Source organism: Sneathiella sp. P13V-1 (assembly GCF_015143595.1).
Lineage (GTDB): Bacteria > Pseudomonadota > Alphaproteobacteria > Sneathiellales > Sneathiellaceae > Sneathiella.
In genome coordinates, this window is the sequence record NZ_WYEU01000001.1 from 1 (window position 1) to 57,671 (window position 57,671).

General features: G+C 46.6%; 53 protein-coding genes and 2 tRNA genes (1 of these 55 running past the window's edge). 39 read left to right on the top strand and 16 right to left on the bottom strand.

The features are described from left to right. Positions 1 to 597: 597 nt before the first annotated feature. The 5 genes from GUA87_RS00005 to GUA87_RS00025 all read left to right on the top strand — a co-directional run bounded on the left by GUA87_RS00005 (position 598) and on the right by GUA87_RS00025 (position 6,089). Positions 598 to 969: a flagellar biosynthesis repressor FlbT gene (locus GUA87_RS00005; protein ID WP_193714483.1), complete on the top strand. Its 372-nt coding sequence runs from the start codon at positions 598 to 600 to the stop codon at positions 967 to 969. A gap of 349 nt (positions 970 to 1,318) precedes the next feature. Continuing rightward, positions 1,319 to 2,497 (top strand): flagellin, encoded by a 1,179-nt coding sequence (locus tag GUA87_RS18145; RefSeq protein WP_193714484.1) that lies wholly within the window; start codon positions 1,319 to 1,321, stop codon positions 2,495 to 2,497. 78 nt (positions 2,498 to 2,575) lie between these two features. Beyond that, on the top strand, positions 2,576 to 2,986 hold the full coding sequence (locus GUA87_RS00015; RefSeq protein WP_193714485.1) for a flagellar biosynthesis regulator FlaF: 411 nt from the start codon (positions 2,576 to 2,578) through the stop codon (positions 2,984 to 2,986). 11 nt (positions 2,987 to 2,997) lie between these two features. Further along, positions 2,998 to 3,780, top strand: a complete 783-nt coding sequence (locus GUA87_RS00020; RefSeq protein ID WP_193714486.1) for a DUF1217 domain-containing protein — start codon at positions 2,998 to 3,000, stop codon at positions 3,778 to 3,780. A 65-nt stretch (positions 3,781 to 3,845) separates the two neighbouring features. Then, a complete protein-coding gene (locus tag GUA87_RS00025; protein ID WP_193714487.1) occupies positions 3,846 to 6,089 on the top strand; it encodes a class I SAM-dependent methyltransferase in 2,244 nt (747 codons plus the stop codon). On the opposite strand, the gene GUA87_RS00030 is transcribed toward GUA87_RS00025, so the two are convergent. Then, a complete protein-coding gene (locus tag GUA87_RS00030; RefSeq protein WP_193714488.1) occupies positions 6,084 to 7,661 on the bottom strand; it encodes a tetratricopeptide repeat-containing sulfotransferase family protein in 1,578 nt (525 codons plus the stop codon). The two genes, GUA87_RS00025 and GUA87_RS00030, sit on opposite strands and share 6 nt — an antisense overlap. Before the next feature lie 320 nt (positions 7,662 to 7,981). Between GUA87_RS00030 and GUA87_RS00035 the strand changes: the two genes are divergently transcribed. The 4 genes from GUA87_RS00035 (at position 7,982) to GUA87_RS00050 (ending at position 11,911) form a co-directional block, all read left to right on the top strand. After that, positions 7,982 to 9,157 carry a flagellin gene (locus GUA87_RS00035; protein WP_193714489.1) on the top strand — a complete coding sequence of 392 codons (1,176 nt, stop codon included), beginning with the start codon at positions 7,982 to 7,984 and terminating at the stop codon, positions 9,155 to 9,157. 65 nt (positions 9,158 to 9,222) lie between these two features. Then, positions 9,223 to 9,603: a flagellar biosynthesis regulator FlaF gene (gene flaF, locus GUA87_RS00040; RefSeq protein WP_193714490.1), complete on the top strand. Its 381-nt coding sequence runs from the start codon at positions 9,223 to 9,225 to the stop codon at positions 9,601 to 9,603. 94 nt (positions 9,604 to 9,697) lie between these two features. Then, positions 9,698 to 11,251 carry an acyl-CoA carboxylase subunit beta gene (locus tag GUA87_RS00045; protein ID WP_193714491.1) on the top strand — a complete coding sequence of 518 codons (1,554 nt, stop codon included), beginning with the start codon at positions 9,698 to 9,700 and terminating at the stop codon, positions 11,249 to 11,251. 21 nt (positions 11,252 to 11,272) lie between these two features. Beyond that, positions 11,273 to 11,911 (top strand): YbhB/YbcL family Raf kinase inhibitor-like protein, encoded by a 639-nt coding sequence (locus tag GUA87_RS00050; RefSeq protein ID WP_193714492.1) that lies wholly within the window; start codon positions 11,273 to 11,275, stop codon positions 11,909 to 11,911. On the opposite strand, the gene GUA87_RS00055 is transcribed toward GUA87_RS00050, so the two are convergent. The 4 genes from GUA87_RS00055 to GUA87_RS00070 all read right to left on the bottom strand — a co-directional run bounded on the left by GUA87_RS00055 (position 11,908) and on the right by GUA87_RS00070 (position 16,513). Beyond that, positions 11,908 to 13,647 carry a thiamine pyrophosphate-binding protein gene (locus tag GUA87_RS00055; protein WP_193714493.1) on the bottom strand — a complete coding sequence of 580 codons (1,740 nt, stop codon included), beginning with the start codon at positions 13,645 to 13,647 and terminating at the stop codon, positions 11,908 to 11,910. The two genes, GUA87_RS00050 and GUA87_RS00055, sit on opposite strands and share 4 nt — an antisense overlap. Beyond that, complete coding sequence (locus GUA87_RS00060; RefSeq protein ID WP_193714494.1) at positions 13,644 to 15,260, bottom strand: FAD-binding dehydrogenase; 1,617 nt, start codon at positions 15,258 to 15,260, stop codon at positions 13,644 to 13,646. Before GUA87_RS00060 ends, GUA87_RS00055 begins: the two co-directional genes overlap by 4 nt. A 71-nt stretch (positions 15,261 to 15,331) precedes the next feature. After that, positions 15,332 to 15,961: a LysE family translocator gene (locus GUA87_RS00065; RefSeq protein ID WP_193714495.1), complete on the bottom strand. Its 630-nt coding sequence runs from the start codon at positions 15,959 to 15,961 to the stop codon at positions 15,332 to 15,334. A 15-nt stretch (positions 15,962 to 15,976) separates the two neighbouring features. Beyond that, on the bottom strand, positions 15,977 to 16,513 hold the full coding sequence (locus GUA87_RS00070; RefSeq protein WP_193714496.1) for a hypothetical protein: 537 nt from the start codon (positions 16,511 to 16,513) through the stop codon (positions 15,977 to 15,979). Positions 16,514 to 16,612: 99 nt separating this feature from the next. Between GUA87_RS00070 and GUA87_RS00075 the strand changes: the two genes are divergently transcribed. Together GUA87_RS00075 and GUA87_RS00080 are read left to right on the top strand one after the other, a co-directional pair. Further along, positions 16,613 to 17,827, top strand: coding sequence for an APC family permease (locus tag GUA87_RS00075; RefSeq protein ID WP_193714497.1), 1,215 nt, complete (start codon positions 16,613 to 16,615; stop codon positions 17,825 to 17,827). 80 nt (positions 17,828 to 17,907) lie between these two features. Continuing rightward, positions 17,908 to 18,660 (top strand): substrate-binding periplasmic protein, encoded by a 753-nt coding sequence (locus tag GUA87_RS00080; RefSeq protein WP_193714498.1) that lies wholly within the window; start codon positions 17,908 to 17,910, stop codon positions 18,658 to 18,660. Between the two features lie 5 nt (positions 18,661 to 18,665). On the opposite strand, the gene GUA87_RS00085 is transcribed toward GUA87_RS00080, so the two are convergent. After that, complete coding sequence (locus tag GUA87_RS00085; protein ID WP_193714499.1) at positions 18,666 to 19,106, bottom strand: Lrp/AsnC family transcriptional regulator; 441 nt, start codon at positions 19,104 to 19,106, stop codon at positions 18,666 to 18,668. A 122-nt stretch (positions 19,107 to 19,228) separates the two neighbouring features. Between GUA87_RS00085 and rocF the strand changes: the two genes are divergently transcribed. Both rocF and GUA87_RS00095 read left to right on the top strand, forming a co-directional pair. Further along, on the top strand, positions 19,229 to 20,146 hold the full coding sequence (rocF, locus tag GUA87_RS00090) for an arginase (protein ID WP_193714500.1): 918 nt from the start codon (positions 19,229 to 19,231) through the stop codon (positions 20,144 to 20,146). 17 nt (positions 20,147 to 20,163) lie between these two features. Then, positions 20,164 to 21,225, top strand: a complete 1,062-nt coding sequence (locus tag GUA87_RS00095; RefSeq protein ID WP_193714501.1) for an ornithine cyclodeaminase — start codon at positions 20,164 to 20,166, stop codon at positions 21,223 to 21,225. 1 nt (position 21,226) lies between these two features. On the opposite strand, the gene GUA87_RS00100 is transcribed toward GUA87_RS00095, so the two are convergent. Genes GUA87_RS00100 through GUA87_RS00120 form a run of 5 tightly spaced genes read right to left on the bottom strand, consistent with a single transcriptional unit; the run spans position 21,227 to position 27,090 of the window. Next, entirely contained in the window at positions 21,227 to 22,501 is a 1,275-nt protein-coding gene (locus GUA87_RS00100) for an amidohydrolase family protein (protein WP_193714502.1), read from the bottom strand. Between the two features lie 12 nt (positions 22,502 to 22,513). Then, on the bottom strand, positions 22,514 to 23,455 hold the full coding sequence (locus GUA87_RS00105) for an ABC transporter permease (RefSeq protein ID WP_193714503.1): 942 nt from the start codon (positions 23,453 to 23,455) through the stop codon (positions 22,514 to 22,516). Positions 23,456 to 23,464: 9 nt separating this feature from the next. Next, positions 23,465 to 24,517 carry an ABC transporter permease gene (locus GUA87_RS00110; RefSeq protein WP_193714504.1) on the bottom strand — a complete coding sequence of 351 codons (1,053 nt, stop codon included), beginning with the start codon at positions 24,515 to 24,517 and terminating at the stop codon, positions 23,465 to 23,467. Then, the gene (locus GUA87_RS00115; RefSeq protein WP_193714505.1) at positions 24,507 to 26,051 is read right to left on the bottom strand and encodes an ABC transporter ATP-binding protein; all 1,545 of its coding nucleotides are present in this window, start codon (positions 26,049 to 26,051) and stop codon (positions 24,507 to 24,509) included. Before GUA87_RS00115 ends, GUA87_RS00110 begins: the two co-directional genes overlap by 11 nt. Positions 26,052 to 26,103: 52 nt before the next feature. Continuing rightward, the gene (locus GUA87_RS00120) at positions 26,104 to 27,090 is read right to left on the bottom strand and encodes a BMP family protein (protein WP_193715763.1); all 987 of its coding nucleotides are present in this window, start codon (positions 27,088 to 27,090) and stop codon (positions 26,104 to 26,106) included. Between the two features lie 407 nt (positions 27,091 to 27,497). Here GUA87_RS00120 and GUA87_RS00125 point away from each other — a divergent pair, with 407 nt between their 5' ends. Further along, a complete protein-coding gene (locus GUA87_RS00125; RefSeq protein ID WP_193714506.1) occupies positions 27,498 to 29,258 on the top strand; it encodes an amidohydrolase in 1,761 nt (586 codons plus the stop codon). Between the two features lie 36 nt (positions 29,259 to 29,294). On the opposite strand, the gene GUA87_RS00130 is transcribed toward GUA87_RS00125, so the two are convergent. Further along, a complete protein-coding gene (locus tag GUA87_RS00130; RefSeq protein ID WP_193714507.1) occupies positions 29,295 to 30,068 on the bottom strand; it encodes a hypothetical protein in 774 nt (257 codons plus the stop codon). A 230-nt stretch (positions 30,069 to 30,298) separates the two neighbouring features. Here GUA87_RS00130 and GUA87_RS00135 point away from each other — a divergent pair, with 230 nt between their 5' ends. From GUA87_RS00135 to GUA87_RS00145, 3 genes are all read left to right on the top strand, one after another. After that, complete coding sequence (locus tag GUA87_RS00135; RefSeq protein WP_193714508.1) at positions 30,299 to 31,018, top strand: crotonase/enoyl-CoA hydratase family protein; 720 nt, start codon at positions 30,299 to 30,301, stop codon at positions 31,016 to 31,018. A gap of 20 nt (positions 31,019 to 31,038) precedes the next feature. Then, positions 31,039 to 31,632 (top strand): TetR/AcrR family transcriptional regulator, encoded by a 594-nt coding sequence (locus tag GUA87_RS00140; protein WP_193714509.1) that lies wholly within the window; start codon positions 31,039 to 31,041, stop codon positions 31,630 to 31,632. A gap of 241 nt (positions 31,633 to 31,873) precedes the next feature. After that, positions 31,874 to 32,575, top strand: coding sequence for a thermonuclease family protein (locus GUA87_RS00145; protein ID WP_193714510.1), 702 nt, complete (start codon positions 31,874 to 31,876; stop codon positions 32,573 to 32,575). Between the two features lie 164 nt (positions 32,576 to 32,739). On the opposite strand, the gene GUA87_RS00150 is transcribed toward GUA87_RS00145, so the two are convergent. Beyond that, on the bottom strand, positions 32,740 to 33,594 hold the full coding sequence (locus tag GUA87_RS00150; RefSeq protein ID WP_193714511.1) for an HNH endonuclease: 855 nt from the start codon (positions 33,592 to 33,594) through the stop codon (positions 32,740 to 32,742). Positions 33,595 to 33,706: 112 nt separating this feature from the next. Between GUA87_RS00150 and hsdR the strand changes: the two genes are divergently transcribed. The 9 genes from hsdR (at position 33,707) to rnhA (ending at position 45,477) form a co-directional block, all read left to right on the top strand. Continuing rightward, positions 33,707 to 37,114: a type I restriction-modification system endonuclease gene (gene hsdR, locus GUA87_RS00155; RefSeq protein WP_193714512.1), complete on the top strand. Its 3,408-nt coding sequence runs from the start codon at positions 33,707 to 33,709 to the stop codon at positions 37,112 to 37,114. Then, a complete protein-coding gene (locus tag GUA87_RS00160; RefSeq protein ID WP_193714513.1) occupies positions 37,111 to 37,320 on the top strand; it encodes a hypothetical protein in 210 nt (69 codons plus the stop codon). Before hsdR ends, GUA87_RS00160 begins: the two co-directional genes overlap by 4 nt. Continuing rightward, positions 37,320 to 38,321, top strand: a complete 1,002-nt coding sequence (locus GUA87_RS00165; RefSeq protein ID WP_193714514.1) for a hypothetical protein — start codon at positions 37,320 to 37,322, stop codon at positions 38,319 to 38,321. Before GUA87_RS00160 ends, GUA87_RS00165 begins: the two co-directional genes overlap by 1 nt. A 5-nt stretch (positions 38,322 to 38,326) precedes the next feature. Next, a complete protein-coding gene (locus tag GUA87_RS00170) occupies positions 38,327 to 39,775 on the top strand; it encodes an N-6 DNA methylase (RefSeq protein ID WP_193714515.1) in 1,449 nt (482 codons plus the stop codon). Between the two features lie 3 nt (positions 39,776 to 39,778). Then, positions 39,779 to 40,678 carry a GIY-YIG nuclease family protein gene (locus GUA87_RS00175; RefSeq protein WP_193714516.1) on the top strand — a complete coding sequence of 300 codons (900 nt, stop codon included), beginning with the start codon at positions 39,779 to 39,781 and terminating at the stop codon, positions 40,676 to 40,678. Further along, entirely contained in the window at positions 40,675 to 42,186 is a 1,512-nt protein-coding gene (locus GUA87_RS00180; RefSeq protein ID WP_193714517.1) for a restriction endonuclease subunit S, read from the top strand. The genes GUA87_RS00175 and GUA87_RS00180 overlap by 4 nt, the downstream gene beginning before the upstream one ends. Positions 42,187 to 42,461: 275 nt before the next feature. Then, the gene (locus GUA87_RS00185) at positions 42,462 to 43,025 is read left to right on the top strand and encodes a recombinase family protein (RefSeq protein ID WP_193714518.1); all 564 of its coding nucleotides are present in this window, start codon (positions 42,462 to 42,464) and stop codon (positions 43,023 to 43,025) included. Between the two features lie 441 nt (positions 43,026 to 43,466). Next, positions 43,467 to 44,753, top strand: coding sequence for a hypothetical protein (locus GUA87_RS00190; protein WP_193714519.1), 1,287 nt, complete (start codon positions 43,467 to 43,469; stop codon positions 44,751 to 44,753). 226 nt (positions 44,754 to 44,979) lie between these two features. Next, positions 44,980 to 45,477: a ribonuclease HI gene (rnhA, locus tag GUA87_RS00195; protein WP_193714520.1), complete on the top strand. Its 498-nt coding sequence runs from the start codon at positions 44,980 to 44,982 to the stop codon at positions 45,475 to 45,477. A gap of 287 nt (positions 45,478 to 45,764) precedes the next feature. Here the strand turns inward: rnhA and GUA87_RS00200 are convergent, their stop codons facing one another. Together GUA87_RS00200 and GUA87_RS00205 are read right to left on the bottom strand one after the other, a co-directional pair. Then, on the bottom strand, positions 45,765 to 46,796 hold the full coding sequence (locus tag GUA87_RS00200) for a tyrosine-type recombinase/integrase (protein WP_193714521.1): 1,032 nt from the start codon (positions 46,794 to 46,796) through the stop codon (positions 45,765 to 45,767). 96 nt (positions 46,797 to 46,892) lie between these two features. Then, a tRNA-Thr gene (locus GUA87_RS00205) sits at positions 46,893 to 46,967 on the bottom strand. A 198-nt stretch (positions 46,968 to 47,165) separates the two neighbouring features. Here GUA87_RS00205 and GUA87_RS00210 point away from each other — a divergent pair. The 13 genes from GUA87_RS00210 to GUA87_RS00270 all read left to right on the top strand — a co-directional run bounded on the left by GUA87_RS00210 (position 47,166) and on the right by GUA87_RS00270 (position 55,698). Then, positions 47,166 to 47,333 carry a hypothetical protein gene (locus tag GUA87_RS00210; RefSeq protein WP_193714522.1) on the top strand — a complete coding sequence of 56 codons (168 nt, stop codon included), beginning with the start codon at positions 47,166 to 47,168 and terminating at the stop codon, positions 47,331 to 47,333. A 90-nt stretch (positions 47,334 to 47,423) separates the two neighbouring features. Continuing rightward, entirely contained in the window at positions 47,424 to 47,978 is a 555-nt protein-coding gene (dcd, locus tag GUA87_RS00215) for a dCTP deaminase (protein WP_193714523.1), read from the top strand. Between the two features lie 117 nt (positions 47,979 to 48,095). Further along, positions 48,096 to 49,394 (top strand): UDP-N-acetylglucosamine 1-carboxyvinyltransferase, encoded by a 1,299-nt coding sequence (gene murA / locus GUA87_RS00220; RefSeq protein WP_193714524.1) that lies wholly within the window; start codon positions 48,096 to 48,098, stop codon positions 49,392 to 49,394. Positions 49,395 to 49,415: 21 nt separating this feature from the next. Beyond that, on the top strand, positions 49,416 to 49,853 hold the full coding sequence (locus tag GUA87_RS00225) for a DUF2948 family protein (protein ID WP_193714525.1): 438 nt from the start codon (positions 49,416 to 49,418) through the stop codon (positions 49,851 to 49,853). Positions 49,854 to 49,928: 75 nt separating this feature from the next. After that, positions 49,929 to 50,597 (top strand): ATP phosphoribosyltransferase, encoded by a 669-nt coding sequence (hisG, locus tag GUA87_RS00230; protein ID WP_193714526.1) that lies wholly within the window; start codon positions 49,929 to 49,931, stop codon positions 50,595 to 50,597. After that, entirely contained in the window at positions 50,581 to 51,882 is a 1,302-nt protein-coding gene (hisD, locus tag GUA87_RS00235; RefSeq protein ID WP_193714527.1) for a histidinol dehydrogenase, read from the top strand. The genes hisG and hisD overlap by 17 nt, the downstream gene beginning before the upstream one ends. 12 nt (positions 51,883 to 51,894) lie before the next feature. Next, positions 51,895 to 52,377 (top strand): UPF0262 family protein, encoded by a 483-nt coding sequence (locus GUA87_RS00240; RefSeq protein WP_193714528.1) that lies wholly within the window; start codon positions 51,895 to 51,897, stop codon positions 52,375 to 52,377. A gap of 59 nt (positions 52,378 to 52,436) precedes the next feature. After that, positions 52,437 to 52,883: an arsenate reductase ArsC gene (locus GUA87_RS00245; protein WP_193714529.1), complete on the top strand. Its 447-nt coding sequence runs from the start codon at positions 52,437 to 52,439 to the stop codon at positions 52,881 to 52,883. Between the two features lie 141 nt (positions 52,884 to 53,024). Continuing rightward, positions 53,025 to 53,243, top strand: coding sequence for a translation initiation factor IF-1 (infA, locus tag GUA87_RS00250; protein ID WP_193714530.1), 219 nt, complete (start codon positions 53,025 to 53,027; stop codon positions 53,241 to 53,243). A 60-nt stretch (positions 53,244 to 53,303) separates the two neighbouring features. After that, positions 53,304 to 53,927 carry a Maf family protein gene (locus GUA87_RS00255; protein WP_193714531.1) on the top strand — a complete coding sequence of 208 codons (624 nt, stop codon included), beginning with the start codon at positions 53,304 to 53,306 and terminating at the stop codon, positions 53,925 to 53,927. After that, positions 53,924 to 55,249, top strand: coding sequence for a ribonuclease E/G (locus GUA87_RS00260; protein WP_193714532.1), 1,326 nt, complete (start codon positions 53,924 to 53,926; stop codon positions 55,247 to 55,249). Before GUA87_RS00255 ends, GUA87_RS00260 begins: the two co-directional genes overlap by 4 nt. Before the next feature lie 44 nt (positions 55,250 to 55,293). Beyond that, positions 55,294 to 55,479, top strand: coding sequence for a DNA gyrase inhibitor YacG (locus tag GUA87_RS00265; protein WP_193714533.1), 186 nt, complete (start codon positions 55,294 to 55,296; stop codon positions 55,477 to 55,479). Positions 55,480 to 55,622: 143 nt separating this feature from the next. After that, positions 55,623 to 55,698: transfer RNA gene (locus GUA87_RS00270), tRNA-Phe, on the top strand. A 581-nt stretch (positions 55,699 to 56,279) separates the two neighbouring features. On the opposite strand, the gene GUA87_RS00275 is transcribed toward GUA87_RS00270, so the two are convergent. Continuing rightward, positions 56,280 to 57,671, bottom strand: partial view of a dipeptide ABC transporter ATP-binding protein gene (locus GUA87_RS00275; protein WP_193714534.1) — the 3' portion only. It continues 267 nt past the right edge of the window; 1,392 of the gene's 1,659 nt are visible here — the last part of the coding sequence; its start codon lies beyond the right edge, outside the window; the stop codon is at positions 56,280 to 56,282.

Consider the following 57,671-nt stretch of genomic DNA (forward strand, 5'->3'; position numbering starts at 1 on the left):
GAAAAAACGACAAGATCAGGGCTCGAAACATCCAACAAGATGTTCTGTCCACCCTCAACCGCAACAACTGTACCGCTTGCACTGCCACTTACTGTACCGTTTTCCGTCTTCGCCATTATTCTATCCAATCTTGATTCAGGCTGATATTCCCAACTAAACAGCCAAATTCCCTCAAAAAGGCACACTCATGCCTATACAATTGTCGGTTAAACTACATACCCACTCCAGTTTCGTCATACCTCATTTGAGTGACTCTTAAGTTTTTTTACAATTTTGTATAAAAAAATTTCTATTCAGCATCCTCTCTTTTAGGGATGCCGCCCAAGATGACCCTACGTTAATTAATTATTAAGCATAAATGAATGCAATCGCATCGATAGCGCGGAACCTTCCGGATAATACTTTATAATATGGGGGCTGTAAAAATGATGTCAGGACGACCCTTTTCCCTTAGAAGAGGCGAAGAAATAAGTTGCAGTTCTGCAAGCCTCTTTTCTTCATCAAACAACAACTGCTATATTATTGTCGCATTTCTATCAGCCCCGTATTATGGTCTTTGACTAATTCAAGGGGCTCAGATGTCAGGGGGCAATCCATATGTCTTTGAAATTCCGCATTCCTGCTGGTGAGAAAATCATTGTAAATGGTGCAGTGATTACAAATACAAGTTCCAAAGCGATGCATTTCTCACTCGAGAATGATGCCTCCATAATGCGGGAGCGTGATATTCTGCTGCCAGATCAGGTCACAACACCACTACATAATGTCTATATGCAGGTTCAAATGATGTATATCGAACCTCAGAACCACGCAGAACATTATAAAGCCTTCCAGGAAGCCGCGCAGATGGCGTTCATATCTGTTGAAGATGACCCCACGCGCAATGTTATTTTTGAAGTTGTGGGCTTGGTCGGTGAAAAAAACTTCTACAATGCATTAAAGCTTCTGCAAAGGATTATGAAAGACTAGTTTATTAATCAAAGAATCTACGACTCTTAGATTCTGATTTTAGATATATCGCTCCTTTTATGGGCCGTGCAAATTGGAAGCGCGGCCTTTATTTTTGCAATAAATTATTTTCTCTTCATTTTTTCGCGCCCTTGTCTTCTATTAAAGAAATCCAAGTTTTCTAACCATCCTAATAGTTAACAAAAAGAAAACACCTAATTTCCTCCGCGAGTTAGCACCGCAAATAAAACTCATTAAGGCTTTGTTAGGAATTTCATTTCATAGTGCAATCACGGTTTCGAAGTGAACCGGGGCTCAAAAGAGCCGCTTTCGTCGCACAGCGACAAACTCTAAAATGAGGATTTACATTATGGCTTTTTCAGTTAATACCAACTCTAACGCCATGGCCGCATTGCGGTCTCTTTCTGCAACACAGAACAACATCACAAGCATTCAGGCACAGATTCAGTCTGGTTTGAAAATCGGTGGTGCTACTGATGACCCATCAACATTTGTGATTTCACAAGGTATGCGTGGTGACATTGGTTCTCTGAAAGCTGTTCAGGAAGGTCTAAACTTCGGTCAAGCGACTGTTGGCATGGCTCTAGCCGCAGCTACTCAGATTTCAGATCAGCTCACAGATCTTCAAGCCAAAGTTACACAGGCTGAAAACGAAGGTTTGGACACAGCGGTTCTGCAATCAGAAGCTGATGAAATGGTCTCCCAGATTGCTGGTATCGTTTCTAGTGCAGAATTCAATGGCATTAATCTGTTGGACAATGGCGGTACAACTTCAGGCTTGAACGTTCTTTCCGGCTTGAGTGGCTCTACACTCTCAATTGCAGAGCAAAATGCTACAACCACTGGACTGGGTATTGCAGGTTTGGATCTGACAGGCTCATACGCACGTATCGAGACTTCTGATGCCTTTAACCCAGCCGAATCCAACACATTCACCATTACCATTCAGGACGGTGCAAACGCTGACGTGGAAACACATATTTTCGAATTGACAGGTGATGGTAACGCACTGACATCTGCTCCAGACGAAAGCAATGCTGTTCCAGTTTATGTGCATGCTGTTGACGTGGACTTTACAGCGAACACTGGTGACTCTGGCCAGGCTATCATCGGTAAACTTGCTGATGTAATGCGTGAAGAAGGTTTCACTGTTACAATCAACGAAGATGGCTCATTTGATATTTCAAATGGTGGTCAAGAGTTGAACGTTGCAACAACAGTTGCAGCTGGTACAACAATCAACATTGACCAAGCCGGTACCGCGCTAGCAGACATTGACGCTGCTAAAACCAGCATCGGTACAATCATGACAACGCTTGGTACTTATGCCAACCGCTTGGAAAGTCAGGCTGAATTTACACAGATCCTGACAGATAAACTTGAAGAAGGTCTTGGCATTCTGGTAGACGCCAACCTGGCTGAAGTCTCTGCTAAGCTGCAGTCTGAACAGACTAAAGAACAGCTCGGTATTCAGTCTCTGTCTATCGCGAACGCTGCTTCTCAGTCTATCCTTGGATTGTTCCGTTAATCATGGAAAAGGTAAAGGCGGCTTTTGGGCCGCCTTTACCCCTCTTCTATCAGTATTTTTCTTTGAGGAGCTTATTCCATGTATGTTGATGTTTACAAAAAATCTTCCCTTGCTAACGAATCTAAGCGGGCTATTGAATACCGTATTTTTGCTGAAATCACTGGCGAACTCACCAAAGCAAATGACGAAGGCGCAGCCCCTCAGTCAAGAATTAACGCTTTGTTTAGAAATTCACAGCTATGGTTGACGCTAGAGGCAGATCTTGTCTCATCTGAAAACAAGCTGGATCACGAGTTAAAAGCTGGATTGATTTCACTTGCCATATGGGTCAGACGGTTTACCACCCATGCAATGAGAAACCGTGAAGATCTTGAGCCGCTCATTTCTGTAAATCGTCAAATCATGGAAGGTTTGATGATGTCAGAAAAGAATGCTAGAAAGCCAAAGGCGCAAGAACCCTATCAAAATTTCGCGCAAATGAGTGCGTAAGGTGATGAAAAATGCAGTTGTCAGCGAACAGTTCACTTCTTTGGTATAAATTGGCCAATGATCAGCGCGACTCACACATGAAATTGTTTGAAGCGCAGCCGACAACTGCACGAGATATCGAAAAATTCAAAGAGGAAATCGTCAACATAAAATCCGTTGATGATCTCATGAAAAACAGAACACTCCTTGGCGTTACACTTTCTGCATTTCAACTTGAATCCGAAATAGACAAGACAGCATTCGTCAAAAAGATGCTGACCGAGGACCCATCGGCTGACGATAGCTTGGTCAACAGGCTAGTTGAACCCAGATGGACAAAACTTGCCAATTCACTCTATGAACTAAACAGTAACCCTGATTTCTTTCTCAATGAGAAGAATGTTGAAGCACTTCTCGAAGGATACAAAACAAACGAATTTGAAAAGTTTGAAGGCCAAAACGCGGAAGGCGTTCGCGAGTCTATGTATTTCAAGCGTATCGCAGGCCAAGTAGAAGAAATTCCACAAATTCTTGCCGACAAAACCTTAATGCAGGTAGTTCGTGTTGGGTTGGGATTACCCGAAAGCTTCCTGTCTTTGGATTATGAGCAACAAAAAGCACGTTTGACAAAAGAAGTCGATCTTGAGGACTTCAAAGATCCCGCGAAAATTGACAAAATGATCGAACGATATCTGATTATGACCGAAGTCAACAACTCAGATGCAACTGCGAATCCTATGCTGTCACTTTTCCAACCCCTCAGCGGCGGCGGCACTGTGGGCCCTATGCCTGTGTCCTTGAATTTAAATGTGTAAATTTAGTTAGATTTTGTTAACCATAGCTCGATAGACTTCCGAAAGGGTTTCACGAAGGGCTGACTATGCAAAATCTCCAACGGATAGAAAAACTATCTCAAAGCGCCATAAAATCTTACAAGAAGAACAAAATAAAAGAAGCGCGTAAATCAGTATCAAAACTGTTAAGCTCTAAGCCTCCGAGCGCCTACCATTTGTTTCAAACTGGAATTGCGGCCTACAATGCCACTGATCTGGAAGCGGCGCTGAAGCTGCACAATAAGGCACTCGATTTCTCCAAAGGTACTTCATCAACTGAAGCTGATATAATCATGTCACGTGGTCTTATTCACATGGCCAACAATGATCTTGAAACAGCTTGTGATGATTTCACCAAAGCCCATGAAATTGATCCCAAAAATGCAAGAGTTCTGAACAACAGATCTTTGGCGCTCAGTAAATTACGGAAAGACGCAGAAGCGCTTGCCGATCTTGAAAAAGCGAACGCTTTAGACCCAACGAATTTAAATGCAGTGCTTAACTTGCTCAGGTTGCTTGTAAAACTTAAAAACACAGAAAAAGCCCTCCAATATGTTCAATCTTGTATGCCTATTCATGGAGAAAACGCAGATTTTCTGGTACTTGCTGGCAACATAAAGAGCGAACAAAATCCACTAGAAGCTTTAACTCTCATTAGAAAAGCCGCCCACAAAGAACCTAACTCCAGCTTTATCCTCAATAGTTATAGTGACGTTTTTGTGAGACTGGGTAATCTTCGAAATTTTGAGGGACTGGATAAAGATCTTCTACTCCTTCTGTCCAACGAAACTGTTGAATGGAAAAAACTGAACTGGATTGTTCCTCAACATCTTAAATCTTTACCTGACTTTCAACAAATTCTACCTTTGCTCGAACAGGCAGTTTCTCAAAACAAGGATGTCAATCTGGATTTTGGACAAGTCGTAAAATGTATGACGAACCCTGTTCTCTTAGCCTCGTTGAAAAGGATAAGGCTCTCCGACCCGTTACTAGAAAAACTGCTAGAAACCTTCAGAAGACAAACTCTTGCAGCCCTTGCCAGTGACATTCAATTGGAAGACGCATTAAAACAAGTTCTTCTATCCATACTTTTACCATTTGCCAAATACTCGTTTATGGCTGAGTACGTCTTTAGTGAAAGTGATTTCGAAAAACAGACAATTCCAAAAGTCGTTGAAAAAATTAAAAATTCACCTGCGTTTTCGATAGGCAACGCCCTTAATTTCGTGATCATTTGTTCTTATAAAACACCTTACAAAGATGTTGACCTGACAGATTGTGCGAAAAATTGGGGTAATACTAAGATTGACGCTTTAAATGAGTTCATCGACATAACAATCAATGAACCTCTGGCGGAACGCGCACTTATTCCAACAATTTCACAACTAACAAAAATCGAAGACTCAATTTCCTTGAGTGTTCGCGAACAATATGAAGAGAACCCTTATCCACGTTGGGAGCATTTTCCAAACAGGGGCGGGACAAAATTCCCGCTTCATATTGCGACCCTCCTCCCTTCTTTGAAGGGGAACGTCCCCTCCATGCCAGAGCATCCTGAAATCCTCATAGCGGGGTGTGGGACTGGTCAGCAGCCAATATCAACATCTTTTGCATTTCCTGACGCAAACGTAACAGCAGTGGATTTGAGCCTTGCGAGTATCGCCTACGCGAAAAGGAAAACCAACGAATTAGGCATCAAAAACCTGTCCTTTGGTCAGGCTGATATTATGGAACTGAGGTCCCTTGATAGGAAATTTAACGTAGTCGAGTGCGCCGGTGTGCTCCATCACATGCATGACCCTATTGCAGGATGGAAAGTGCTCGTTGACCTTCTTGAAGATGATGGCTTTATGCTTATCGCACTTTACAGTGAAATAGGACGTCGCGACATCGTCGCTGCTAGAGAATTTATTGAAAAACAAGGCTACGGGAACGATGCAAACAACATTAGAGCCTGCAGAAAACACCTTTTATCGTTACCCGATAGCGAAATAGCAAAGGCTGTATGCCGACACTCTGATTTTTACACTATGTCAGCTTGCCGAGACCTTATCTTCCATGTTCAGGAGCACCGCTTCACAATTCCACAAATAGAGAAGGCCCTGGACACACTAGGTTTGGAGTTTCTGGGCTTCCAGAATACTCACAAGCACCAAGATGAAGCATATACTCGGAACTATCCTGATGATGTTTTCAAAACTAATCTGGATCACTGGAACCAGTTTGAACAAGATAACCCTGATATCTTTTCAGCTATGTATAAATTCTGGGTTCGAAAAAGAAAGTCATAAAACTGGAGACAGTGCTTCTAGCAATGGATTAATCAGATCTCCGTAACGTTCTTTTTGCCCCACCGAGCTGTTATAAATTGGCTGACGCACCTGGTTACTACTTGCCGTAGATACGGCGCGTTTATTTTTATGAAACTCCAAGCAAACCGGGTCCCAATCCAGACCGCAATAATCAAGAATACGCCTTGCTTGACCTTCCAAATCTGCCACGACGTCCTCATATTGAACATCCAATATTCTGCCTGGCAACGCTTCATGCCAATGCGCCATCATGTTTTCATAATTCACATAATATGCCCCCAGTTCTTGCATATCATTTGAAAATCTAAGTTTATCAAAGAATGAGGTCTTAAAATTTGACAGGCATGTATCTACCGGATTTCTGCGACAATGAATAATCTTGGCATTAGGGAACAACATGTGAATGACACCGATATTTGTGAAATTACTCGGCATCTTGTCAATTACATGATCTGCGTTTGGAGCCAACTTAACCATGTTTTCCAGAACGTGGTTTGCCTCAACCGTTAACGCATATCTGATTTTCTCATAATCAGAATCTTTTTCGTCAATAAACGGTATTTTGTTAGGAAAAGCAGCGGAAAGCCGTGTTCCTGCCTCTTTAATATTTTGAAGCTCACCAGCTCCATGCACACCGCTTAAACTGGATAAAACCTGTTCAATCAACGTAGTACCGGAGCGAGGCATACCAACGATAAAAATAGGTACATCTGTTTCCGTAGTTGCAACTTTTCCACGGCACCAATCCCCACCAATCGGAAAGAACTGCATAATCCCCTTAAACACCCTAGCTTCGTCATCTCCTTCACGGGCTTCATCTTTTAGCAAATCATTTGCTTTTATGAAGTATTTAAAACTACCTATGTGATCATTCAAATTCTCATAATATCTCCCAAGTGCATATTGGGCGTTGGCGAGATCCGAAGTTTCAGAAATTGATGGCAGCACTTCCTCTAGCTTAGTAAAGACTTTTTCATACTTATCGCCTTTTTGAAATTTCACGTATTGAGACAATGTATAATAAGCGGCTCCTCTTGTCGGAAAGGAGCCAATGAGTTGCTCGCACTGCTTAACAGCTTTACGTGTTTCGCCCAACATCCCAAGCACAGTCGCTATTGATTGTGATACTTCGTAATCTCCAGGCTTAAGACGTAGTGCTTTCTGATAAACCTTCTTTGCATCAACAAGTCTCTGATTTATTACCAAAGCATCCCCAAAACAAATCAATCGACTAGCAACGTCTGGCAGGATCTTTAAAGATTTCTCATAATTGCTGATAGCGAGCTCAGCTCTCCCAAGACGTAGAGCAATATCTCCCAAGATCGCATATGGTGTCGCATATTCTGGATAGAGATCTATGCACTGCCGACAAGCTTCCTCTGCTCTTGCATCATCACCTTGGAGAAAACACTGCCTTGCAATAGCGATCAGCTGTTGTAGTTGTTGAAGTTGCATCAGCGACAACCCCGTAGTCTCAGGTGTCAAAAGCTGCTTATTCCGCAATTTCTGCCCTTGCTTTGCTGCGCTTTGTCGTCTTGCTTTTCTGTTCACAGATATGTTCCACCAAATGACCGATTTGAATTACCAAACTTCTACCAAATAGCCAGCCTCGCATCAACAACGCGGATTTCTGATTCAAATCAAGCACTTCTGTAAAGGTTAACGGGGAAATTGATTCCGAGGTGAGAACATTTTTCCTAGTAAGCAGTCACATTGCTGCCGATAACCATCGCTTTACCATACCAATAAAATCGTCATTTTTCCGCAGTTTTTAAGGCATTTCAAAAAACTGGCACACCTGTTGCAGATAGAGCCTCGAGTGAGTTTGCGATCAGAAGATTGCTTGTTGAAATTGCTACAGGAGAAAAAAAATGGCATTTTCAGTCAACACAAATGTAAGCGCAATGGCGGCTCTCCGCACATTGACGATGACACAAAGTTCGCTGAATTCTGTTCAGCGTCAAATTGAAACTGGCCTTAAAGTTGCCGAAGCCAAGGACGATCCGTCTACATTTACTATTGCGCAAGGCATGCGTGGTGATGTTGGATCATTGAAAGCCATTCAAGAAGGCTTATCCTTCGGCCAGGCTACAGTTAACATGGCCAATGCTGGTGCCCTTCAGATTTCTGAAGTGATCATCGACCTGAATAAGAAAGTGACACAGGCTTTCAATGAAGGTTTGGACATTACGATCCTTCAAGAAGAGGCTGATGCCCTTGTTGAGCAGATCAACAGCATCGTGAACACCACAATCTTTAATGGTGTGAACCTGATTGACGGATCTGGAACTGATCTGGAAGTTTTGTCAGCTCTTGGTGGTGTTACCCAAACTGTCCCAGCGCAAGACGCGACCACAGCAACACTGGGCTTAACAGGGTTTGATCTTTCTGCTAATGCATCCATCATCACAATTGATGATTCATATGCAATCGCTGAGGACGATGTTTACACCCTAACTTTGTCAGATGCGAACGGCACAACAGCCATTCACCGTTTCGAAATGACAGCGGATGGTAACGCCCTAACATCCGCACCTGATGAAAGTGCGACACCTCCTATTTATGTTCACGCAGTAACAGTTGACCCTGCCAACCAATCAGTTCAGGAAATGACTGGTATCATGGCTCAAACCATGCGCCAGGAAGGCTTTGCAGTCACTCTTGGTGAGTCTGGCACAATCACAATCGCGCATGGTCAAAATGTCGCTACTACTGCGAATAATGGCGCGACTGACCTTACCACAACAGTGATTGCTGGTATCAATAATACAGGTAACGATCCACTTGCAGTTCTTGAAAATGCTGAAATGTTGGTAGGTCAGATCATGACAACCTTGGGTACCGCGGCAAACCGCCTGGATAGCCAAAGTGAGTTCACTCAGTTGCTCGTCGATAAGCTTCAAGAGGGTCTAGGTATCCTCGTGGATGCGAACCTCGCCGAAGCCAGCGCTGAACTGCAGGCACTGCAAACCAAAGAACAACTTGGTATTCAGTCTCTGTCGATTGCCAACTCCAGACCTCAGTCAATCTTGTCTCTATTCCAGTAAGGTAATACATTAGTAAGGATTTTAGAGGAAACTCTATATTCATACTGAGACAGTAGAGTTGATAGATGTCTGTAGCAGCATATCAAAAAGCAAATCAGAATACCGAAAACCCCCGTCAAACGGAATATCGGGCATTCGCAATCTTCACTCGCGCTTTGGAAGAAGCTGAGGCCAAGGGTCCCGTTGAAGTGGTGAAGGCCGTCGCTGATAATCGTCAGCTCTGGCTCACCCTTCAGATGGACCTAGCATCGGAAGATAACAAACTACCGAAAGAGCTTAAGGCCCAGCTTATTTCCATCTCAATATGGGTGAACCGTTACAGCGCTGAAGCTCTAAAAGGCGAAGCCTCACTAGAACCACTCATTACAGTCAATAAACAAATCATGGAAGGCCTAAGAGGCACATCCTCTAGCGCTGAGGCAGAAGCTCCTTCCCCTACAGCGTAGCTAAATATTTTCCCCCTTTCTATTTGTCCCTACCGAAAATTCCCACTACCCTATCTTAAACTAGTAACGCCAAGTAGGGCGTAGAGGTAGGAAAATGAGCTGGGAAAAAGAAGCGCAAGAAATAAAATACATGCGTCAAGCTGCCCGAAAGATGGGCGGCGAAGAAGCCATCAAAAAACAACATGAAAAAGGCCGCCTCACCATACGGGAGAGGATTGACCTTTTACTGGATAACAACAGCTTTCACGAACATGGATCCCTCGCAGGCTCTTCTGAGAGAGATGAGGATGGCAACTTAACTGATTTCTCTCCCGCAAATTATATAACAGGCCTTGGAAAAGTGAACGGGCGACCAGTTGCGGTCGGGGGTGAAGATTTCACCTTGAAAGGTGGCTCACCCAATGCCGCCGGACTTCGAAAAAGTGTCTATGCTGAGGAACTGGCCCTTCAATATAAAGTTCCATTGGTTCGTATGCTGGAAGGTGGCGGCGGCAGTGTCGCTGGATCAAAAGGTAATCAGGGGCCTGTTGGTAGCCCCGTTTTTGAGAAACCCCGATTTAAATCCATCGCTCAAATGATGTCTGTCGCCCCTGTGGCATCCGCTGCGCTCGGCCCCGTGGCAGGTTTTCCAGCGGCACGCTTCGCTGCCTCTCATTTTTCTGTGATGACAAAAGAAACATCCCAAATTCTCATTGCTGGACCTGCAGTCGTCTCTCGGGCGCTCGACACTGACATGACCAAAGAAGAACTGGGCGGAGAGAAGATCCATAGTCGCAACGGCGTGGCCACAAACATCGCCAAATCCGAAGAAGATGCCCTAAATCAAATTCGGACATTTTTAAGCTATCTGCCTACGAATGTATGGAACCTTCCCCCGGTAAGCGCTTCGAATGATCCTGAAGACAGGTGCGAGGATGACCTTATATCCATCATCCCCAAAAACAGACGACAACCTTTCAACATGCGGAAAATCCTGAAAGCCGTTGTGGATGAAGGCAGCTACTTTGAAATGAACAAAGGATATGGTCCAAGCCTGATCACAGCTTTCGGCCGCATGAAAGGTGTTCCTGTTGGCATCATCGGAAATGATTGTAAATATTATGCAGGAGCCATGGGCGCGCACGCCGCTATCAAAACACGCCGTTTTATTGAGCTTTGCGATACCTTCCATTTACCTATTTTGAATTTCGTCGATGAACCCGGCTTTATGATTGGCCCTGACTCAGAAAAATTGGGAACTATTCGATATGGGACCTCAGCGGTTGCCTCCTCCGTCATGTCAGTTGTTCCGTGGGCGACCGTCATTGTCAAAAAAGCCTTTGGTGTTGCCGCCGCCGCTCATTTTAGTGAAGACGGTTACGTTCTGGCATGGCCAAGTGCAGAAATGGGGGCCTTGCCAGTTGAAGGTGGAGTTGCCGTTGCCTTTAGACGACAAATTGCCGAAGCAGATGATCCCGACGCCATGAGAGCGAAATTGGAAAATGATCTGGCTGCCAAACAATCCCCTTTCCCACGCGGCGAGAGTTTTTCGGTACATGATGTTATTGATCCACGTGAGACACGACCATATCTTTGTCAGTGGATCGATTGGATCAAACCGACATTAGAAGAATTAAAAGGGCCGGTTCACTTTGGATACCGCCCGTAAATAACAAGGAGGAGACCGACAATGAGCGCATCCCTATCTGTGTCAATCGAAGGCTGGGATAATGGCAAACCAATCCCGGGCAAATATGCATTTGGCGTCCCGGCGGCAGAAGGGCACGTTGCCCTTAGTGATAACTTAAATCCAAAAATCAGTTGGAACGACGCGCCTGAAGGTACAAAATCATTTGCGATCATCTGTCACGACACAGACGTTCCTTCTGCGGGTGACGATGTAAACCAGGAAGGTAAAACAGTTCCTGAAGATCTTCCTCGTGTCGATTTCTATCATTGGGTACTTGTCGACATAGATGCCGACCGTTCGGAAATTGCTGAAGGGGAAGATTCAAAGGGTATCACAGCCAAAGGCAAGGCACCCGGAAAACAAGGCCATGGTGTAACAGGAATTAACAACTACACCGACTGGTTTGCTGGTGATGCCGATATGGGCGGTGACTATGGCGGATATGATGGCCCTTGTCCGCCTTGGAATGACAGTATCGTCCATCATTACCATTTCACAGTCTACGCATTAGACGTTGAAACACTTGGACTTGAAGGCACTTTTGGGGGACCGGAGGCTTTGGCCGCGATGCAAGGTCACATTCTTGCCTCCGGAAGTTATGTTGGCACCTATAGTCTAAACCCGGACGTCCCTGCCTAACCCGTTACTTTTCTTGCCAAGGCCCGGCCCAAAAACCGGACCTTGGTTCCCACGGGAAAGCGTTTGAAGTTGGTCTGCACTGTTCCTTTGGTAAAAGCTGTTTTCTTGGAATAATCCACAAAAACGTCAACGATAACCGATTTTCCTGTCCGTGCGATCTCCAATGCGGATTTCATTGCTTCGGATGAATTGTCATTGCTGTTAAGCGAGATATATTCCGCGCCCGTCGCCAACGCGACACCTTCCACATTTAACCCGCCTAAGACTGTGCAAGATTTTCGGTTATAAGGAAGCTCTTGCGCTTGGGCGATTTGAGACAACTCACCGTCATTAAACACACACACCACAACACCGATATCATTTCGGGTAGCCGTTAGAAGTTCCATGCAGGTCATGGTGAAAGCACCATCGCCGACGATCGCCACAACGTCTTTGTCAGGATTGGCAAGTTTCGCCCCAATAGAGGCTGGCACCGCATATCCCATACAGTTAAAATCAGAAGGACAGATAAAGCCTTTCTCATTCCAAATGGGCATCAATTCAGCCGCCAGAAACGTATGGTTGCCATCGTCAACAACGACAATCCCGTCCTCAGGCAACTGTTCACGTAGACCGTTAAAGTATGAAACAGGGTTAACCCGATCCTTTGAATCGTGGGCTTTCCACTCTTCCCTGTATTCCTGTTTCTTAGAGGCGATGACACTTCTCACATCATTCGATGCACGATCATCCCGTCCTGTATCGTTACCCAGTGCCGCATTGAGGGCCGATAGGGCTGCTTTTGCATCGGAAACAACACCAACTTTCGCAGGATAATTGGCACCAATAACATCAGGGTTGATATCGATATGGATAAGGTTATCCGGCACCGTGACGCCAAAACTTCCGGTCGGTATCTCACTAAAGCGGGTCCCAATCGCGATCAACACATCACAATCTTCAAACGCCGCTTGAGCGGCAGGCACAGCTGACGGCCCGAACCCCATACCAGTGTGCAACGGATGGTTTTCTGGAAAAACACTGATCCCTTGCAAAGTTGTTGCAACAGGGGCTTCCAATTTCTCAGCTAAATCAATCAATGCTTCTCGTGCGCTCCGCGATCCCCACCCCGCGAAAATTGCAGGTTTTTTTGCAGTTTTCAGAAGCGCTGCTGCCTTTGCGATTTCCTCTTCTAAACCTTCCATAGTCGGGGCCATTTTGCGCTCATAAGCAGGCATAGCGGACACGTCTCCCTTCATTAATTGAAGGTTCACAGGAATTTCAACGAAAACAGGGCCTGGTTCTCCAGTTGTCGCAATAGTATAGGCCTCGTATAGGGCTGGAATAATCTCTTCATGGCTTTGAGGCAGAAAAGTCGCCTTAGTCAGCCCCCCCATGAATTTATGCTGATCCATTTGGTGAAGTTGATATTCAAACTCCAGATCATTACGGACACCACCACACAGAACCAACATGGGTATCCCGTCAAGATACGCTTCCCCAATGCCACTGGAAGCATGTGTCAGACCTGCGGCAGGGACAACAACAAGAGTACCTATGCCGTCGCCAACACGGCTTACTGCGTCCGCCATAAAGGCCGCTCCGCCTTCATGGGTGACCATGATCGGCGTAATTTGATCAGACATATTCAGTTGATCATAAATCTCCGTGTTATGAACCCCCGGAATACCAAATGTGTGCGTGACACCAATTTGTTCCAAAGCATATCGAACAAGTTCTGCCCCTGTTTTCTTCATGCCAAATCTCCATTTATTGCCTCAGCGGCATATCTGGCCGTCAAGACACAGCCCCCCAAAAAAGTTCCCTCTAGTGCGCGAAGACCATGCATACCACCGCCGCCAAATCCTGCGGCTTCTCCCACGGCATACAGACCTTCTATCGGATAGCCTTCTGTATCCATGACCTGCCCTTCGAGGTTCGTCTGAATCCCACCAAGGCTTTTGCGACTGATGACAAATTGCCTTATGGCAATCAAAGGCAGTGCATCATCATCCAGTATTTTCTGCTCTTTTAGAGTTCTAACCCGATCCCCACGATATTGGCGCAGGTGACTTATCCGTCGAAGTTGATCATCATTCCGATATTTCAAAGGTCGATCTAACTGGGCGTCATAGGCCTCGATATCAGCCTTCATACCAGCGACATCGATGTCTGCACCGGTACCCAAAGCGTTCATTTTTTCTGCCAGTTCTTCAACAGAACGCGCCGTTACAAAATCCACGCAGTTATCCAACATATCCTGTAAGAGCGGTTTATTGCCGAACAAAACAGTTTTTATGAACGAGATTTTCTTTTTATCCCGAACCGCTGGATTTGATTCAGCCCCTGAAATTGCAAGTTCTTTCAAGGCAATTTTGCGGTTCATGACCGCCCAGGAATATTTGTGTTCGGGCTGTTCACAGACACGTTTAACAAGCTCCCAGGTATCATATCCAGAAACCAGAGGTTCTGGACCGATCCGGCGTCCCTTCGCATCCATCCATAATGCTGACTTACTGGGAACAAGACTAAGGCCATGCCTTGGCTTTCTGGGCCTTGGATGGTGTACCCCGGCCGCATAATTCCACATGCGATCAAGATTAGTCACATTACCGCCGATACGGGACACTTCATCATGCATCATACCATCAGCATATTGGTGTGATCCGTTAAGGATGGTTTCCGGTGCGCTCGCGCCCCATTCCTCCTGCCAGTGCTGCCTTATTTTGACATCACTGCCGTTAATCCCACCCGCAGCAACAACAACAACCTGTGCCTCAAAATAGAAGGGCGTGTTGTTCGTCTCATTGGCGCCCCGAACACCGCTTACACGTCCAGCCTGATACTCAAGTTCGGAGACCTTATGGCTAAACCGTACTTCAACCTGTTTGTTTTTAATCTGTTCGGATAAGTGATTTATGTAGACGTTCGCAAGTTCCTGTCCTGTCCCCCATACCAAATGAAAACGCGGAACGGAATTACCGGGTATATACATGCCCCGTTCGACCCAATTCACAACCGGAAAATAGGTCACTCCTCTTGCTGTGACAGCCTCATATAAATCGGGAATACTGCGTTCTATATAGGTTTTGGCAAAAACCCGTGGCCAATGGTCGTCTTCTTTAAATTCAGCAAATTGCTGCCAATCCCGCCACGCCAAATCAGCGTCATCTTTGATACCGGCTTTTCTTTGTTGCGGACTATCAACAAAAAACATTCCGCCAAAGCTCTCTTTGGCTAACCCGCCAAATTTGTCCGGCTCATCCCGATCCAGTATCAGAACTTTTCGGTTTTTTTCCGCAAGTTCGAGTGCAGTGACAATCCCAGCAATGCCGCCCCCGATGACGATTACGTCGTAATCATCTGTCATGTTTCCCCCCAGAATACATATACTCCCAAATGCATAATGACGGTTGCGACGATAAAAGTAAAATACAGGAGTTAGTTTTTCTCAAGTAAGAACAGTCTGATCCCTAATCCGATCAAGACAAAACCTGAAATCCGATTGATCCAGTTCGCAAAATTCTGACTTTGCATCAGCCGTTGCCCAGCTTTTCCGGCGCCAATTCCGATGACAATATTGATAAACAAACTGTTTACAGTGAATAGCAAGCCAAGAACCAGAATTTGAACGATAACATTTCCATTCTCTACCGAAATAAATTGCGGCAGGAAGGCAATAAAAAAGAGAGCGACTTTCGGGTTCAGTATGTTGGTAATCAACCCCCGTTTAAAATAAGTCCAGTCGCTATCAGCACTGACTTCTCCCATTCCAAATCCAGATACAGTGCTTTTAAGCTGCTTAAATCCAATCCAGATCAGGTAACCCGCCCCCATCAAACGGACAATATCAAAAGCAACTTCGGATGCTTGCAGAATGGCTGTAATGCCGACTGCCGCAAGTACAACGTGAAATACGGCACCTGCCCCAACACCCGACGCCGAAAAAGCACCAGCCTTTGCGCCGCGTGACATGCCATTGGCAACAATATACATAATGTCCGGACCTGGCGTTAAATTCAGAACCATCGTAGCCACCCAAAACAGCCACAACTGAGAAAGCTCAGGCATTTGAAACTCCCAACCCTATCGGCGGCCAAAAATCAGAACTATCCAGCCAAGAACGAAGCAACCACCAGCCAGTAGCATAAAGGGAATATTCATGCCCTCCACATTTTTACGGACGGAATACCCTATCCCCGTAATTTTCGCCTTCTTTGGAGAGATTTTCCACTGCAACCGGTAATCACCATCGATATCGACATTGACTGTCGTAATGATGTGGTTCTGGTTATTTCTCTCGAAACTCGGCCCCTGATCCGATTTCTTTTCGCTTTGAGTACGCGCTTCGGAACCAACGATCGTCCCTACAGGATCCAGTAACTTCACATCATATTTGTAAGCGGGGTTTGTTGTATCCTGCGCATGCATTTCTGATTTTACATTGAAGATTATCCGAACGGGGGACATAGATTTATCAAGCCCCACAATCACATCTTCACCACTTGGGCCTTGAAGACGTTTACTTACTATCTCCTCACCGCTTGTCGCATAACTATGCATCGTCCAGCCGAAAACACCCACAGACAAAACAAACAATATGATGACCAGAAACTTGTACATGTTCCCTCCCTCCATTAGAGTATTTGGAAATAGTTTCGCTATCGGAAATTATGGCAGTGGATATTAAAGTCCGGTTTATTTTTCAGGAAGCCATGACAAATGACAACTGAAACCAAGTTAAAAAGAAGATTAAACCTACCTCTTCTTATCCTGTACGGCCTTGGGGTGACAATAGGCGCCGGTATCTACGTCCTTGTAGGTGCTGCTGCTGGAAAAGCTGGCCTTTACGCACCAATTTCATTTGTCCTTGCTGCTGTTGTCGTCTCTTTTACGGGCTTTTCATATGCAGAACTTTCCACGCGCTACCCCGTCAGTGCAGGGGAAGCCGCCTATGTAAAGAAGGGATTTAATTCATCAACCCTTTCACTTGCCGTTGGTATAATGGTAATCGCCTCAGGAGTTGTATCCTCAGCTGCGGTTGCAATCGGTGCTGCGGCCTATATCCATGAATTGCTCGCAATTTCGCAAAACATAATTCTATTTGTTGTGATCGTGATTGTTGGACTGGTTGCGGCATGGGGAATCCTTGAATCCGTCAGTTTTGCAGCTCTTTTCACTATCGTCGAAATACTCGGCCTGCTCCTTGTCATTGGGTATGCATTTTATAGCTTCCCTGAAGAAGCGATACAGTTTCAGAAAACCCTACCGCCCTTCGATGCTGCGGTTTGGACAGGTATCTTTTCTGCAGGCCTTCTTGCCTTCTTTGCCTTCATTGGGTTTGAAGATATTGTAAATGTTGCAGAAGAAGTGAAGAACCCAGGCGCGAATATGCCTAAAGGCATAATCTGGACCCTTATTGTAGCCACCCTAATCTATTTTGTTGTGGTTTCAGTTGTGGTGCTGACAGTACCTTTGGAGGATCTGATCGCCTCTGATGCACCGCTTTCCCTTGTTTTCAGGGATGCAGGCTTCGCAACAGAAGGGTTGTTTATTCTCATTGCCATCATTGCAACGGTAAACGGTATCCTTATTCAGGTCATTATGGCGTCCCGAGTACTTTATGGTCTTGCAGCGCAGGGCAACCTCCCGGAACAATTTTCAAATGTTAACGAGATAACACAAACGCCCTTGGTGGCGACTGCAACTATTATTGGGCTGATTATGTTTCTGGCCTATTTTATGCCTATTTCTTCCCTCGCGGAAACCACATCGTCAATCGTTCTCAGCGTGTTTGCCATCGTCAATATCGCCCTCATCCTGATTAAGAAAAAAGGGGACGAACCGGGTACCCCCTACTACAAAGTGGGCGTTTGGGTTCCTTACATAGGCTTCATCTCCAGCACTGCCCTTCTCATCAGCGGGTTCCTCACGTAGAAATTGAATGTGAAACATTTTTTATATCTTAACGTTTATGACATACTGTAAATTACACTTGTCAAATATTGAGGTGTAAAATGGGCACAAACCGAAATCTTAGACAAAGGTTATTCGTTGCGGCTTTGGCATCGTCATTATTGTCTGTCCCATCATCAGTTATGGCAAACTGCGACACTCTTTCTGTTGCTGCTGCCAAAATCCCTCATTTCTCTGAAAGTGCCGACAAGGGTATCTTTATCTCGTTAATCCGCGAGGCGGCCACTCGGGCAAATCTCAACATCGACATTGAGGTCATGCCTAAGAAAAGAGCGTTGGCGCGTTTTTTACGAGGAAATTCCAATACACTTATGCCGCACTCAAGTGCCGGACAAAAGCTGGATGCCTATAAATCTGCGCCTATTTTGGCTAAAATGGACTTAGCCTTTGTCCGAAAAGGGGACACTATTCCTCAATCCATTGACGACCTGTCTGGAAAGACCGTGGGCTTAACCGCTCAATATTCCTACCCAAAGCACCTGACATCCCGCACAGATATCCACTTCGTAAGGCAGGCACAGAATGATGAGGAAAATATCAGAATGCTAGCGGCCGGTCGATATGATGTCGCGATTATTGAGAAATCCTCAGGAAGCCGAGCTGTCAACAAATCTGCAAAAGACAAAATCGATTTTGATTTACAGTCTCCCATAACTGAACTTCAGGTTTGGATCATGTTTTCTAAAGATGACTGCGGCCGGCAGTTGCAGCAGAAAATCAATAAGGCTTTCAAAAGCATGAGAGATGACGATAGCTGGCAAAACCTTTTCAAACAGACTAAAGCTGACAGTTAAAGCATTTAATCTCTGACGATTGTGTTTTGTTTTTTTGTTGAAAGAAGCAAACTCGTCTCGCTGCTTTTGATCTCTTTTATCTGGCGAATAAAACCGAGCAGCTTATCAAACTCCTCCAACGTTTCTGTCCCCAACTCCACAATCAAGTCCCACCGGCCATTGGTGGAGTGAATGGCTAAAACTTCCGCATATCCTGATAGACGGCGTACAATGGCGTCCGATGCCATCCCCGCAATTTCAATCATCATTAAGCCGCGAATGGCATGAGTTTGGCTATCACTCTTTAAAACCACAGAGTATCCCAGAATCTCTCCATCCGCTGAGAGCTTCTCCATTCTGGCTTTGACGGTTGCCCGAGATATTCCAAGATTCTCAGAAATCTCGGTTACTGTTGCACGGCCCGAATGCCGGAGAAAATTTACAATTTTCCGATCTGTATTATTCATTTTGATAATTCGCTAATCCATTTTGTTAATTCATATATCAATTTGATCAATTTTTAAACTATTGAAAGACATTTTTGGTCAATAAACTTCAGAAATGAGATGCCACTGATGGAGAGCAGGACATGTCATTCGAGAATAGAGATTGTGTATTGATAGGCGCTACTATCAGTAGCGGAACGGATATAGAAGGCTGTCAATTAGGCCCAGACACCTTGCGCGCAGCGGGAATTGCAAAAACGCTGGAAGAGCTTGGTCATACCGTCGAAGATACCGGTAATTTGACGCCCCCCACCACAGCGACCTTCAGCAACACGCCCGATGGTGAAAATCTAGCGGAAACAATTAGCTGGAGCCAAGCCCTCCAACAAGTCGGATACGAAACTGTAAGAAACAGAAATTTTCCGATCTTTATGGGGGGGGATCACAGCTTGGCGTTTGGCAGCGTTCCTGGCCTCACCCGTTACGCCCATGAACAGGATCGCCCCCAATTTGTTTTGTGGATTGATGCTCATGCCGATTTTCATTCGCTGGATACAACAGAAAGCGGCAATCTGCATGGCACTCCCGTCGCATACATCACTGGGGATAACAGCTTTGATGGCTTCTTTCCGAAGCTAGATCATACATTAGCGCCTGAAAATCTGATGATTATGGGTATGAGGTCCGTCGACAGAGCTGAAAAAGCCCGCCTGTCTGATGCTGGAATTACCACCCACGACATGCGGCAAATAGACGAAAAAGGGGTCACCGCCCTCCTCACCCCGTTTTTGGAGCGAGTTAAAGAGGAGAACGGTTTCTTACATGTCTCATTTGATGTGGATGGGCTGGATCCGGACATTGCCCCCGCCGTTGGTACGACTGTACCCGGTGGTCTCTCCTATCGTGAGGCCCACCTGATTATGGAAATTCTTCATGACAGCAATCTGGTCACATCACTGGATCTTGCTGAACTAAACCCGCTTTTGGATGTCCGGGGGCAAACCGCCCGCCTGTTAATTGATCTGACCGCCAGCCTTATGGGTCGGCGCGTCTTAAGCTAAATTGGATGGAGATGAAAATGTTGAAACCAGCCCCTTCTTCCCTTGCCATGGTCCCCTTTGTAAGTGTGGACAATATGATGGACCTGATTAATGAAAAAGGTATTGAGACCTTTCTTCTGGAACTTGCCGAGTATATCGAAGATGATTTTCGCAGGTGGCCTGTCTTCGACAAGAAACCACGCGTGGCATCCCATTCAAAAGATGGGGTTATTGAACTTATGCCCACCTGCGATGGGGAGACTTACGGCTTTAAATATGTAAATGGGCACCCAAAGAACACCAAAGAAGGCTATCAAACGGTTACAGCATTTGGCGTTCTTTCCAGTCTGTCGAACGGTTACCCTGTCTTACTTACGGAAATGACCGTTTTGACAGCTCTTCGAACGGCAGCCACTTCTGCAGTAGTTGCTAAATACTTGGCCCCTAAAGGCTCCAAAACCATGGCAATGATTGGAAATGGGGCGCAGTGTGAGTTTCAAGCGATGGCATTTAAAGCCATCTGCGGTATTGATACAGTCCGCCTGTATGACATTGATCCTGCAGCTACAGAAAAAGCCGCCCGCAACTTAATGGGCAGTGGCCTTAACATTGTAAGCTGCACCTCATCGGAAGAAGCCGTATCTAGTGCCGACATCATCACCACTTGTACGGCTGATAAACAATATGCCACGATCCTCACCGACAACATGGTGGGGTCAGGTGTACATTTGAACTGCATCGGCGGAGATTGCCCCGGCAAAACCGAGCTTCACGCAGACATCCTGCATCGCTCCGACATCTTTGTAGAATATCCGCCGCAGACGCGAATAGAAGGAGAAATACAACAGTTGGCGGAAGATCACCCCGTTACCGAGTTTTGGGAAGTTCTAAACGGCACTCAAGAGGGACGCACAAGCGATAGCCAAATCACCCTGTTCGACAGTGTTGGCTTCGCGATAGAGGATTTCTCGGCCCTTCGGTACGTCTATGACCAAGTCCAGAAATCCGATAAATATGTGGACCTGGACATGTTGGCAGACCCAGATGATCCACGGGATCTGTTTGGAATGGTGGCACGCGCAAACGCGGCCACCCATTGATCTAGGACAACAGGAAGTCCACCTTGTGGGCTTCCTCTCCCTGAAAGACCATCGTTTCCTGTTTCGGGGTTGTTGCGATTTCCTTGCCGCGGCGGATCACATGCAATCTTGCGGGGCGTAAACGCAGCGCCTCAATTTCATCACGTGCTTGCAGGACCACAAAGTCTGCGTAGCAACCAACGTCAAGTCCGTATCCTTCCAGCCCCAGCGCCTTCGCGCCGTTGGTCGTCACCGCGCGGAACATCTGACGCATTTGATCTTGCCCTGTCATCTGCCCCACATGAAGACCCATAGATGCCACTTCCAGCATGTCATGTGTACCAAGTGAATACCAAGGATCCATCACGCAATCATGCCCGAAAGCCACGTTGATACCCGCTTCCATCAATTCCTTCACTCGGGTCATACCGCGACGCTTAGGATACGTGTCATGCCGCGCCTGCAGTGTGATATTGATAAGCGGATTAGCAACCGCATGCAGCTCTGCCTCTGCCATTAACGCCATCAGCTTCGATACATAGTAATTATCCATGGAATGCATGGAGGTTAGATGTGATCCGGTGACACGACCTTCCAGTCCCAACCGTGTGGTTTCACAGGCCAATGTCTCCACATGGCGCGACATCGGATCATCGCTTTCATCGCAATGCATATCCACCATCAAACCGCGCTCTGCCGCAAGCTCGCACAAGGCTTTCACAGAGGCCGCGCCATCCGCCATTGTACGTTCAAAATGAGGAATACCGCCCACAACATGAACGCCCTTATCCAACGCGCGGATCAATTGCTCCTCCGCCTTGGGGTCACGATAGAAGCCGTCTTGCGGGAAGGCCACCAGTTGAAGATCCAGATAAGGCTTCACCTCCTCAACAACTTCCAACAAAGCTTCAACTGCCAGAAGGCTCGGGTCGCAAATATCTACATGAGACCTGATCGCAAGGTTACCTTTTGCGATGGCCCAGCGGCAGAAATCATGAGCGCGCTTTTTAATATCCGTTGCATCAAGTAAGGGTTTTACCTCGCTCCAAAGGGCGATCCCTTCCAGAAGAGTGCCGCTTTCATTCACCCTTGGACGCCCATAGGTGAGCGTCGAATCCATATGAAAGTGACTATCCACAAACGGCGTGGTTACAAGATAACCGGATGCGTCCAATACCCGCGCCGCATCCCCATCAATTTTCGGTGCCACTTCAACAATTTTGCCGTCTTTAACAGCAATATCCTGAACTTCCGTAGTTCCTGCCAGTCGTGCATTTTTGACTAAAAGATCAAGCATCGTCACTTTTCCTTATCGCTGACCACGGCGGAACGGCACCAACAAAGCCTTCGGATAGGCCGCTTTTCTCGACATGATAATCAGAGCCAGAATACTGAAAACATACGGCATCATCAGATAGAACTGGTACGGGATCAAGGTGCTGCTTGATTGCTGAACCCGGATCTGGATGGCATCAAAGGCCGCGAATAAAACGGCACCCAGAAGCGCCTTACCCGGACGCCATGAAGCGAAGATCACAAGCGCCACACAAATCCAGCCACGGCCATTCACCATGTCAAAATAGAAGGCGTCGAACACGGAAATGGTCAGAAACGCACCACCGATAGCCATCAAACCACTTCCCAACATAACTGCGGCGGTTCGCACACGATACACATCAATCCCTTGAACTTCGACCGCCATAGGGTTTTCACCAACCATGCGCACTGCAAGCCCTGCCGGGGTTCGGTAAAGGATATAAGCAACAACACCCACCAGTATAAATGCCAGATAGGTAAGCGGGGATTGATTGAACATCGCCTCCCCCAGAACCGGAATATCCGACAGAAGCGGCACTGCATAATTTTCAAACGGTTCGATTTTTGGTGGTGTTGTTACCCCGGGTAGCAGCATTCTGAAGGAATAGTAGCTGAGCGCCATCGACAACATCGTGATCCCGATGCCGGTCACATGCTGCGACAATCCCATGTAAACTGAGAACCAGCTATGCAACAGACCAAATAGCATCCCGAAGATCATGGCCACTAGAACCGCGCTCCACAGATCACCGCCTTGATAAACCCACATCCAGGCGACCATGGCACCGGTTGTCATAATGCCTTCAATACCCAGGTTCAATACACCCGCGCGTTCGCAAATCAATTCACCCAAGGTTCCAAAAATAAGCGGTGTTGCCATCCGAATGGTTGCCGCCCAGAAACCAATATTGAGGAACATATCCAGAAAATCCATGTGTCCCTCCTACCCTTTGAGCCGAATACGCATACGGGTGAGCATCACCGCCAGCATCACCATCAACAACGATCCCGCCGTGATGACATCCGCAATATAGTTGGAGACATTCATCGCCCGGCTCATGCTGTCAGCACCGTTGTAAATGCCCGCAAAGAACAAAGCTGCCAGAATAACACCCAGTGGGTTCAGGCCTGCCAACATGGCAACCGCGATACCTGTATATCCAAAGCCCGGCGAGATATCCAAGGTCAGGTATTCTTTTGTACCAGCAACTTCTGTGACACCAGCGCAGGCAGCAAGACCACCTGAGATAAGCGCGGTTCGAATAATGGTTTTATTGATTGGAATACCAGCAAATTTGGCGGCGTCCTGATTATGACCTACGGCCCGAATTTCCAATCCCCATTTTGTCTTGCTCATCACCAGCCACATACAAACCGCTGCCAGCACTGAGAAAATCAGCCCTGCATGCAGACGGGTTTTGGCAACCAGATTTTCCAAAATGCCCTGCTCAATAACAGGTGCACCTTGTGGCCACCCCATGGCCATCGGATCTTTCCACGGACCAAACAACAGGTAATTGGCAAATAAAAGAACCACGAAATTCAGAAGAAGGGTTGTCACCACTTCGTCCACTTTCAGTTTGGTCTTAAGCAATGCGGGGAACAGCAAAAGAAGTCCTCCTGCAACCGCCCCAACAAAAAACAAAAACGGGATCATCAGAAAGGATGGCAGTTCAATTAAGCCCGTTCCGAAATAGGTGACAGCAAGTGCCCCTGCATATAACTGCCCTTCACCACCGATATTCCAAAGCTTCGCCCGAAAGGCTACTGCTGCGGCTAGACCTGTCAAAATCAGCGGCGTCGCCCGAACCAGTGTTTCCGCGATGGCAAATTTGGATCCGAACGCCCCAACGATTAAGGCGATATACGAGTCTAGCAGCGGTGCGCCCGCCCAAGCGATCAGGCCGCCGCTCAAAATCAAAACAATAGCAACCGCAATAATAGGCGCCGAAATTGTCATCCACAGAGGCGTATGTTGCCTTGGTTCAAGCAGCATGTCCGGCCTCATCTGTTGAATTGTTAAAGCCTTCGCCGCTCATCAGAAGACCAATTTCCTGCTGGGTTACTTTATCCGCATCCAGCGGCACACTGCACATTCCGTGATACATCACCACCACTTTATCCGCGAGGGAAAGAAGTTCTTCCAAATCTTCTGAAATCAGGATGACACCTGCGCCTCTCGCCCGCGCTTTGAAGAGTTGTTCATGCACAAACGTCGCTGCCCCCACATCAAGGCCACGGGTGGGCTGATTAGCCAGAATAATATCCGGATCATTTTCGAGAGCGCGCGCCAGAATAACCTTCTGCATATTCCCGCCTGAAAGGCTCCGGATCATTGTTTCAGGCCCTGCGCCGCGCACATCAAAGGCAGAGATTAAAGATTTTGCATGGGACGCAATACTGCCAGCGTTTAACCAGCCCCATTTTGAAAACCGCGGATTATGATAATCTTCCAGGATCAGGTTTTCTTCGACGGAAAGTTCACCAACCGCGCCCTCAACATGGCGATCTTCCGGCACCCGGCCAACCCCATTTCTGATCATCGCCGCGGGACTGTATTCGGATACTGCTTCGCCTTTAATTTCGCAACTACCCTGAGAGGGCTTTGAAAGTCCCGCGATAAGATCGGACAAGGCCTTCTGGCCGTTACCTGATACACCTGCGATGCCAATAATCTCATATTGGTGTAGGTGAAGCTGAATATTTTTAAGAGAGGTTTGGCCGTCTTCAGTAACTGTTACATTCTCAAAATACAGCAAAGGTGACCCCGCCTGCATTTTGGTGCGCACTGGTTTTTCAATGGCTTCGCCGACCATTTTCTCCGCGATGATCTCACGGGAGGCTTGCTCAACCGGGAAATCGGCAACCAGTTTACCATGGCGCAGAACCGCAATCTCATCCGCGATCGCCATCACCTCACCAAGTTTGTGGGAGATGAAAATTACGGACAATCCTTTTGCCAACATGTCCCGCAATGTCGCAAATAACTGATCTGCCTCTTGGGGTGTCAAAACGGCTGTTGGTTCATCCAAAATCAGAATTCGTGCCCCCCGATACAGCGCTTTCAAGATCTCAACGCGTTGCTTTTCGCCAACGCTTAAGTCTTTCACATAGGCATCTGGGTCGACGCTCAGACCAAACTCGGTGGCCTGTTGTTTAATCTTTTCTTTGGCACCTTTCGTGTCGCGTGTGCCGCGCCACAAGCTTTCGGTGCCAAGGGTAATATTTTCAAGAACGGTCAGGTTATCTGCCAACGTGAAATGCTGGTGCACCATTCCGATCCCATGGGAGATCGCTTCTGCCGGATTGCTTGCCCGAAGCTGTTCTCCAAATACTTCAATTGTGCCTTCATCAGCCAAATAATGGCCGAAAATGATATTCATCAAGGTCGTCTTGCCAGCGCCATTCTCACCCAGAAGCGCCAGAACTTTTCCTTTTTCCAGCGTGAAGCTGATGCTGTCGTTGGCCGTCAGCGATCCAAATCGCTTGGTGATGCCCTTAACAGAAAGAACGGTCTCAATTGTTGACAAGATATCCCCCAGAAAAAAGGGTGAGCGGATCGCTCACCCTATTACACTATACTTAGTATGTGGATTTTGGCTCAGAGTCGATGATTTCGACTTCAAACTCACCCGCCATAATTTTTGCGGAAAGCTCTTCCACTTTGGCTTTAGCAGCCGCAGGGATCTTCGTGTCAAACTCATAGAATGGGGACAGGCTTGCACCGCCTTTTTGCATCATTGTCCATTCTTTATAGTTTTCTGCTTTGTAAGTACCGGCTTTCACCTGACCAACGGCGTAATTGATCGCATTTTCCATGTGCCACAGGGCAGAAGCAACAACCACGTCTTTACCGTTTTCTTCTTTGTTCATGTCGTTCACGTTACCAAAGGCAAGAATGCCTTTTTCACGGGCGGCATCAACAACACCAGCGCGTTCTGCGTAGAGGATATCAACGCCAGCTTCAACCTGCGCATAAGCAAATTCTTTTGCTTTAGGAGGGTCATACCAGGAACCGATAAAGGAAACCTTGAATTCAACGTCAGGATTGACAGACTTTGCACCCGCCATAAAAGCGTGGAACAGACGGTTCACTTCACCAATTGGGTAACCGCCAACCATGCCAATTTTATTGGTTTTGGTCATGGAGCCTGCAATCACACCCATCAGGTAGCATGGTTCGTGAATGTAGTTATCAAAAGCGGAGAAGTTATCACCGTATTTGTCACCAGGATCACCCATCAGAAACGCGATTTCCGGATAATCTTTCGCCACTTTACGGGCTTCACGGCTGATACCGAAAGCTTCGCCGACGATCATCTTGACGCCGCTTTCCGCATATTCGCGCATCACACGGACATAGTCAGTGTTTGCCACTTTTTCGGAGAAAACATATTCGATTTCACCAGCTTTTTCAGCCGCAACCAGCGCACGGTGCAGTGTACCTGCCCATTTTTGCTGTACCGGCACAGTATAGATGCCAGCCACTTTGATTTTTTCAGCCATTGCAGATGTGGCACCAACCAATACGGCGACACCGACCACAATTGCCGAGATGATTTTCTTCATCCCCATTTTGCTCTCCTTGCTGTAGCAGCGGGCCCAATATCCCACTGATTTTCTGTCGTAGATAATCACTGTTTTACAAAAGGCATGCCAATTTCCAGAAGGTGGAGAAAGGGGACCTAATTTAAGTGCGAAATTTGACCAAACGGTCAGCAATCCCTTGCAATTACACAACAATTGGCAACTCTTATAGTGCGATGATAGTTTGATGAAAATCAAAAAATGACAGAAAAATGACGCCGGAATAGCAGTCACTTGATTAAAAATACGGCAGTAGACGACCGATCGTGTTTCGTTCAATAAATCTTATTTGCAAGCTAACGTTACGTCATAGTTGACAATAACCGGTGTTATCCTCAATTTTCATCTGCGCCATAATAAAAAGATCTGCGCGTAGACCGGGGGAGCATATGCTGAAAAAAATCTTCATTACGCTTTGTGTGATTACGGCGATTGTCATCGTCGGCGGTAATTTTTACTTAAAACCAGCCTCGCAAGATTCGGAATATGTGATCTCCAGTGGCACCATTCTGACCATGGATGAAAACACCCCCAAGGCATCCGCGATTTGGGTCAAGGATGGCATCATCAAAGCCCTTGGCCAAAACGCCATCAAAGCCGCTCAAGCAAATAGCCTTCCCATTATCGACCTTAAAGGGCAAACCTTAACTCCTGGTCTGGTGGAACCACATACTCATCCGACGGCGGCCGCATTACTGGGTGCCACCGTTGATGTCAGCGCCATAACGCACAGCAATCGCCAGCAGATCATGGACACTTTGATCAAGGCGTCAGATGGTATTGCCCTGACCCCATGGATGATTGCGTTTGGATGGGATCCTGTCGCCATTCCAGATCTGGAGCCACCAACCTTGGAAGAGTTGGATGCCATCTTGCCAGATCGCCCCATGGTGATCCTGACCCAGATGATGCATGAGGCCTATTTGAACACGGCTGCTTTTAAGGCTGCAGGTGTTAAAATCATCGACAAAGAAGACAGGTTCGAAGGATTTGTTCGGGATGAAAATGGCAAACTCACTGGTACTGTCCGTGAAGTCCATGGCATCAGTGAAATTGTCAGCAAAGCTCCAAGTGCATCCCCCGCAGTCGCGGAACTTTTGCTTCGTCTTCAATATAATAAATATGCCCGTGCCGGATACACGACCATCGGCGTCACCGGTGCTGTTGGCCGTCTGCCCGATCCAGTTGGACTTCTAAAAAAAGTCAGCAAAGAAGATACAAGCCCCCTTCGTACCTTCGTCTATTTATTACCTGACCAAACCGAAAAATATGGGCTGGAAGGGGATGACAATTTTAAAATCGTCGGCATCAAATTCTGGTTGGATGGATCGCCCTTTACTGGTGGCGCAGCGTTCAAAGATGGGTATCATGAAAGCGAGCTGACAGAAAAACTCACCGGCATTCCCCATACCCATCCTTCAACCATGAACTATGACGACAGCATCATTCGCATTCAGGCAGGAAAATACCACGCAAAAGGATACCAGATCGCACTGCACGTTCAGGGAGAGGACGCCATTGATCAGGCTCTCATGGTGTTTGGCGAAATCCAAGCGGAAGATCTTAAACCGGGACTTCATCATCGCCTTGAACATAATGCCCTGATGACACGCGAAGAAATGCGCCGTGCGAAAGAGCTGGAACTTTCTACAGGCTTCTTCGTGGATCATATCTACTATTATGGAGATGCCCTCCCCCATTTAGTCGGGCCAGAACGCGCCAACCGATATATGCCCGTCAAATCCGCATTGGATATGGGACTGGTCACCAGCCTCCATGGAGATCACCCAGCAACCCCCGTCGATGCAATACGTGTCATGCGAACCGCAACTCAGCGTAAATCACGCTCTGGCAAAAACATAACAGCCCCATCAGAGGCCATCACGCCAGAACAAGCCCTTTATGCCATGACGATGGGCGGGGCTTCTCAACTCGGCATGCAGGACAAAATCGGATCTATCGCCGTTGGTAAAAAAGCGGACTTCACCTTATTTGACAAAAGCCCGATTGAAGCGCTTCAAAAAGGTGAAGAGTTCAATGTGGTGAAAACCTGGAAAGGCGGACTGGTCACAGATATCCGACCTGCCACTTTCACGCATCTGTCCCTTATCTGGCAAGCCCTGCTGGAAATAATCAACAAGCCCTCATAAAAGAAAAGCCGGAAAATATCCCTTCCGGCTTACGTTTCAGTCCCAGGTAAAGTGTGTCGTGCTTCCTTCTTTTTCACACGTACCCTTGTTCGAATTTTCCTTGTTGTGCGCTTTTCCGGCCCCCCTCATTGTATAGCCACGGCCAAAATTTCCACCACAAACGGCACCACTTGGGAAAATCATTTCACCATATCCGTCTGGATACCCGTCATTGAAAAAGCCTCTGAACTTCACATCATTTGCAAATGTGACCGACACAATCCCATGGGGTTCATTATTTTCAAACTCGCCCTTAAAACGATCCCCTCTATGGTCCAGCATTTCGCCTTCTCCGTGGCGTTTTCCCCCTTTAAACTTTCCTTTGTACCAACCGCCTTTAGCAAAAGTTAATTTGCCTTCTCCTTCCAGGATGCCTTTTTTCATTTCGCCGTAATAGACATCCCCATTCTTGTAATAATAGTACCCGTAAAACTGTTTGCCCTTATCAAACAGGCCTTTACGTTGTGTGCCTCCTTCATAGACGGAATGCCCCTGCCCCTGATAAACACCTTGTTTCATCCAACCAATATAGGTGTCGATATTGGTCTTGTCCTCGTCCCAATATTCCCAAACAAGAACCCCGCGGCCATGAGCTTTACCATCGACACACCCACCAACGGTCCAATAAACTTTCTCTTCTTCCAGTGGGTTGGGGTTCCAAATCTCACAATCTTTCCGGTTCTGAACCTTCTGCCATTCCCCCTTGGCCATTGCGGCCCCGCTCAACAATGCCAAACTCAGTACTGATACAACAAACGCACGCAACTTCATTTCTGCACCCCGAATTACTTTTAAGTTTCCTAGAAAAATCCGTGTTCCCGTTTTTATCCTGCAAGAGGCAAGTGTCCAATGATTTACAAGCCCCCCAAATGACCTGAACGTACTGTTATGGATTTTAGACAATGAATAAAGAGGAAAACTGGGGCCCTCAAATGACACTTGCGCTATTCACAAAACTCTTATAAATAAATATATCCACTGGATACATAAGGAGAGTGAAAATGAATTCACCAGTAAAATACGAACTGAAAGACGGTGTTGCCTTCCTCAATATGGATGATGGCAAGGTCAATGCCATGTCCATCGAAATGCTTGGTGCTATTGGCGATGGGCTTGAAAGGGCTGAAAAAGACGACGCGATGGTTGTTCTGAAAGGCCGAGACGGTGTTTTCTCTGCGGGTTTCGATTTAAAACAGATCATGTCAAACGCCGAAATATCCCACAAACAGATCAAGATGGGCGCAGAACTTTGCTTGAAAATCCTGTCTTTCCCCAAACCCGTGATCACCATTTGTACAGGCCACGCCTATCCAATGGGGGCATTTCTGATGATGTCCGCAGATTATCGTTTCGGGGTACGTGGGGATTTCAATATTGGTATGAATGAGGTGATGATCAAAATGACCATCCCACAATTTGCTTTGGAGCTGGCCTCTTCCCGCCTGTTACCGCCCTATTACGCCCGTACCACTCTAACAGGAGAAATGTTCAACCCCGATGAGGCCGCGACCGCTGGTTTTATTGACCAAGCCGTGAACAAAAGCGAACTGGATAAGGCGGTAGAAGCCAAACTTGAAATCCTCAAGAGAGTGGATTTTGGGGCGCATCATCGCACAAAGATGAAGGTCCGAAAATATGTCATCGCCGCCATGGAAAAAGCCATCGCGGAGGAGCAAACATTGGAAAAATCACAAGAAGCTTTCCGTCTTCGCGTTACCTAACCCAATAGTGGCTGGTGGTTGTGGATGACAATGGGGGTTTCTTTCATTTAAAAGAACTCATGGACAAGAAATCAAGAACCACCTACCGCCACGGAAATATCAGGGAAGAGGCTGTTAAATTCAGCTTGGAAATTACCGATACCGAAGGACACGAAGCGTTAAGCATGCGAAAGGTGGCAGGCCATCTTGGGGTCGCCCATCGTGCCCTTTATAACCATTTCAAAGATCGTGAAGCCCTACTTGATGCGGTGGCAACCGAAGGTTTCAACCAACTCGCTGATGAGGTCGATAACTCGGCAACCCAGAACGACTTTATCGCTACCTATCTTGATTTCGCACTTAAGCGCAGCTCACTCTACAATTTGATGATGAGCCGTCCTCACGCGACCATGTCCGACACTCCTCCCCTGCAAAGTGCGGTTCACCGGGTGATCACCAAGGCCATGTCTTTTTTTGGAAGTCCGAACAACTCATCCGAAGAAAACCGCCGCGCCGTCATGAAAGCCACCATCCTCCTCCACGGCGGCATCACGCTCCGCACCAACGGCATACTGGATGTACCGGATGATAAGGGGTTTATTGAGGAAATCAGCCGGATGATGGAGGTGGGGTAAAGCTCACCTCAACCCTTTTATATCCACCATCAATATCGGCTTCTGACGAGTTTCTTCGCATTCTGAGTATTCCAAGTTTAATAGAAAGTGCTGCATATCTTCTAGAGGCTCACCGTCATGAAAACCTCATTTCTTTTTTTTCGTGACTCAGATATTGGAATTGAAAGCAAGGAAAAGCCGTTAAGATCAAATCATAGAAAATTCACAAGATTACTTACAATCTTAATCTCCTTAAGATAGTATGTTGGCAATTTTATCTAATGATTTGAGTGCAATGAACGGACAACTAAAAAACAAAGTGCTCCCTCTATTGATTGGATTGGCAATTGTATATTTCTTGTCGCCAATGTTCTCGCGCTTTGGAAGACTTGAAGCAGAGCCAAAATATACTCTTTCAGGCACCCTGGTGAGGAAAGGCGTTAATTCCTTTGTCGTCGAAGGACAAAGAATAGCAATACTGGGGGTCAAATTTCCTTACGCTGATCAATCCTGCACCGAAGACGAAGAAGGACTGCAGGATCTCAATAAGCAGCCCGTTTTTTCATGCTTACAACGCGCCAACCAATTGTCCTCAGACTATCTCTCTGCCACTTCAGCGAGGTGCGAAATATTGTTTGAAGTCGGGCAGGAAAAGGTAGGTATTGCGAATTGTTTCTCAGGCGACACCAATATTGGGTCAGAACTCATCTTAAAGGGTTACGCATACGCTGAACGCAGTTTCACAGGAGGAATGTATCTTCCCGAGGAATACTGGTCCCGGATTAAATTAAGGGGCCTCTGGCAAAATTACACAATCCACCCCGAAGATTTTCGGGAGCGAAAAGAAGAATTAATCAAACGCATCAAAGAGCATCGGGGAAAGTTTCCAGACCCTCTTGAAACAATGAAGATGATTGAAGAGTTGCAAAGGCAAGGTGTACTGGAAAAACCCTCCAAACAGTGAAAATGGTGCCGCCGGAGAGAATTGAACTCTCGACCTCTCCCTTACCAAGGGTTATCAACCCCTTGAAAACACGTCATTTTGGCAGTTTTCGTGGGACCACACAAGACTACAAAAGACAGTTTTAGCCCCTATTCCCCACGAAAATCCCCACGAATTTTTTACTTCTAGTAAAACCAACTTTGGTCAGCGTTTTTCCACCCAAGTTCTTCTCCCATCCAATCAAGCGCCTTGTCATGAGGGACGCGCCTTTTTTTGTATTCCCCTTTTGGAAACAGGCGACCTCTCAATGTTGCATAGCTTGAATGTTCTAAATCCTTTGAGACTACAATTCTTAAACTGTTCCCCTCAGAAAGAAAGCCAACAAGTCCTTTATCGAGTAATTTATGAAGATCTGAACGCAAGCATATTCCATTTGCTGGGTCGTAGGTTACGTTTTCATTATCCATCCCTTCAGGAAAGACATGAGCCGCCTCAATCGCTGCCAACACAGATTCCTCTGTAACAGCACATTTATTGCCCCAAATTTTCAGTTGTGTTTTTCTAAATCGGTCTTGCTTAGGGCGTGATTTCTGCGATCGAAGTTTGCGTTGAAGCTCTTTTCCCGAAGGACCTTTCCAATTATCAAAAGCGCTTTCCCAAGTATTTTCACTTACTCCAAGCAATTCCAATAACTTAGAACCAACCTCATACTCCACAGCTTCTTCATCAAAGCCCTTACTATCCGGCTTCATGAGAAACTTCTTACTCACTAGAGATGCCACATACGATTTGTCAAATTTCCATTTGTTTCCACTTCTGTCAAAAAACACCACTGGAATTGTATTTTTTTGAGAGCTGTAGTTTTCCAACACATACTTCATTCCATCAAGGAACGCTTTACCTCGAGGTTTATTAGGATTTAACTTGCCATCTTTAGACAACTCACCATAGCTAACAACCGTTGATTTGCAGAGGTTTATAATGGGAGTTCCACCGTTTTCGCCATAGAGCTTTAGTAAGTAATCTGTATTTATCTGCATAAATACTCCTTCCAAGATTTATCGATGGCAACCACCAAGAAGCACACCAAATTCATCAATTAATTGACGATATACTCTCGCCATTATACAAAAGTATTGGGGGTATTAAAGCGTGCTAGCAAGATCACAGAATTTTGCCATTTTGGAAAGCCATGCACCTCAGCTTACTGAGCTGGGAACCCTTGCTGAGCGCTACTATCATGAGAGTCCAAACACAGCGACAATCAAGTTAAGGCAGTATGGTGAGCTAATGGCTCAAATGACAGCCGCAAAGATGTGCGTTTACATTCAGGACAATGACACACAAGTAGCGCGTCTAAGACGACTCGCGGATGATGCCAAACTCCCAAAGGCAGTGTTGGACCTTTTTCATTATTTGCGAAAGCACGGCAATGCAGCCAACCATGAACTCAAAGATGATCACGGGATAGCCCTTACAAGTCTTAAAGTCGCCCATAGGCTTGCAAACTGGTACCACGCCACTTTTGGAGCAGAGCACAGCTTTCAAGCGTCCGTGTTTATACCTCCATTGAGTAGAAAAGATCTCACAGACACGCTTCAAAATGAAATCGAAGAGCTACAGCAAAAACTAAACGCAACACTCTCAGCAGCTCAAAAAGCGGAATTGCAAGTAGCTCAAGAACGTGAATTGCGAGCTACTGCGGAAGAAGAAAAAGAGAAACTCGCGGCTCTAAACGAAGAAACCAATCAGTATGCCACTTCAATGGCGGAACAACTATTAGAGTTACAGAAAGAGGCTGAAGAACAAAGCAGCCCAGAACGCCAAGAACTCATAGAACATGCAACTGAAGCTGCAAAAGGTATCGATCTTGATGAAGCTGACACAAGGCGCTTTATTGATGAACAGCTTCGCAATGCCGGGTGGGAGGCTGACACAGATAAATTAACATTTAAGGCTGGTATACGCCCTCAAAAAGGAAGAAACCTTGCCATCGCAGAATGGCCTACTGCAAGCGGTCCTGCTGACTATGTGCTCTTCATAGGATTAACGGCAGTCGCAGTAGTCGAAGCAAAACGCCAGCGCAAGGATGTATATTCCGCAGTAGATCAGGCAAAACGGTACTCCCGAGATTACAACCCGAAAGAAAGCGAAGTATTGGTTGAGGGAGGTCCTTGGATAGATGCTGACAACCACTCTCACCAAATACCGTTTGTTTTTGCAACAAATGGAAGGCCGTATCTGAAGCAACTCGAAACCAAATCTGGCATATGGTTCTGTGATCTACGTCTCTCGTCCAATCAACGCCGCGCCCTTGAAGGTTGGTACAGCCCTCGCGGTCTTCAAGAGCTTTTGATCATGGACTCAAAAGCCGCAGACGAAAAGTTGAAGACCGAAAGCTTTGACTACGGAATAACCCTTAGAGATTATCAACAGACAGCCATTCGAAGTACTGAAGCCGCCATTGAGCAGGGTAGGCGCGAGATGCTTCTTGCTATGGCAACCGGAACAGGCAAAACCGCAACTTGTATTTCGCTTGTCTACAGATTGCTTAAAACTAATCGGTTTAAACGCATCTTGTTCCTTGTAGATCGATCCGCATTAGGCAATCAAACCCACGATGCCTTCAACAACATACAGATGGAGCAATTGCAAAAGTTCTCAGCCATCTATGATGTTAAGGGTCTTGATGACAAAGAAATTGATGACTCTACGCGCGTACATATCGCAACTGTGCAGAGCATGGTGAAGCGCCTGATGTATTCAGAAGATGACACAACGGTTCCAACAGTTGACCAGTATGACGCCATTGTTATTGATGAGTGTCACCGTGGCTACCTACTTGATAAAGAACTCAGTGAGCATGAGTTATCTTTTCGTGATGAAGCAGACTACATTTCGAAATACAGAAGGGTTCTTGAGCATTTTGATGCCATCAAGATTGGCCTGACGGCCACACCAGCCTTACACACAACTGAGATTTTTGGTGAACCAATCTACACCTACTCCTACAGAGAGGCTGTTATTGATGGTTGGCTGATAGATCACGAGCCACCTGTTCAAATCAAAACCAAATTGTCCGAAAGTGGCATTAAATGGAAAGATGGCGAAAGTGTCGAGTTCCTCAACACCAAGACAGGGGAAATTGATCTATTCCATCTTAAGGATGAGCTTGGTTTTGAAATTCAGAGTTTCAACAAACAAGTAATCACCGAACCTTTCAACAAAACAGTCTGTGAAGCACTGGTTGGCCTGACAGGAGATATTGCCAACCCGATTGATCCAATGAGTGATGAAAAGACACTCATCTTCTGTGCGACAGATAGCCACGCTGATATCGTTGTGAAATCTATGAAAGATGCCTTCACGGCTGCGGGTTATTCCGTTGATGACGACATGGTCATGAAAATCACAGGTGCGAGCGACAAGCCACAGCAACTAATTCGTCGTTTTAGAAACGAAACTCTTCCTAAAGTCGCGGTAACAGTTGACCTTCTCACCACAGGTATCGACATTCCGAGCATTTGCAATCTTGTCTTTATCCGCCGTGTAAATAGTCGAATTCTCTATGACCAGATGCTTGGACGTGCCACAAGGCGATGTGATGAAATTGGTAAAGAGTTTTTCAAGGTATTCGATGCCGTTGGTCTGTATGACACACTACAGAACATCACAAACATGAAGCCAGTTTCTGTGAATTCCAGCATATCTTTCCAACAGCTTGTCAAAGAAATCATCAATGTCGATGATGAGGAAACCCAGCAAGGTCTTAAAGACCAATTCATAGCAAAATTGCATCGAACTCAACGGCGATACAGTCAAGAAACGAACGATAGCATCGACAATGCTGCTGGTGTATCGGTGAGTGAAATTGCTCCCCTTTTGCAACAACAATCCATTGCACAAACCACTGAATGGTTCAAAACTCGACCAACTCTAGCTTCAGTCCTTGACTATACGGGAGATGGTCCGCCCCCAAGGGTCGCTATATCAGAACACGAAGATGAACTTCTCTCTACTGACACAGGGTATGGTGAGGGAGAAAAACCAGAAGATTTTCTAGATGGTTTTATTCAGTTTATTAAGGCAAACGAAAATAAAATCGAAGCCCTCAAGATTGTAACTCAGCGCCCCCGCGAACTAACACGCCAGCATCTGAAAGATTTAAAACGACTACTCGAAGAGCACCACTTCAGAGAAGCAGACCTACGTGCTGCATGGAGAGCTTCGACTAACGAAGATATTGCAGCTTCTATTATTGGCTATGTACGACAAGCCTCCCTTGGAGATCCACTTATACCCTACTCTGAGCGTGTGGCAGCCGCAACTAAGGAGATCACTTTGAAAGGCGACTGGACGCCCTTACAGCGCAAGTGGTTGGATCGTATCGCCCTTCAATTGCAGAATGAAAAGAATGTCCCTGTCATTGACCCTGAAACTCTTAACCAAGGCTCATTTGCGGCGCAGGGTGGTTTTAGGCGGATTGACAAGGTGTTTGACGGAAGATTGGAGAACATCCTTGAGGACATCAATGAGGCAGTTTGGAGGAACACAGCATGAGTAAGACTGAAGGTCTTGTCGAGATTTATGAAAGACGTTGTCTCGAAATAGGGGAACAAATCGATCAAATGTCCAACGACTTGAAGGCACTTGAGAAATACAAGATAAGCGCAGATGGCGCAAAGAAGTTGGAGGACGCTATTCTCAATTTGGCTAAACATTCAGATGAACTACGAGAGGCCATCAAAGTCCATAGAGAGCACTGATGACACAGGTATCATTCTTTCAGCGCTATTCTCAGCGTGAAAATCACGTTACTAACAACACTTTGCTATTGCTTAAGTATTTCTATGAGTATGACACTAGAAAACTCCAAAGCACTTTAACGGAACTTTTAGAAAACGAACTACCGATAGGTCTATCATTTGGCCAACAAGTAAGACAGGAAGGTAGCGTTCCTGATGGTTTAATTATGCAGAGAGGCTTTCAAATTTTAATTGAGGCAAAACTCGATGCTAATCTCACTTCCGAGCAAGTGGTCGCACATGTCAAAGGTGCTAAAAAGCAAAATGATGTAGACACTGTTATGCTCGGATTAACTAGCTCACCACCTTCCAAAGGCACCATTGAAAAAATTGAAGAACAGTTGAAGCATACTGCCAATACCATTTTCAGGGCTATCACATATACAGATCTGATTGAGGCTCTGAGAAACGCATGTGATCCGCACGAAAATCGTTTACTAGCAATTGTCGATGACTATTCTTCTTTTCTCGCGTTAGAGGGCTTATTATTTAATCCCGACGATAGGCTTTTTGCTGTCCCTTGCGGTCAATCACATAAGGAAAACAAGAAGTATGGAGTCTATTATGAACCGACTACACGCCCTCCCCAATTAGACTGCGGATTTCTTGGTATATACCACCACAAGAGTATTAGGGCTTTAGGGAAAATACAAGCAGTCGTCGAAGCAGAAGAAACGTCAGATGGACTGGTACTTAGCATTCTCAAGAGTACAAACATCGATCTCGAAAAATTAAAAACAAAAGTACAGCAAGTAATCAACGAAACTTCATATTATGACTTAGCGAGCACCCCACATAGGTACTACTTCACTGAAAGCGTTGAAAAGACTAATTTTGCAAAAATCTCCAAAGGTGGTATGCGAGGTAAAAGGACATTTTCTCTGTCAGAATTTTCTGGTGGTAAAATTCCGAATGATGCAAGAGAACTTTCTCAGATTTTGAGAGAAAAGAGTTTCGAGTAAAGTAAATGACCATCACACATGACATCGTCCAGAAGCTCTGGAACCTTTGTAATCACCTGAAGCATGATGGGGTGACGTATCATCAGTATGTGACTGAGCTGACCTATCTGCTGTTCCTCAAGATGATGCGAGAGGTGGAAAAGGAAGATCAGTTGCCAGAGGGATATCGTTGGGGAGATCTGACATCCAAGAACGGTGTTGAACTTCTGGATTTTTACCGTTTGATGCTCATCCATCTCGGATCTCACGGTTCATCCCGTGTGCAGGAGATCTATGCTGGCGCGGGCACTATTATCAAAAAGCCGAAGACGCTCACTGACCTCGTCACTGAACTTGATAAGCTGGACTGGTATTCTGCCCGTCAGGAAGGTTTAGGCGATCTCTATGAGGGCTTGCTTGAAAAGAATGCGGGAGAGACTAAGTCTGGTGCAGGTCAGTATTTCACGCCACGCCCCCTAATCAACTGCATGGTTCAATTAATGAAACCTCAAGCAGGTGAGGTTATTCAAGACCCTGCTGCAGGTACAGGTGGCTTCCTCATTGCAGCAGACAACTATATCAAAGAAAAAACCGACCAGCTGTTCACCCTTTCAGAAGCAGAAGGTAACTTCCAGCGCAAACAAGCCTTCTGCGGATTAGAACATGTACAGGACACCCACCGTCTAAGTTTGATGAACATGATGCTGCATGGGATTGAAAGCGGTGTGGCTTATGGTGATACATTGTCGCCTGATGGCGCAAACCTTCCCAAATCAGATGTTATGCTGACCAATCCGCCTTTTGGCTCCTCTGGTGCTGGTGGCCTTCCAACACGGGACGATTTCACGTTTGAAACGGCGAATAAGCAGCTTTGTTTTCTACAGCATATTTATCGCGGTCTGAAGGCTGGTGGACGAGCAGCAGTTGTCTTGCCTGACAACGTTCTGTTTGAAGATAACAAAGGCAAAGAAATCCGTCAGGATTTGATGGACAAATGCAAGCTCCACACCATCCTTAGATTGCCTACAGGAATCTTCTATGCTCAAGGCGTGAAGACTAATGTCCTGTTCTTCACACGGGGAAAAACGGACAAGGGCAATACTGAAAATATCTGGGTGTACGATATGCGTACGAACATGCCCAAGTTCGGCAAACGCACCCCACTGACGGAAGCTCATTTCACACAATTTGTGAAGGTGTTTGGTGAGGATGTACACGGCACTAGCCCACGCAAAGAGGCTGACGATACTGAAGAACGATGGAAGTGTTTCTCTCGCGAAGATATCGAGAAACGTGGCGACAATCTTGATATCTCTTGGCTAAAAGATGAAAGCGCAAGCAGTGTTGAGGATCTTGACGAACCAGACGTTATTGCAGCCCGTATAATGAACCACTTGCGCACTGCATTAGGTGAGATGGAAGCGCTTAGTGAGATGCTTGATGAAGATCAAAATAAAGTCGAGGCGGCAGAGTAACCAATGGCATCAAGTGAAGATCAGAATATAGGCCGCACCATTCAACTATATCTTGTTGACGGGACACCTGATGGCCTCTCCATTGCGTCTATCTACGGCTGGACAGGTTCGATCATAGTCGCTCGTAACAGCACTCTCCCACAGCTCCTAAGGCGTCCAGAGGCCAACCGTACAGGCGTTTACCTGCTTTATGGCCCTGACCCAGAGAACGAACTGAAAGAACGCGTTTATGTGGGAGAAGCTGATGATATTAAACAGCGTTTGCCAAACTCTGTCCGTGATCGTGGCTTCTGGGAACTCGCCGCTATTATCACCACTAGTGATGAAAGCCTGACCAAAGCACATGTACGTTATTTGGAAGCCGAACTTATGCGTCTTGTAAGTGAAGCTGACAGAGTAACACTCGACAACTCTCAAACTCCAGGCACTGAACGTCGTTACTTGCCCGAAGCCGACAAAGCCAACATGACTGGTTTTTTGAAAAATATTGAAACCATCCTGCCCGTCGTCGGTTTTGGCATGTTGAAACCCAAGGCAAAAGCGGCAACTTCACCAGCAAAAACACAACCCGTTTTTGAGATCGATCATAGAAGCGGCATTAAAGCTACCATGATAGAGGTCAGTGGAGAATATCTTGTACAAGCCAGTTCTCTTGCAGCAAAAGATGCCGGCAATAAGCAGAACTCATATGACCATCTTCGCCAAAAGCTGATTGATGGTGGAGTATTAGCAGATGCGGGAGGTTTTTTCCGGTTTAGTGAAGCCACCTCATTCAAAAGCCCCTCTGCCGCCGCAGCTGTTATCCTTGACCGCAATGCTAATGGTCGAACCGAATGGAAGCTAAAAGGGACAAAGCGCACCTACGATGAATGGCAATCTGAGCAAGCGGAGACAGTGGAATGAGCATACAAATACCCACTGGCTGGAGCATTGAGGAGTTTGGTGAGTTAAGTACTCAAAAAACATCCAACATAGATCCGTCTAAATTTCCCGAAGAAGATTTTGAGCTTTGGAGTGTCCCTAATTTTCCTTCAGGAAAGCCAGAGTTTGTTAAAGGTTTTGAAATCAAATCAAACAAGCAAGTAGTAAAATCAGGAGATGTATTAGTTTGCAAAATTAACCCGAGGATCAACAGAGTTTGGGTAGTGCAACCACATACTAAAAATAGGCAACTAGCATCAACGGAATGGATTGTAATCAGGAACCCCTCTATCCAACCAGATTTCTTAAAGTACTTCTTCACAAGCCCAAAATTCAGAACTGGTATATGCTCCGATGTTTCTGGTGTAGGGGGTTCATTAACAAGAGCACGACCGAAAACCATAGCAAAACTGTTGTCTCCGATAGCACCGCTTAACGAGCAGAGGCGGATTGTGGAGAAGGTTGATGCGTTGATGGAGAAGTCTGGGGCGGCGAAGGAGGCGTTGGATGCCATTCCAGCTCTGCTTGATCAATACCGTCAATCCGTCCTCGCCGCCGCCTTCCGTGGTGACCTAACCAAAGACTGGCGCGAACAAAACCCAAACATTGAACCTGCCTCTGTGCTACTGGACCGCATCCGCACCGAACGCCGCCAGTGCTGGGAAGAATCCGAACTCGTCAAAATACGGGCCAAAGGCAAAGAACCAAAGAATGATAAGTGGAAAGAGAAGTATAAGGAACCTCTTACGTTACTTGACGGACATTTCTTGAAGGTGCCAAAAAACTGGGAGGTGACTACCCCCGACCTCATTTGTGAGCAGATTGTGGATTGCTCACATGCTACTGCAAAATACACAGATACTGGTATTCCAATCGTCAGAACAACGGAATTTCGCCTAGGTAAACTAGATCTTCAAAAAGTAAAGCGCGTCTCAAGAGAGACCTTTGAGAAAAGAGTATTAAGACTTAAACCGAGAGCAAATGACATACTTTACAGCCGAGAAGGTGGAATATTTGGTATCGCCTGTATAGTGCCAAACGTTGAGCTTTGCATGGGACAACGTATGATGCTTTTCAGAGCCAACACAAACGCAATTCTTCCAAGTTTTCTTTTGTGGATGTTAAACTCACCCGCCTTTTTCAACCAAGCAGCTAGCAAAGTTACGGGTTCGGCATCCCCTCATGTCAATGTCGGTGATATAAAGCGATTTGCGATTGCATTGCCCCCGATTGAAGAACAAGAAAAAATCGTCAATTTGATCACTGCATCTCTCGAGAAGATTGAAGAAGTTAGCCAACACCTAGAATTGTTGAATAAGTCAAAGGCCGAACTCAATCAATCAATCCTGGCCAAAGCCTTTCGTGGGGAACTTGTCCCTCAAGATCCAACTGACGAACCAGCAGCAGTTCTTCTGAAGCGCATACAGGTGGAACGCGAAGTAACCGCTAAGAGCAAGCCCAAGAGAACACGGCAGAAAAAGACCGCCTAACTTTTTTCGTTGGGAATTTCTGAAAGGGTATTAATGCGTTCATGAGACGCTTCATTCCCCCGTGGGGTAGGTACCTAGGAAAATCTTCTTCAGAGATCCAGCGCCAGCTTCATTATCAGCGACTAAATCACAGCGTTACGTTTAACCAAGCTCTGACGTAACACCCACAAGCAGCCTCAACACTGTTACAAATAAATCAGTTTGACAATATGTAACATAAAACGTTACATAGTATTAAATTTAAACGTAACACAAATGAAGTTGAAGGGATCACTATGTTGATTGGCTATGCGCGTACCAGCACCTTGGAACAAGAAGCAGGACTCGCTGCTCAAATCGCTGAGCTAGAAGCATTGGGTGTGGAGCGTATATATAAAGAGCAGGTTAGTGCTACTTCCAAACGACCTGAACTTCAATCTGCACTCGACTATCTGCGCGATGGCGACACGCTTGTTGTCACAAAATTGGATCGCCTTGCTCGAAGCGTTAAGCATCTGGGAGAAATCGTTGAAGTCATTGAATCTCAGGAAGCTCACCTCCGTATTCTTAACTTAGGGATCGACACAAGTGACCCAACAGGAAAACTTGTCCTTAATCTACTTGGCTCCGTTGCACAGTTTGAAAGAGAGATGATGCTAGAGCGACAGCGCGAAGGCATCGCGAAAGCACAAGCTGAAGGTAAATATAAAGGTCGCCCTGCGATGATTGATAAAGAGCAAATCATCCAGCGCCATTCAACAGGGGAAAGCCCAACAGCTATTGCAAGAGATATGGGAATAAGTCGCACAGCAATATACAGGGCTTTAGGGCGCGTCAAAGACAAGCGAACTGACACATAATTAATCACATATTTTATATGTATAATTAGTTGTTCCACTAGATAAGTACGATAAACTATACAGTTCGCCGTGCTTTTCTTTTGGTATCTGTTTTCTCGACCAAGCGACTTTCAATAAGACAAGAATTTGCGTTCACGATGGGATGAGATTTAGAAACACCCACTACGCTGGTGGTTCACATCGTTCTCAGATTTGGCGGAAACCCGTTCAATTCCGCAAGCCTCTCAACCCCGCTGGAAACCTCAACAAAACTGCCATTTCAATAAAAGTTGCAGCAGTAGCTTTATCTCGCAAAAAATTTTCAAATTTCTTTTTTTCGAATTTTTCGAAGTTCGATCGCCGAAAAGCGAGATGGCATTCTGGGATCAATACACGATCCCTCACTTCTCATTAATGCAACAAAACAGAAAAGGCACTCTTTCAAAAGAGTGAGGTCTAGTCATGAACGAAATAAATCCAAACATTTTAACTACTGTCACTCGCGAAGATGTTAAGCGCCTAAAAGAAGCGCGACACGTCAACTTTCATCGTATTCCTGTAAGTGAGACGGCCCACGAGTTTTCCATTTTCATGTGGGAAGCAATCCAATCTCGTCTTTATGAGAAAAATGAGAAAGCCCTCCAATGGACACTAAAAAGAGAGGAAAAGTTCTGGAAAACCATTGATTCAATTATTTGCGACCTAGCGTATCAACATTTACTTGGTGAAGGAGAGTTTCTGTACATGTCACTACGATCCTCTGCCTACAAAGCGTCACGATATCAACTACAAAACGTGAGCTACACGGCCGTCAAAGATGCCTTTGACATCTTGCTTTCAAACGATCTGCAAATGATTGAGGCAAAATTTGGCTACCAAGGAGGTAAGGGATACAGCGGACGTTCAACGCGCATTCGACCAAGCGATCGACTGAGCAAAATCATCGACTTCTTTGGCCTTACGCTTTCTGACTTTGGTGAAGCAGATAACAAAGAAACAATTGTCCTACGTGATGAAAAAGAGAACCCCACAAGTCTAGCGAAACTGACTGAATACGAAGATACTCCCACAACAATCCGCATGAGACAGGAGATGACACTTATCAACGACTTCATTGGTAGTTTGGATGTCACTTGTCCTCACCAACATGACCCCAACGCAACCGACCTAGTTCGAATTTTCAACAACTCTGATTTCAACCTAGGAGGAAGGCTTTACCGTGGATGGTGGCAGACAATGCCATATAGGGAACGAGTAAATATCGAGATCAACGGCATGGAGACAGTGGAGCTAGATTTCTGTGAGCTGCATCCGACAATGCTATACGCAGAGGTAAAAGATGCTCAACTGCCCAAAAGTGCCTATGAGATCGATGATATGAGCAGAAAGGAGGCGAAGGTACTTTTCAACGCAATGCTGAACGCTAAACGGGAGCTATCCAACTGGCCAAAGGATTTAGAAGGAGAATCCATGAAGATGAGCCTTGAACAAGCTCAAACGACAATTAAGTCCCACCATTCCGGTATTGGCTCCTTCTTCCATTCAGGTAAAGGCTTGGAGTTACAACGTAACGATAGCGACTTGATTGTTGCAACCATCCTAGACCTGATGCGCAGAGGTATCCCCGCTCTTCCAATACATGACTCCCTCATTGTACCAGAGCTTTATGCTGACGAAGTAGAAGAGGTGATGAAAAAGTGGTTCTTACGCCTATCTGGGGCTGAAGTGGAAGTAAAACTGGCTGCTTAGGCTAACGCCTGAGGATGATTTTATCTAGTGACTACCTATCTTGATTACCTATAGGAGCTAATAGATCTCCTCCTCCCCTCCCCTTCCCTCCCATGTCCGGAAAAAAAATAAATTCACGCCTTCTGGACCTCAAAACAACACTAACTCACGACGATCAAGCAGATGAGCATTCGGTTCGCATGTAATCCATGCGGAGTGCATTAGCTCGTCTGCAGAAAGGAATATTATGACTATAACTATTCACATAAACGGCTCATGCCTTGGGAATCCAGGGCCAGGAGGATGGGCTGCCATTCTTCAAAAGGAAGCAAAGAAAAAAAGCATTCAGGGTTTATCAAACTATACCACGAACAACAGAATGGAGTTGGCAGCAGCAATCAAAGCTCTTGAGCACATAAAGCAACATAATGAAGTTCTTATACACACAAACAATAGATATGTAGTTGATGGTATTACGTTATGGATAAAAAACTGGAAGCAAAACGGCTGGACAACAGCGAATAAGAAACCTGTGGAGAATGCTGATCTCTGGCAACGACTTCTACAAGCGACAGAGAAGCACACAGTTGAATGGAAATGGGCTAGAGCCGCTAGAGCAAGTTACAGCGGTGACGAGGTTGATCGTCTTGCCACAACACAAGCAGAAAAAGCCGAGTTGTACAGGTTATCCACCCCATTCGACATTGCTGATCGTAGTTTTCACGAATTCTTCCCAAGTAAGTAAACAAGTGCTGAAATGAATGACATTATGACGCGAGTAGAAGCTGCCGAATATCTCAGGATTTCCATTCGACAGTTAGATCGCCTGTCAATTCCTCGGCATTATGTGGGCCGCTTACCAAGATTTCTAAAAGAAGATCTTAAAGAGTTCATTCACAAAAGTAGGACTTTTCCCTCGAGGTTCACATTGAATGGGCAAGCAATTCAACCTGATCACTCACTTGAACACTCCAAAATCAAACACAGCAATATTAAGCTATCAACGAAGGAGAAACTAAACGCATTACTCTCTCACTGATCCAATACATTAACGGCGTCATCTAAAGCACTCGGAGCTAGATGGGCGTATTTGAGTGTCATCTGAATACTTGAATGCCCCATCAGCTCCTGAACTTGCTTAAGACCAACATCACGCATTACTAGACGGCTGGCAAATGTGTGCCTCAAATCATGGAATACAAAATTCTCAATGCCAGCATCTGAAACAGCTTTTTCCCAAGCCCTTTTCATGTCCCCAATTGGACCGCCATGAAGTGCGCGAAACACATGGCTATCGTCCCCCTCTTTATGGGCGGCAAGGCGTACTATTAATTCCACAATGGTTTTGCTTGCTGGTATTCGATAGGGCTTCCTTGATTTGGGTTTGGGAATACGAACTGCAGTTGGCTTTTCATTACTCCATATGACATCTCTCCATTTGAAATCCAAGATGTCTTGTTTTCTGGCTCCGGTATGCAGTGCAAAGGTAACAACATCCTTTAACCAATCTGGCAACACAGACATCAACGACTTCTCTTCATCATCAGACAAATACCTGACCCTTGTATCGCTATCCTGAAGTTTAGGAAACTGTGGCAAGGTATAACTTGGGCATATTTCTTTCGCTCTGTTTAATACCGCTTTAAGGTCATTCATTTCCCTCTTCACCGTACTAATAGCAACCCCTTTCTTCTCACCTTCTCCCCCCAACCTCTTATTCACGTATTGCGCCAACATGGGAGCGTTAATTGCGTCTATTGGTGTGTCTGCTCCAATGTGAGAAATGAACCTCTCATGGTTTGCCTGATCCCTAGCCACAGCTCCTTTACTTCTTTGAGAGGATGTTTGACGGAGTTTCAAATAGTATTCAACCGCGTCCCAATATGTTGGTATTTGCACACTGCCGAACTTCTTGTGCCGCTCACGCATTTCAGCTTTGAATTCTTCTTCAACTCGTTGTGCCTTGCGCTTGCTAGTTTCACCTGTGGAACGCTTTACGCGCTGGCCCAGCAATTCAAAGTCCATCACATAGGTCTTTGCACCTTTTGGAAGGTATACAGTCATGATTATTTCCCCACGAAAATCCCCACGAATTACCCATACAGATAAACTCGCGGATCCAGTTTAAATCAATTAATTTATGATTTTCAAGGGTTTGAATGGTGCCGCCGGAGAGAATTGAACTCTCGGCCTCTCCCTTACCAAGGGAGTGCTCTACCACTGAGCTACGGCGGCAGCGTGTGCTGTGTAGACGGCGGAATATAGAAGGTTTTCTTTTCATGTCAAAGAAAATCTGCCGCAAAATCACGCAAAAAACGGACGTATTTCAAGCGCCGCTTATTTGATCTAAATTATGCCAATACTTGTTATTTTCATCCATTCAGGATAGTGAGTTTTCTGGTGAAGAGTTAGAAAGCTAAGCGGGATGATTTAATGGCTGAAGACAGCAAAAAATCAGGTAAGGAAAAAGCACGCGAAGAGAAGGCGGATCGTCTGTCAGATGCTTTGCGGGAAAATCTTCGAAAGCGCAAACAGCTGCAACGAGATCGCGGCGCGGGCGCGCCTGACGCCATAAAGAATAAAAACCGCCTTACGGATTGAGTGTTTTCAAGCCTGCCCAAGGTTACACTTGGCCCTTCGCCAAACAATCTGTAATATGCCCCAAACTTGATTAATGGGAGAGTAACACGCATGGCCATCCTATCCGATAAGTGGATCAGATCTGCCGCACAAGAACAGAACATGATTGAGCCGTTTGTGGAAAGCCAGAAACGCGAAGGCATGATCTCTTACGGGCTGTCATCATATGGTTATGACGCACGTGTGTCGGATGAGTTCAAGATCTTCACTAACGTTGATTCGGCCACTGTTGACCCCAAAGCCTTCTCTAACGACAGTTTTGTAGATCGCAAAACGGATGTCTGCGTCATTCCGCCAAACTCATTTGCGCTGGCCCGCACCGTTGAGTATTTCCGCATCCCCCGCGATGTGCTGGTGATCTGCCTTGGTAAATCCACCTATGCCCGCTGCGGTATTATTGTGAACGTAACCCCGCTTGAGCCTGAGTGGGAAGGGCACGTAACCCTTGAATTTTCAAACACAACACCACTTCCGGCGAAGATCTACGCCAATGAAGGGGCGTGTCAGTTCCTGTTCCTGAAAGGGAACGAGCCATGTGAGACATCTTATAAAGATCGCTCCGGCAAATATATGGGGCAAGAAGGCGTTACACTGCCGCGGCTGTAATCGGCCCCATCCTTGCCATAATCAACAGGCAGTAACACGAGGCGCTTTCTTGCATAGCGCCTCTTTTGCTTTTAAAACCTGGGATGATATCCCGAGACCACAGGACATTATTTAAGTATGGACAGCATTCGCATCCGGGGCGGCAAGCCTCTTTACGGTAAAATTGAAATCAGTGGCGCGAAAAACGCCGCCTTGCCGCTTATGGTCGCCTCATTGCTTACAGAAGAAACTGTTACGCTTCATAATCTGCCCCATGTGGCAGACATTACCATGCTGATTAATCTGCTGTGTCAGCATGGCGTGAAAGCCCATTTGAACGGTGAAGGCAATGGCAACGGAAACTCCAACGGTCGTGCAGTGAGCCTGACCGCAAAGGAAATTACCAATACGGTTGCCCCATACGAAATCGTCCGGAAAATGCGCGCTGGCGCGTTGGTTCTCGGCCCCTTGCTTGCCCGCGAAGGCAAAGCAAAGGTTTCCCTGCCCGGCGGCTGCGCCATTGGCACGCGCCCCATGAACCTTCATGTGGATGGCCTTGAAGCCATGGGTGCCAAGATCGAGATTGAAGCGGGTTACATGGTTGCCCACGCCCCAGAAGGTTTGAAAGGCGCGGAAATTCGCTTTGATACGGTCTCTGTTGGTGCAACAGAAGATCTGCTGATGGCGGCCGCTTTGGCGGACGGCGTTACTGTTCTTGAAAATGCCGCGCGGGAGCCGGAAATTACGGACCTTATCCACCTGCTGCAAGCGATGGGTGCAGATATCAAAGGCGAAGGCACAGACCGCCTTGTGATCACAGGTAAAGAAAAACTCCATGGGGCGGACTATACAGTTATGCCTGACCGGATCGAAACCGGAACCTACGCCATGGCCGTCGGGATTACGGGCGGCAAGGTTGAGCTGACGAATACCCGCGCCGACCTGATCGAGGCCGTCATTGAAGTGATGGAAGAGGCTGGCCTTACCATTGAACGCACGGAAGATGGGATGATTGTCAGCCGCGATCCGGAGACCCCTATTCAAGGCGTGGATGTGCAAACGCAGCCATACCCTGGATACCCCACGGATATGCAGGCGCAATTTATGGCTCTCATGGCGGCATCCAATGGCGCGTCCATGATTACCGAAACGATTTTTGAAAACCGCTTCATGCATGTGCCCGAGCTTTCACGCCTTGGCGCTAATATCAATGTTCATGGCAGATCTGCTATGGTACGAGGCACGAAAGAGCTCGCGGGTGCCCCCGTTATGGCGACCGATCTTCGCGCCTCTGTCTCATTGGTGCTTGCCGGATTGGCCGCGAGCGGAGAGACTTTAATTAACCGGGTTTATCACCTCGACCGGGGGTATGAACGTTTGGAAGAGAAATTGGCTGCTTGTGGCGCGGATATTCAGCGGGTACAAGGGGAAGCCTAACAAAATGAACAGGAACAGATTATGGGTGACGGATTAAAGCTGAAAGCCATGGAAGCGGATGAGGTCAATATCCTGTCCGCGGCAATGGAAGGCGCTATTACCAGTCCGGGAGAGATCAGTTATTCTCCGAAGGGCCGTCATTTCACCATGACCTGTTCCCGCTTCATGTGGGAAGATCAAGAAACTTCCAATCAGAGAATTCGTTCAGGATTGTTTATCTCCGACATCCTTGCCGCGAAGCGGCAGAATGTTCCTGAAAAGCCTGAAACGGCAATGGAGTTGCTGTCTATCGAGGCGGTTGCAGGTGACGATGGCTTGGCTGACCTGACCCTTACCTTTGCCGGAAATTGCACCATCGCCCTTTCCGTTGAATGTGTGGATATGACCCTCACAGATGTTGGGGATGCCTGGAAAACAGACGCGGTGCCGCATCATGACCTGGAAAAAGAACAGTCATAAACCGAATTCCTATTTATTTTTTTGAAACATAACCTGATATAAGAACCATACGGTTACAGGAAACGGAGCAAACAAGTGTCCTCCACTGAAGAGTTGGTTATTGCCCTGCCAAAAGGGCGAATTTTGAAAGAGGTGATGCCCCTCGTGCGTAGCGTGGGTATTGAGCCGGAACCTGCCTTTGACGACCCGGACAGTCGTCTTTTGCATTTCAAAACCAACCATCCGAACATTTCCATCATCCGCGTGAGATCTTTCGACGTAGCAACTTTTGTTGCCTTCGGCGCGGCACATCTGGGTGTTGCAGGCAATGATGTTCTGTTGGAGCATAATTATTCTGAAATTTATGCCCCGCTGGATCTGGACATTGGGCATTGTTATCTGGCGATCGCACAGCCAAAAGATCTGCAAGATGACAAGGATCCAAACCGCTGGAGCCATGTTCGCATTGCCACTAAATATCCAAACCTGACACATCAACATTTTGCTTCCCAAGGGATTCAGGCGGAATGTATCAAGCTGTCCGGTGCTATGGAATTGGCACCCGGCCTTGGTCTTTGTCGCCGCATAGTTGATCTGGTGTCTTCCGGTGCCACTTTGAAAGCAAACGGTCTTGTTGAAGTTGAGAAAATCCTCGACATCACGTCACGTCTTGTTGTGAACCGTGCGGCCCTTAAAACCCGTCCGGTTGAGATGAACGGCTGGATCGAGAAATTTACGGAGGCTGTCAATGACCGCCTGGCTTAAAATTACCGATGCGGATTTTGAAGAACGGTTTCTGGAAGTCCTGGGTCAGAAGCGTGAGACAGATGCGGATGTAAACGACACCGTAGCTGCGATCCTCGCGGATGTACGAAGCCGCGGCGACGAAGCGGTCGTGGAATATACCAACCGCTTTGATCGACTGACGCTAAGTGGCGGGTCGGATCTCAAAATCTCCTCTGAAGAAATTGAAGCGGCAAAAGCTTCATGTGACGCGGCTACGTTGGGCGCTCTGTCTATCGCGGCGGATCGCATCAAAAGTTACCACGAGAAACAAAAGCCAGAGGATCTTCGCTATACAGATGCCGATGGTATTGAGCTTGGATACCGCTGGACTGCGATCGAGGAAGTTGGCCTTTATGTACCTGGTGGCCTTGCTACTTACCCATCGTCCGTTCTGATGAACGCTATCCCGGCGAAAGTTGCGGGTGCCAGCCGTCTTGTGATGGTTGTTCCCACACCAGATGGAAACATTAATCCACTCGTTCTGGCGGCGGCCGATCTGTGTGGAGTAGATGAGGTTTACCGCATCGGTGGCGCGCAAGCTGTGGCTGCATTGGCTTACGGCACGGACACCATTGGCAAAGTGGATAAGATCGTTGGTCCCGGCAATGCCTTTGTGGCAACCGCCAAAAAGCAAGTGTTTGGGACTGTTGGCATTGACATGATTGCAGGCCCGTCTGAAATCATGGTTGTTGCAGATAATCAGAACGATCCGGCGTGGATTGCCGCTGATCTGTTGTCGCAGGCAGAACATGATCCGGTTGCCCAGAGCATTCTGATCACAGACGATGCCAATTACGCCAAATCAGTGGAAGATGCGGTTCAATCGCACCTGAAAACACTACCTCGCAGCGACATCGCGGGGGAGAGCTGGAAGAATTATGGTGTTGTAATTGTTGTGGACAATATGGATCAGGCACCAGCTCTTGTGGACCGTCTGGCACCTGAACATCTTGAACTATGCGTTTCTGATCCAGATGCGCTTAGTGAAAAGATCACCCATGCCGGCGCCATTTTCCTCGGCCGATATACGCCGGAAGCCATTGGGGATTATATCGCCGGCCCAAACCACGTTCTGCCAACCGCGAGAACAGCACGCTTTTCATCAGGTCTTTCCACACTGGACTTCATGAAGCGATCCTCTTTGATTAAGCTGGATGCGGAAGGATTGCAGAAAATTGGACCGCCTGCGGTAGATCTTGCCAATTCTGAAGGGCTGGGCGCGCACGCCTTGTCCATTGCCATACGGCTGAACATGCCCAAATAAAGGTAGAAAACCATGTCAGAAGAACGTCAGCGTATCGTCAACATAACCCTGGATGAGAAATCTGTGGTGCGGCGAAACGCTGACATCGAACACGAGCGTAAAGTGGCCGTGTTCGATCTTCTGGATGCAAATACTTTTACGCTAAAAGATCACCCGGATGCTGGCCCCTATTCACTACATTTGTCGATCGAAGACAACCGTCTGATTTTTGATATCCGCGCAGAAGATGACGCAACAGAGCTTGGCCGCGTGCCTTTACCTGTGATTTCATTTCGCCGGATCATCAAAGATTATTTCCAGATCTGCGAAAGCTATTTCGATGCGATTAAATCAGCGAGCCCTTCGAAAATTGAAGCCATTGATATGGGGCGGCGAGGACTTCACAATGAAGGCACCGAACAGCTTCTGGATCGCATTAAAGACAAGATCGACACGGATTTCGATACCGCACGTCGGCTATTTACCCTGATCTGCGTTCTCCATATCCGGGGCTAAGATGACTGGCCCAGCATTCAAAGAGACCCAACCGCACACAGGCACGGGGGGATAGACACATGTCCGCCGCCGCGCCAACAAGTGTCCTATTTGCCTGTACCCATAACAGTGTTCGCTCTCCCATGGCGGAAGCGATCATGAAAAGTCTTTATGGTACAAAAATCTATGTGCAAAGTGCAGGCGTTCGCGCGACGGAAATTGACGGTTTCACCATTGAGGTTATGGATGAAATCGGCCTTGATGTTGAAGATCATTACTCCAAAAACTTTGACGAACTTGAAGACAGCTCGTTCGATCTCATTATTTGCCTGTCCAAAGAAGCCAAAATGAAGGCTGATGAAATCACTCGAACCTGGGCGTGTGATGTGGAGCACTGGATCACTGTTGATCCCTCAGAGATTGAAGGTAACAGGGAAATGCGCCTCAATGCCTATCGAAACGTTCGCGATGATCTTTATCAAAAGATCAAGAGTCGTTTCGCAACTGCCCCTGCCCCTCTCGTCTGATTTATGATATAATTGCACCAAACGGACGTGATTTTGATGATTAAGTCCGCTCGCGGGATGCCAATTTCAAACAAAGGCTTGCTTTTTTGGCCGAGGCACCGCATTTTGCACCCACGTTTTAACTACTGAATATGGATATTCATGGCGAAAGAAGAACTTTTGGAATTTGAAGGCACCGTAACGGAACTTCTGCCAAACGCAATGTTCCGGGTAAAGCTGGAAAACGACCACGAAGTACTTGCACACACAGCTGGTAAAATGCGCAAACACCGCATTCGCGTACTGGCAGGTGACCGCGTAACTGTCGAAATGACACCATACGACCTTACAAAAGGTCGCATCACGTTCCGTTATAAATAACGGATAGTTGGGGTGGGCATCATCTGATGCCCCTTTATAAGTGCAGGTAACGAACTGGCAATGACGACCCCGATCCTGAACACCGAACTTGTGCTGGCCTCTGCGTCACCAAGGCGGCGTGAGCTTTTATCCCAGATCGGGATTACGCCAGATACCATTGACCCTGCCGACATCCCGGAAATACCAAATGCAGACGAACGTCCGCATCATTTCGCTTTGCGCCTTGCAAGTGAAAAAGCAGCACATGTTGCGTCTCGGCATCCCGGCAAGTTTATCCTTGCTGCGGATACTGTTGTTGCTGTCGGACGTCGGATACTTGGCAAAGCAGAAGATGAGCGAGAAGCTGTTAAGTACCTGAAACTTCTCTCAGGCAGAAAACATCAGGTTCACACAGGGTTTTCCCTCATCCGCCCAGACGGCAAGCAAATCGCCAAACGTGTCACCAGTGATGTCACCTTCAAACCCTTAGACGGTCACGATATTCGCCAATATATCAACTCAGGTGAATGGGAAGGCAAGGCAGGAGCGTATGCCATTCAAGGCCTCGGCAGTATGATGGTCCGGAAACTTCAAGGTTCCTATAGCAATGTGGTTGGCCTCCCTTTGTTTGAGGTTGCCGCTACCTTAAATGGGAACGGTTTTGACGTCTGGAAATTGGCGTTGGAAGACAAACAAAGCCCATGAGCTGCCGTCTCCTAATCGAAAAGGGTGTTTTCACCTCCCGCGCGGCCCTTCTTAAGGATGACATTCTTGATCGCTTTTTACTGGAAAATAACGCTCGGCCGTCTCTGGTTGGGGAAATTCGTCTTGGGCGGGTCGCTGCCCATCTAAACGGGATTGATGCCGCAATCATCTCTTTGGGGGACGGTCTGGATGGATTTCTTCGGGCACAAGACTGGCCCGGCCCCAAAAGCGATACCCCGTTTAGTCAGAAGCTGACAGAAGGATCCCTCCTTCCTGTTCAAGTCACTAAAGACCCAATTGATGATAAACCCTATCAGGTAACGGGGTATGTCACACTTGAAAATGAATATGTGATTTTGAAGCCTAAGTCTGACCGTATTCAATTTGCAAAAGCCTTTAAAGACCCGGCACAAAAAGCAGCAATTGAAACCATGCTTACGTCACACACCGCAGGTCTAACTCTTCGCTCTAAAGCGGCAACACTGACACCCGAAGACTTACTCCCTCACATCCAGAAGCTGGAGGCTGAGTGGCAAAAGATAGAAGACTTATCAGGCGCCATGCAAAAGGCTGGCGTCTTACGCACGAGTGCTTCTTTTAAGGATCGAGTTTCCAAAAAATGGGGGGCGCGTGCTGAGGAGATAGTCATCGCGCCACCTGCGGCTTCTCCCCTTTTTGCCTCTGAAGGCATTGATCACGAAGTAAAAGACCTCACTGAAACCAGAATTGATCTGACTGGTGGCGGTTTCCTGACCATTGAACCCACTGAAGCTTTGGTTGCCATTGATGTGAACTCTGCGGGGAGTGACACCTGGGCAGCAAAAGGAGCGCCGCAACAACAGGTAAATGAGGTGGCCGCCGTAGAGATTTCAAGGCAACTCCGCCTCCGCAATTTGTCAGGAATGATCCTCATCGATGTCGCCGGAATCCAAAGCAAAACTGAAGCAGGTAGCCTTGTAGAAATCTTAAGACGAGAAACCAAATCCGATGACGCTCATGTGGAGATCTTAGGTCCATCTCAGCTCGGCCTTATGCAATTGACCAGGCAACGGACATCTGCCCCTCTGCATCATATCCTTAAAAGTCCGGTCGCTGGCCCTGACACCCCATCTCTCCAGCGCCTGATGGATCTTGAAGACAGCATTTTGGATGCGGTCTCCCACTGGAAAACCCGACTGGTAAAGCTCAATACCGGTGCGCGCTTGGGGCGTTATCTGAAAGAAGCGAACGCGCTTACAGTAATTTATGAATGCCATCAGATTCAGTTAGATCTCACGGTTGTTGACAGCATGACGAAAGACCAGTTCCAAATAGATCTATGATTTATGGGCTGGCACTTTTGACTGCTTCGATTTAAGAATAGAGCATGACACCATCTTCAAAAAAATCAGAGGGGAAATGCCCTCAATGCGGCAAACCGGCCGAGCAGAAATTCAGGCCTTTCTGCTCCCAAAGATGTCAGCAGCTGGACCTTGGAAAGTGGCTCAATGAAAGCTATGCCATCCCCGGTGAGGAAGCCGCGCCCAGCTTTGATGACGATCCAGAATATTAGATTTATATCTGGCTGTTATGCTTGATCTCGGATGAAATCTCCGCTTAAAAAATTTTTTGTTTTTTTGCCTTTTGAGGTATGGACAGCCTGAGTTTTTTCTTCTATAAACCAGCTTCCTTTGAGGCACCAAGCCTCATCTGGATGCCCGGATAGCTCAGTTGGTAGAGCAGCGGATTGAAAATCCGCGTGTCGGTGGTTCGAATCCGCCTCCGGGCACCACTTATTCCCAGAAAATCCGAGTATTTCCAGTCACTTCACAGTGATGTGCTTTTGCATACCTGTGCGTTTTCCGCTTATGCACTCTTGTGCAGTTGAAAATGCAGTGGATTTTCTAACTGAATCCATTCAGAAAAACGCTAAAACACACTCTCCCAAAACTCTACAGGCCGTTTTGTCATTGTTATAATTGGTAAAGCGCAATGAACCGTTTCCACTGCTGCAAATGCTAAATTTATAAAGAAAAGCGAATTTTGTGCACAGCACCACCTCAAACAGTACAGCGCAAACTATTAAGGTTTTCGTCAAGGTATTCTTACGCGACACCGGCTCATTTTATTAATGCCAAATGTGCAAGATGTGCCCTCCCGCCACCTCGAAACTTAGCGCCGGTTAATCCTCAGGCATCAGAAACCTACGAACTAGAAGCACCAATTTCGTTGATGAAAAATATTGCCTGCCAAATTTTAGAAAATTTCTTATTTCCTCTAAGGTACAAGGCTTTAAGGTTTACATGATCCCTCAATCCAAATTGTCGTGTCGGTGAATTGGAAGATCAATTCACCTCATAACAGATGGCAATGCTATGGAATAGCTGAAATCAGTTTTTTTGTATAAGATTCTGAAGGCTGATTAAGCACAGTATGGACATCCCCGGATTCCACTATTTTGCCTCGATTCATGACTATGACACGATCACATAACAGCCGAACCACATTCAAATCATGCGATACAAAAATATAGCTCATCCCAAGTTGTTTCTTGAGGCGATCCAAAAGCTGTAGAATGACCGCTTGTACAGAAACATCCAAAGCAGATGTTGGTTCATCGAGAATAAGAAGAGAGGGATCAACTGCGATGGCGCGAGCGATGCCAACCCTGGCTTTTTGGCCACCGGAAAGCTGATGCGGAAAACGTGTGATCAAATGCGCAGGCAGACCAACCAATGCTGCAAGCTCTTCAACTTTTTTTTGCAAATTCTGGCGTTTACGCATACCTTTTAAGCGCTTCAAAGGCTCGGCAATTGAATCGTACGCTGTGTAGCGTGGATTGAGGCTTTCGGTTGCATCCTGAAAGACCAATTGAATGCTGGATCTTTGTGAAAGACGTGCAAATTGGTCCGCTCGGTAGGTGGTTATGTTCTCCCCTTTAAAAATAACATCACCAGACGTAGCATCCAACAGTCGCGCAAGAATACTGGAGGTCGTTGACTTACCACATCCGGATTCTCCAACCAGACCAAGGCTTTCCCCCTGGTTCAGGGTAAAGGATATTCCGTCAACAGCGCGAAAAGTTTCTGACTTTGTCCGTGTAGGATACTCCTTCACCAGGTCAATGACTTCCAACAAAGGACCGCTCAGTGGTGGCTTTTTGATGCATGTGGAATTTGTGATACGTTCAGCACCCTGATTGACGTCAGATATTTCTTCTGGAACAGCCGTCAGATCTTCAAGTTTTGACGTTGCCGTTGGCGATGCAGCAATCAGCTTTTTGGTATAGGCATGCTGGGGGTTATTAAAAAGATCACAAACATTGGCGGTTTCAACCACTTCCCCCTTTTTCATAACCGAAATTCGATCACAATAAAGTGCTGCCATTCCCAAATCATGGGTAATCAGGACGACCGACATTTGCCTCTCCGCCGTTAGTTCCTTGATCAAATCCATGGTGGCTTTTTGCGTAGTGACATCCAGACCGGTTGTTGGTTCATCCGCAATCAAAACCCGCGGATCACAGGCAAGTGCAATAGCAATCATAACACGTTGACACATCCCGCCTGAAAGCTCGAACGGATAGGACCAGTAACGTAATTCAGGCTCAACAATTTTCACCTTCTCTAACATGGCGATTGCTTTTTCTTTTGCATCACCGCGTGTCGCCTGCACATGTTGCAACAGAACATCTTCAATCTGTTTGCCGATGGGCCGGATGGGATTAAGGGCCGCACGCGGGTTTTGAAAAATCATAGAGATCTC

What these genes read in the sequence shown, in the direction of transcription:
- GUA87_RS00020 (WP_193714486.1), top strand. Translation starts at nt 2,998, where the DNA reads ATGCAGTTGTCAGCGAACAGTTCACTTCTTTGGTATAAATTGGCCAAT.
- GUA87_RS00170 (WP_193714515.1), top strand. Translation starts at nt 38,327, where the DNA reads ATGACCATCACACATGACATCGTCCAGAAGCTCTGGAACCTTTGTAAT.
- flaF (WP_193714490.1), top strand. Translation starts at nt 9,223, where the DNA reads ATGTCTGTAGCAGCATATCAAAAAGCAAATCAGAATACCGAAAACCCC.
- GUA87_RS00245 (WP_193714529.1), top strand. Translation starts at nt 52,437, where the DNA reads ATGTCCGCCGCCGCGCCAACAAGTGTCCTATTTGCCTGTACCCATAAC.
- GUA87_RS00200 (WP_193714521.1), bottom strand. Translation starts at nt 46,796, where the DNA reads ATGACTGTATACCTTCCAAAAGGTGCAAAGACCTATGTGATGGACTTT.
- GUA87_RS00255 (WP_193714531.1), top strand. Translation starts at nt 53,304, where the DNA reads ATGACGACCCCGATCCTGAACACCGAACTTGTGCTGGCCTCTGCGTCA.
- GUA87_RS00035 (WP_193714489.1), top strand. Translation starts at nt 7,982, where the DNA reads ATGGCATTTTCAGTCAACACAAATGTAAGCGCAATGGCGGCTCTCCGC.
- GUA87_RS00120 (WP_193715763.1), bottom strand. Translation starts at nt 27,090, where the DNA reads ATGAAGAAAATCATCTCGGCAATTGTGGTCGGTGTCGCCGTATTGGTT.
- GUA87_RS00065 (WP_193714495.1), bottom strand. Translation starts at nt 15,961, where the DNA reads ATGCCTGAGCTTTCTCAGTTGTGGCTGTTTTGGGTGGCTACGATGGTT.
- hisD (WP_193714527.1), top strand. Translation starts at nt 50,581, where the DNA reads ATGACCGCCTGGCTTAAAATTACCGATGCGGATTTTGAAGAACGGTTT.
- rocF (WP_193714500.1), top strand. Translation starts at nt 19,229, where the DNA reads ATGTCATTCGAGAATAGAGATTGTGTATTGATAGGCGCTACTATCAGT.
- GUA87_RS00210 (WP_193714522.1), top strand. Translation starts at nt 47,166, where the DNA reads ATGGCTGAAGACAGCAAAAAATCAGGTAAGGAAAAAGCACGCGAAGAG.
- GUA87_RS00175 (WP_193714516.1), top strand. Translation starts at nt 39,779, where the DNA reads ATGGCATCAAGTGAAGATCAGAATATAGGCCGCACCATTCAACTATAT.
- GUA87_RS18145 (WP_193714484.1), top strand. Translation starts at nt 1,319, where the DNA reads ATGGCTTTTTCAGTTAATACCAACTCTAACGCCATGGCCGCATTGCGG.
- GUA87_RS00225 (WP_193714525.1), top strand. Translation starts at nt 49,416, where the DNA reads ATGGGTGACGGATTAAAGCTGAAAGCCATGGAAGCGGATGAGGTCAAT.
- GUA87_RS00165 (WP_193714514.1), top strand. Translation starts at nt 37,320, where the DNA reads ATGACACAGGTATCATTCTTTCAGCGCTATTCTCAGCGTGAAAATCAC.
- GUA87_RS00125 (WP_193714506.1), top strand. Translation starts at nt 27,498, where the DNA reads ATGCTGAAAAAAATCTTCATTACGCTTTGTGTGATTACGGCGATTGTC.
- GUA87_RS00095 (WP_193714501.1), top strand. Translation starts at nt 20,164, where the DNA reads ATGTTGAAACCAGCCCCTTCTTCCCTTGCCATGGTCCCCTTTGTAAGT.
- GUA87_RS00185 (WP_193714518.1), top strand. Translation starts at nt 42,462, where the DNA reads ATGTTGATTGGCTATGCGCGTACCAGCACCTTGGAACAAGAAGCAGGA.
- dcd (WP_193714523.1), top strand. Translation starts at nt 47,424, where the DNA reads ATGGCCATCCTATCCGATAAGTGGATCAGATCTGCCGCACAAGAACAG.
- GUA87_RS00110 (WP_193714504.1), bottom strand. Translation starts at nt 24,517, where the DNA reads ATGCTGCTTGAACCAAGGCAACATACGCCTCTGTGGATGACAATTTCG.
- GUA87_RS00075 (WP_193714497.1), top strand. Translation starts at nt 16,613, where the DNA reads ATGACAACTGAAACCAAGTTAAAAAGAAGATTAAACCTACCTCTTCTT.
- GUA87_RS00080 (WP_193714498.1), top strand. Translation starts at nt 17,908, where the DNA reads ATGGGCACAAACCGAAATCTTAGACAAAGGTTATTCGTTGCGGCTTTG.
- GUA87_RS00085 (WP_193714499.1), bottom strand. Translation starts at nt 19,106, where the DNA reads ATGAATAATACAGATCGGAAAATTGTAAATTTTCTCCGGCATTCGGGC.
- GUA87_RS00180 (WP_193714517.1), top strand. Translation starts at nt 40,675, where the DNA reads ATGAGCATACAAATACCCACTGGCTGGAGCATTGAGGAGTTTGGTGAG.
- GUA87_RS00240 (WP_193714528.1), top strand. Translation starts at nt 51,895, where the DNA reads ATGTCAGAAGAACGTCAGCGTATCGTCAACATAACCCTGGATGAGAAA.
- GUA87_RS00005 (WP_193714483.1), top strand. Translation starts at nt 598, where the DNA reads ATGTCTTTGAAATTCCGCATTCCTGCTGGTGAGAAAATCATTGTAAAT.
- GUA87_RS00160 (WP_193714513.1), top strand. Translation starts at nt 37,111, where the DNA reads ATGAGTAAGACTGAAGGTCTTGTCGAGATTTATGAAAGACGTTGTCTC.
- GUA87_RS00260 (WP_193714532.1), top strand. Translation starts at nt 53,924, where the DNA reads ATGAGCTGCCGTCTCCTAATCGAAAAGGGTGTTTTCACCTCCCGCGCG.
- GUA87_RS00050 (WP_193714492.1), top strand. Translation starts at nt 11,273, where the DNA reads ATGAGCGCATCCCTATCTGTGTCAATCGAAGGCTGGGATAATGGCAAA.
- GUA87_RS00055 (WP_193714493.1), bottom strand. Translation starts at nt 13,647, where the DNA reads ATGAAGAAAACAGGGGCAGAACTTGTTCGATATGCTTTGGAACAAATT.
- murA (WP_193714524.1), top strand. Translation starts at nt 48,096, where the DNA reads ATGGACAGCATTCGCATCCGGGGCGGCAAGCCTCTTTACGGTAAAATT.
- GUA87_RS00105 (WP_193714503.1), bottom strand. Translation starts at nt 23,455, where the DNA reads ATGGATTTTCTGGATATGTTCCTCAATATTGGTTTCTGGGCGGCAACC.
- GUA87_RS00100 (WP_193714502.1), bottom strand. Translation starts at nt 22,501, where the DNA reads ATGCTTGATCTTTTAGTCAAAAATGCACGACTGGCAGGAACTACGGAA.
- infA (WP_193714530.1), top strand. Translation starts at nt 53,025, where the DNA reads ATGGCGAAAGAAGAACTTTTGGAATTTGAAGGCACCGTAACGGAACTT.
- GUA87_RS00015 (WP_193714485.1), top strand. Translation starts at nt 2,576, where the DNA reads ATGTATGTTGATGTTTACAAAAAATCTTCCCTTGCTAACGAATCTAAG.
- GUA87_RS00150 (WP_193714511.1), bottom strand. Translation starts at nt 33,594, where the DNA reads ATGCAGATAAATACAGATTACTTACTAAAGCTCTATGGCGAAAACGGT.
- GUA87_RS00070 (WP_193714496.1), bottom strand. Translation starts at nt 16,513, where the DNA reads ATGTACAAGTTTCTGGTCATCATATTGTTTGTTTTGTCTGTGGGTGTT.
- GUA87_RS00025 (WP_193714487.1), top strand. Translation starts at nt 3,846, where the DNA reads ATGCAAAATCTCCAACGGATAGAAAAACTATCTCAAAGCGCCATAAAA.
- GUA87_RS00130 (WP_193714507.1), bottom strand. Translation starts at nt 30,068, where the DNA reads ATGAAGTTGCGTGCGTTTGTTGTATCAGTACTGAGTTTGGCATTGTTG.
- rnhA (WP_193714520.1), top strand. Translation starts at nt 44,980, where the DNA reads ATGACTATAACTATTCACATAAACGGCTCATGCCTTGGGAATCCAGGG.
- GUA87_RS00145 (WP_193714510.1), top strand. Translation starts at nt 31,874, where the DNA reads ATGTTGGCAATTTTATCTAATGATTTGAGTGCAATGAACGGACAACTA.
- GUA87_RS00045 (WP_193714491.1), top strand. Translation starts at nt 9,698, where the DNA reads ATGAGCTGGGAAAAAGAAGCGCAAGAAATAAAATACATGCGTCAAGCT.
- GUA87_RS00135 (WP_193714508.1), top strand. Translation starts at nt 30,299, where the DNA reads ATGAATTCACCAGTAAAATACGAACTGAAAGACGGTGTTGCCTTCCTC.
- GUA87_RS00190 (WP_193714519.1), top strand. Translation starts at nt 43,467, where the DNA reads ATGAACGAAATAAATCCAAACATTTTAACTACTGTCACTCGCGAAGAT.
- GUA87_RS00265 (WP_193714533.1), top strand. Translation starts at nt 55,294, where the DNA reads ATGACACCATCTTCAAAAAAATCAGAGGGGAAATGCCCTCAATGCGGC.
- GUA87_RS00060 (WP_193714494.1), bottom strand. Translation starts at nt 15,260, where the DNA reads ATGACAGATGATTACGACGTAATCGTCATCGGGGGCGGCATTGCTGGG.